Origin of the sequence: Peribacillus acanthi (assembly GCF_003073175.1) — a bacterium.
Lineage (GTDB): Bacteria > Bacillota > Bacilli > Bacillales > DSM-1321 > Bacillus_BN > Bacillus_BN acanthi.
Map to the genome: position 1 here is coordinate 432 of NZ_QBBX01000018.1, position 57671 is coordinate 58102.

Annotated in this window: 52 protein-coding genes, 1 pseudogene and 1 riboswitch (1 of these 54 only partly in view); of the genes and pseudogenes, 18 read left to right on the top strand and 35 right to left on the bottom strand. The window is 36.3% G+C overall.

Annotation, left to right across the window (positions count from 1 at the left end; all coding sequences use genetic code 11):
- The 3 genes from DBX25_RS16150 to DBX25_RS20865 form a co-directional block, all read right to left on the bottom strand.
- Positions 1-746 (bottom strand): recombinase family protein (locus DBX25_RS16150; protein ID WP_240620366.1); only part of this gene is annotated, 746 nt, incomplete at its 3' end.
- Entirely contained in the window at positions 736-2187 is a 1452-nt protein-coding gene (locus tag DBX25_RS16155; RefSeq protein ID WP_108671829.1) for a recombinase family protein, read from the bottom strand. The genes DBX25_RS16150 and DBX25_RS16155, both read right to left, overlap by 11 nt.
- Positions 2188-2237: 50 nt before the next feature.
- Positions 2238-2375, bottom strand: a complete 138-nt coding sequence (locus tag DBX25_RS20865) for a hypothetical protein (protein ID WP_170110138.1) — start codon at positions 2373-2375, stop codon at positions 2238-2240.
- A gap of 31 nt (positions 2376-2406) precedes the next feature.
- On the opposite strand from DBX25_RS20865, the gene DBX25_RS16160 reads away from it, so the two are divergent.
- On the top strand, positions 2407-2778 hold the full coding sequence (locus DBX25_RS16160; protein WP_108671830.1) for a helix-turn-helix domain-containing protein: 372 nt from the start codon (positions 2407-2409) through the stop codon (positions 2776-2778).
- 68 nt (positions 2779-2846) lie between these two features.
- On the opposite strand, the gene DBX25_RS16165 is transcribed toward DBX25_RS16160, so the two are convergent.
- On the bottom strand, positions 2847-3092 hold the full coding sequence (locus DBX25_RS16165) for a hypothetical protein (protein WP_108671831.1): 246 nt from the start codon (positions 3090-3092) through the stop codon (positions 2847-2849).
- Positions 3093-3214: 122 nt separating this feature from the next.
- On the opposite strand from DBX25_RS16165, the gene DBX25_RS16170 reads away from it, so the two are divergent.
- Entirely contained in the window at positions 3215-4678 is a 1464-nt protein-coding gene (locus tag DBX25_RS16170) for a recombinase family protein (protein WP_108671832.1), read from the top strand.
- A gap of 57 nt (positions 4679-4735) precedes the next feature.
- On the opposite strand, the gene DBX25_RS16175 is transcribed toward DBX25_RS16170, so the two are convergent.
- Positions 4736-5461, bottom strand: a complete 726-nt coding sequence (locus tag DBX25_RS16175; RefSeq protein ID WP_108671833.1) for a hypothetical protein — start codon at positions 5459-5461, stop codon at positions 4736-4738.
- Positions 5454-6782, bottom strand: a complete 1329-nt coding sequence (locus DBX25_RS16180; RefSeq protein ID WP_108671834.1) for an AAA family ATPase — start codon at positions 6780-6782, stop codon at positions 5454-5456. The genes DBX25_RS16175 and DBX25_RS16180 overlap by 8 nt, the downstream gene beginning before the upstream one ends.
- Before the next feature lie 608 nt (positions 6783-7390).
- On the opposite strand from DBX25_RS16180, the gene DBX25_RS16185 reads away from it, so the two are divergent.
- Positions 7391-8386: a toll/interleukin-1 receptor domain-containing protein gene (locus tag DBX25_RS16185; protein WP_157950997.1), complete on the top strand. Its 996-nt coding sequence runs from the start codon at positions 7391-7393 to the stop codon at positions 8384-8386.
- Positions 8387-8911: 525 nt separating this feature from the next.
- On the opposite strand, the pseudogene DBX25_RS16190 reads toward DBX25_RS16185, so the two are convergent.
- Positions 8912-9703 (bottom strand): annotated as a pseudogene (locus tag DBX25_RS16190) (SpoVR family protein); the annotation flags it as partial.
- Positions 9704-9910: 207 nt separating this feature from the next.
- Here DBX25_RS16190 and DBX25_RS16195 point away from each other — a divergent pair.
- Complete coding sequence (locus DBX25_RS16195) at positions 9911-10999, top strand: nitric oxide synthase oxygenase (RefSeq protein WP_108671836.1); 1089 nt, start codon at positions 9911-9913, stop codon at positions 10997-10999.
- A gap of 81 nt (positions 11000-11080) precedes the next feature.
- Here DBX25_RS16195 and DBX25_RS16200 read toward each other — a convergent pair whose 3' ends face one another.
- Positions 11081-12061 (bottom strand): TIGR03943 family putative permease subunit, encoded by a 981-nt coding sequence (locus DBX25_RS16200; protein ID WP_108671837.1) that lies wholly within the window; start codon positions 12059-12061, stop codon positions 11081-11083.
- Between the two features lie 16 nt (positions 12062-12077).
- Complete coding sequence (locus DBX25_RS16205) at positions 12078-13082, bottom strand: permease (protein ID WP_108671838.1); 1005 nt, start codon at positions 13080-13082, stop codon at positions 12078-12080.
- Between the two features lie 191 nt (positions 13083-13273).
- On the opposite strand from DBX25_RS16205, the gene DBX25_RS16210 reads away from it, so the two are divergent.
- Positions 13274-14560 (top strand): glycoside hydrolase family 18 protein, encoded by a 1287-nt coding sequence (locus DBX25_RS16210; protein WP_108671839.1) that lies wholly within the window; start codon positions 13274-13276, stop codon positions 14558-14560.
- Between the two features lie 250 nt (positions 14561-14810).
- The gene (gene helD / locus DBX25_RS16215) at positions 14811-17129 is read left to right on the top strand and encodes an RNA polymerase recycling motor HelD (RefSeq protein WP_108671840.1); all 2319 of its coding nucleotides are present in this window, start codon (positions 14811-14813) and stop codon (positions 17127-17129) included.
- Positions 17130-17178: 49 nt separating this feature from the next.
- Here the strand turns inward: helD and DBX25_RS16220 are convergent, their stop codons facing one another.
- Positions 17179-18171, bottom strand: a complete 993-nt coding sequence (locus DBX25_RS16220) for a M14 family zinc carboxypeptidase (protein ID WP_108671841.1) — start codon at positions 18169-18171, stop codon at positions 17179-17181.
- 132 nt (positions 18172-18303) lie between these two features.
- Between DBX25_RS16220 and DBX25_RS16225 the strand changes: the two genes are divergently transcribed.
- Positions 18304-18543, top strand: coding sequence for a YhdB family protein (locus DBX25_RS16225; RefSeq protein WP_108671842.1), 240 nt, complete (start codon positions 18304-18306; stop codon positions 18541-18543).
- Positions 18544-18760: 217 nt separating this feature from the next.
- On the opposite strand, the gene DBX25_RS16230 is transcribed toward DBX25_RS16225, so the two are convergent.
- The 3 genes from DBX25_RS16230 to DBX25_RS16240 form a co-directional block, all read right to left on the bottom strand.
- Positions 18761-20491: a phospho-sugar mutase gene (locus DBX25_RS16230; protein ID WP_108671843.1), complete on the bottom strand. Its 1731-nt coding sequence runs from the start codon at positions 20489-20491 to the stop codon at positions 18761-18763.
- Positions 20492-20626: 135 nt separating this feature from the next.
- Positions 20627-22138 (bottom strand): bifunctional GNAT family N-acetyltransferase/carbon-nitrogen hydrolase family protein, encoded by a 1512-nt coding sequence (locus tag DBX25_RS16235; RefSeq protein ID WP_108671892.1) that lies wholly within the window; start codon positions 22136-22138, stop codon positions 20627-20629.
- 374 nt (positions 22139-22512) lie between these two features.
- Entirely contained in the window at positions 22513-24198 is a 1686-nt protein-coding gene (locus DBX25_RS16240) for a glycoside hydrolase family 13 protein (RefSeq protein WP_108671844.1), read from the bottom strand.
- Positions 24199-24296: 98 nt separating this feature from the next.
- On the opposite strand from DBX25_RS16240, the gene DBX25_RS16245 reads away from it, so the two are divergent.
- Both DBX25_RS16245 and DBX25_RS16250 read left to right on the top strand, forming a co-directional pair.
- Positions 24297-24734, top strand: coding sequence for a disulfide oxidoreductase (locus tag DBX25_RS16245; RefSeq protein WP_108671845.1), 438 nt, complete (start codon positions 24297-24299; stop codon positions 24732-24734).
- Positions 24731-25198: a thioredoxin family protein gene (locus DBX25_RS16250; protein ID WP_108671846.1), complete on the top strand. Its 468-nt coding sequence runs from the start codon at positions 24731-24733 to the stop codon at positions 25196-25198. The genes DBX25_RS16245 and DBX25_RS16250 overlap by 4 nt, the downstream gene beginning before the upstream one ends.
- Positions 25199-25314: 116 nt before the next feature.
- On the opposite strand, the gene DBX25_RS16255 is transcribed toward DBX25_RS16250, so the two are convergent.
- Positions 25315-25737 carry a DUF5365 family protein gene (locus DBX25_RS16255; protein ID WP_108671847.1) on the bottom strand — a complete coding sequence of 141 codons (423 nt, stop codon included), beginning with the start codon at positions 25735-25737 and terminating at the stop codon, positions 25315-25317.
- A gap of 390 nt (positions 25738-26127) precedes the next feature.
- Here DBX25_RS16255 and DBX25_RS16260 point away from each other — a divergent pair, with 390 nt between their 5' ends.
- Positions 26128-27036, top strand: a complete 909-nt coding sequence (locus DBX25_RS16260) for an RluA family pseudouridine synthase (protein ID WP_338066688.1) — start codon at positions 26128-26130, stop codon at positions 27034-27036.
- A gap of 52 nt (positions 27037-27088) precedes the next feature.
- On the opposite strand, the gene DBX25_RS16265 is transcribed toward DBX25_RS16260, so the two are convergent.
- The 4 genes from DBX25_RS16265 to DBX25_RS16280 all read right to left on the bottom strand — a co-directional run bounded on the left by DBX25_RS16265 (position 27089) and on the right by DBX25_RS16280 (position 30326).
- Positions 27089-27349: a GlsB/YeaQ/YmgE family stress response membrane protein gene (locus DBX25_RS16265; RefSeq protein WP_108671848.1), complete on the bottom strand. Its 261-nt coding sequence runs from the start codon at positions 27347-27349 to the stop codon at positions 27089-27091.
- Between the two features lie 342 nt (positions 27350-27691).
- Positions 27692-28303, bottom strand: coding sequence for an NAD(P)H:quinone oxidoreductase (gene wrbA / locus DBX25_RS16270; RefSeq protein WP_108671849.1), 612 nt, complete (start codon positions 28301-28303; stop codon positions 27692-27694).
- A 117-nt stretch (positions 28304-28420) separates the two neighbouring features.
- On the bottom strand, positions 28421-29251 hold the full coding sequence (locus tag DBX25_RS16275) for an aldo/keto reductase (RefSeq protein ID WP_108671850.1): 831 nt from the start codon (positions 29249-29251) through the stop codon (positions 28421-28423).
- Between the two features lie 175 nt (positions 29252-29426).
- Positions 29427-30326, bottom strand: a complete 900-nt coding sequence (locus DBX25_RS16280; protein ID WP_108671851.1) for a manganese catalase family protein — start codon at positions 30324-30326, stop codon at positions 29427-29429.
- 469 nt (positions 30327-30795) lie between these two features.
- Between DBX25_RS16280 and DBX25_RS16285 the strand changes: the two genes are divergently transcribed.
- The 4 genes from DBX25_RS16285 (at position 30796) to ald (ending at position 35098) form a co-directional block, all read left to right on the top strand.
- A complete protein-coding gene (locus tag DBX25_RS16285) occupies positions 30796-31413 on the top strand; it encodes a DUF47 domain-containing protein (protein WP_108671852.1) in 618 nt (205 codons plus the stop codon).
- 14 nt (positions 31414-31427) lie between these two features.
- On the top strand, positions 31428-32426 hold the full coding sequence (locus DBX25_RS16290; RefSeq protein ID WP_108671853.1) for an inorganic phosphate transporter: 999 nt from the start codon (positions 31428-31430) through the stop codon (positions 32424-32426).
- A 135-nt stretch (positions 32427-32561) separates the two neighbouring features.
- A complete protein-coding gene (locus DBX25_RS16295) occupies positions 32562-33815 on the top strand; it encodes a helix-turn-helix domain-containing protein (RefSeq protein WP_240620367.1) in 1254 nt (417 codons plus the stop codon).
- A 149-nt stretch (positions 33816-33964) separates the two neighbouring features.
- Complete coding sequence (ald, locus tag DBX25_RS16300) at positions 33965-35098, top strand: alanine dehydrogenase (protein WP_108671854.1); 1134 nt, start codon at positions 33965-33967, stop codon at positions 35096-35098.
- 52 nt (positions 35099-35150) lie between these two features.
- On the opposite strand, the gene DBX25_RS16305 is transcribed toward ald, so the two are convergent.
- Entirely contained in the window at positions 35151-36539 is a 1389-nt protein-coding gene (locus DBX25_RS16305) for an L-cystine transporter (RefSeq protein ID WP_108671855.1), read from the bottom strand.
- 255 nt (positions 36540-36794) lie between these two features.
- Positions 36795-37613: a pyrroline-5-carboxylate reductase gene (gene proC, locus DBX25_RS16310; protein WP_108671856.1), complete on the bottom strand. Its 819-nt coding sequence runs from the start codon at positions 37611-37613 to the stop codon at positions 36795-36797.
- Positions 37614-37802: 189 nt separating this feature from the next.
- On the opposite strand from proC, the gene DBX25_RS16315 reads away from it, so the two are divergent.
- Positions 37803-38411 carry a DNA-3-methyladenine glycosylase gene (locus DBX25_RS16315; RefSeq protein ID WP_108671857.1) on the top strand — a complete coding sequence of 203 codons (609 nt, stop codon included), beginning with the start codon at positions 37803-37805 and terminating at the stop codon, positions 38409-38411.
- Between the two features lie 369 nt (positions 38412-38780).
- Here DBX25_RS16315 and DBX25_RS16325 read toward each other — a convergent pair whose 3' ends face one another.
- Positions 38781-41897, bottom strand: coding sequence for an efflux RND transporter permease subunit (locus DBX25_RS16325; RefSeq protein ID WP_108671859.1), 3117 nt, complete (start codon positions 41895-41897; stop codon positions 38781-38783).
- Positions 41898-42150: 253 nt separating this feature from the next.
- On the opposite strand from DBX25_RS16325, the gene DBX25_RS16330 reads away from it, so the two are divergent.
- Positions 42151-42324: an asparagine synthase gene (locus tag DBX25_RS16330; protein WP_108671860.1), complete on the top strand. Its 174-nt coding sequence runs from the start codon at positions 42151-42153 to the stop codon at positions 42322-42324.
- Positions 42325-42344: 20 nt separating this feature from the next.
- On the opposite strand, the gene DBX25_RS16335 is transcribed toward DBX25_RS16330, so the two are convergent.
- The 4 genes from DBX25_RS16335 to DBX25_RS16350 form a co-directional block, all read right to left on the bottom strand.
- Entirely contained in the window at positions 42345-43103 is a 759-nt protein-coding gene (locus DBX25_RS16335; RefSeq protein ID WP_108671861.1) for a hypothetical protein, read from the bottom strand.
- A 149-nt stretch (positions 43104-43252) separates the two neighbouring features.
- Entirely contained in the window at positions 43253-44041 is a 789-nt protein-coding gene (locus tag DBX25_RS16340) for a tyrosine-protein phosphatase (protein WP_108671862.1), read from the bottom strand.
- A 248-nt stretch (positions 44042-44289) separates the two neighbouring features.
- Complete coding sequence (gene lepB, locus DBX25_RS16345; protein WP_108671863.1) at positions 44290-44820, bottom strand: signal peptidase I; 531 nt, start codon at positions 44818-44820, stop codon at positions 44290-44292.
- A 97-nt stretch (positions 44821-44917) separates the two neighbouring features.
- Positions 44918-45244, bottom strand: a complete 327-nt coding sequence (locus DBX25_RS16350) for a hypothetical protein (protein ID WP_108671864.1) — start codon at positions 45242-45244, stop codon at positions 44918-44920.
- A 136-nt stretch (positions 45245-45380) separates the two neighbouring features.
- Between DBX25_RS16350 and DBX25_RS16355 the strand changes: the two genes are divergently transcribed.
- Positions 45381-45908, top strand: coding sequence for an AAA family ATPase (locus DBX25_RS16355; protein WP_108671865.1), 528 nt, complete (start codon positions 45381-45383; stop codon positions 45906-45908).
- Between the two features lie 367 nt (positions 45909-46275).
- Here the strand turns inward: DBX25_RS16355 and DBX25_RS16360 are convergent, their stop codons facing one another.
- The 5 genes from DBX25_RS16360 to DBX25_RS16380 form a co-directional block, all read right to left on the bottom strand.
- Positions 46276-47313: a ribonucleotide-diphosphate reductase subunit beta gene (locus tag DBX25_RS16360; RefSeq protein WP_108671866.1), complete on the bottom strand. Its 1038-nt coding sequence runs from the start codon at positions 47311-47313 to the stop codon at positions 46276-46278.
- Between the two features lie 18 nt (positions 47314-47331).
- Positions 47332-49578 (bottom strand): ribonucleoside-diphosphate reductase subunit alpha, encoded by a 2247-nt coding sequence (locus DBX25_RS16365; RefSeq protein ID WP_108671867.1) that lies wholly within the window; start codon positions 49576-49578, stop codon positions 47332-47334.
- Between the two features lie 30 nt (positions 49579-49608).
- Positions 49609-50076, bottom strand: coding sequence for an acyl-CoA thioesterase (locus DBX25_RS16370; RefSeq protein ID WP_108671868.1), 468 nt, complete (start codon positions 50074-50076; stop codon positions 49609-49611).
- 161 nt (positions 50077-50237) lie between these two features.
- Positions 50238-50414: riboswitch (cobalamin riboswitch) on the bottom strand.
- Positions 50415-50720: 306 nt separating this feature from the next.
- Positions 50721-51701: a zinc-binding dehydrogenase gene (locus tag DBX25_RS16375; RefSeq protein ID WP_108671869.1), complete on the bottom strand. Its 981-nt coding sequence runs from the start codon at positions 51699-51701 to the stop codon at positions 50721-50723.
- Between the two features lie 217 nt (positions 51702-51918).
- Positions 51919-52770, bottom strand: coding sequence for an arginase family protein (locus DBX25_RS16380; RefSeq protein WP_108671870.1), 852 nt, complete (start codon positions 52768-52770; stop codon positions 51919-51921).
- A 108-nt stretch (positions 52771-52878) separates the two neighbouring features.
- On the opposite strand from DBX25_RS16380, the gene DBX25_RS16385 reads away from it, so the two are divergent.
- Positions 52879-53634: a (S)-benzoin forming benzil reductase gene (locus tag DBX25_RS16385; RefSeq protein ID WP_108671871.1), complete on the top strand. Its 756-nt coding sequence runs from the start codon at positions 52879-52881 to the stop codon at positions 53632-53634.
- 171 nt (positions 53635-53805) lie between these two features.
- On the opposite strand, the gene DBX25_RS20950 is transcribed toward DBX25_RS16385, so the two are convergent.
- The 5 genes from DBX25_RS20950 to DBX25_RS16410 all read right to left on the bottom strand — a co-directional run.
- A complete protein-coding gene (locus tag DBX25_RS20950; protein WP_205685257.1) occupies positions 53806-54183 on the bottom strand; it encodes a VOC family protein in 378 nt (125 codons plus the stop codon).
- 861 nt (positions 54184-55044) lie between these two features.
- The gene (locus DBX25_RS16395; protein ID WP_108671873.1) at positions 55045-56157 is read right to left on the bottom strand and encodes a GerAB/ArcD/ProY family transporter; all 1113 of its coding nucleotides are present in this window, start codon (positions 56155-56157) and stop codon (positions 55045-55047) included.
- Positions 56158-56170: 13 nt separating this feature from the next.
- Positions 56171-57280, bottom strand: a complete 1110-nt coding sequence (locus tag DBX25_RS16400) for a GerAB/ArcD/ProY family transporter (RefSeq protein ID WP_108671874.1) — start codon at positions 57278-57280, stop codon at positions 56171-56173.
- 85 nt (positions 57281-57365) lie between these two features.
- Entirely contained in the window at positions 57366-57599 is a 234-nt protein-coding gene (locus DBX25_RS16405) for a hypothetical protein (RefSeq protein WP_108671875.1), read from the bottom strand.
- Positions 57600-57603: 4 nt separating this feature from the next.
- Positions 57604-57671 carry the 3' end of a Ger(x)C family spore germination protein gene (locus DBX25_RS16410; protein ID WP_157950998.1) on the bottom strand. 1138 nt of this gene lie beyond the right edge of the window, so only the last 68 of its 1206 coding nucleotides appear in the window; its start codon lies off the right edge, out of view; its stop codon occupies positions 57604-57606.

A 57671-nucleotide genomic window follows, 5' to 3' on the forward strand; every position in this document is an offset into this window, starting at 1 on the left:
TCAGTTAAAGACCCTTTTGCACCATACTGATATTTCCCCCAAGCAAGAAAACCGGCATAAAAAGGATTGGTTACAATTCTTTTTACCTTTTCTTTAGTCCATGAGTTACCTTTATTTACATTAGAAGGGAGCGTTGAGGCAATTGAATCAAAACCTTCACCTTTTTTATATAACTCAAAAATTGTCTTAACAAGTTCTAATTCTTCAGGATAGGTCGAGAAAGTTTGTGCGTCTTTATTATATCTATATCCAAATGGAGCTTGTCCGCCTGTCCATTGCCCTTTCTTTGCTCTAGTTATATGGCTGTCGCGTGTGCGTTGTCTAATATTATCGGCTTCAAATTTCGTTAAACCGTCTTGAAGGAGCTGGACGATGATATTATCCGTTTCTGTATAAAGAGATTCTGTAGCACTTTCAACAACAGGAACACCATATATGTTCATGGTTGTTCTAATGAATTGGTGTTCCATAGGATTTCTTGCAATTCGGTCATTTTTGTACACAATGACAAAATCAAAAATTTGAGTTTCTAAATCAGAAAGTAGTTCTTGTAGTTTTTTTCGACTTGCTAATGGTGTTTTTGTTGCTGAAACAGCAGGATCTAAATATTCTTTGATAATCTTGCATTGATATTTATCCACAAGATTATCCACAGAGTTTTGTTGTAACAACATTTCTTGCTTGTCTGTGGAGTACCTACCGTAAAAAGCACCTTTCATTCCTGGCTTAAGTACATTAGCTAACACGAGTTTGTAACACCTCCTTCATTGTAAGGAATGGATGTTTAAACACAATATGAATGGTATTTTGTTCGACTTCAACCTTTGAAACGAGATCTTCAAATAGAACACATGGGTAGATATCTTTAAAATTATAAGTATCAGGAATTGAAATTTCGTCTTCCACTGATTCTTGCATTTCAAGGATTGCATCTTCTACTGATTGGATATGTTTCTTTTGTTTATCAATTTGCTCATACAAATTTAATAAATTTGCTTCGAGTACCTCTTTCTCATATTGACGCTTTTCATTCAGCCATTTTTCGGTTGTACGTTCTAAGCGTTGGTTAAGTTTATGAAGGTTTTGTTTAATTTCATCCTTTGTTTTCTGTAACACCCTTGTCATTTCATTGTTATGTCTCTTATGAAATGCTGGTAAGTGTGTTTTTAATAATTCTTTAAAAAATTGTTTACAGGAATCCAGTACTTTTTGTTCAAGTTCTTCAATCTCCACATTAATTTTGTGACTTTTACAACTGTAATAGTAAATCTTTTTCTTGTCTTTTATACCTTTTTTAGATTGTAACGGCGTTTTGCATTCTTTACAGTATGCTAGGTTTATCAATTGAAAATGTACTTTATCTTTTTCAGCTTTCTTTCTCGTCATTGTTAGCGTTTCAAGAACTTCTTGGGCAACTAGCCATTCTTTTTCAGCAACAATGGCAAGGTTGTCATATCTACTTTTTAACGTTTCACCAGAAAGATTTAACAACCTAAGCCCCATGTAAGTTGGATTTGAAACCACACTTCTTATCATTTGAGAAGTCCAATTTTTATCATCACGTCTTATTTTTTTCTCTTTCAAATAGTCTGTGAGCTGTCTCATTGTTGTAAATTCTTTTGAGTTAATTGCTTCAAAAAGTAATTTTACAATTCGTAATCTGTCTTCATCTCTAACAACAGTTTTTGATTGTTTTTCATATTCATAACCAAAAGGAAGATTTCCAGGGGTCTTTCCTCTTTGAAAGTTAGCTTTGATAGTTTCTGATATACGTTCAACAATTTGTTCACCTTCACGTTGAATAATTCCTGCCATTAATAGTTCAATGAGTTCTCCTGCCGGGGAGAATTGAATTGGAATTTCATTTTCAGCTGTGAAGTATACATTAATCTGTTTGTCTTTAAGTAGTTGAAAGATATGCAAATAATCAAGTGCGTTTCTAGCCAAGCGATCCCGTTTATATACAAATACATTCGTTACTTCTCCGGTTTCAATCTTAGTAAGTAATGAACAAAGTCCTTCACGCTCTTGAATAGATTTTGTTCTTCCTGATACAGCATCGTCTATAAACTCTTCATCAATAATTAATGCCTTTTGATAAGAAAGATTCCGAGCCAATTGACGTTGCATTTCAATGGAGTTCTCTTGAATTTTTGTAGATCGACGATAATAGGCAACTGTTTTCATTTTCTACCTCCTTATCTTTTTTATTTATAGATATGAATGGTTAGAAGGTGCTAGTCCACTGACTTGAATCTTTCCTGAATCAATTTCTCTGTAACTAGATTTACATAAAGTTCAAACCACTTTTTTGCTGCTTCTGGATCATGGACATAACTTATCGACTTTATTGTAAGTGTCTTCTTCTCTTTCATATAAATCATCCTTTCACTGGAGGTTATTACAATGTTCAATAATTTCGGAAAAATACTTCGTTCTATACGTGAACAAAAAGGATATGGTCTAAATCAATTTGCCAATAAAATTGGTGTATCACCGGCTTATTTAAGTAATTTAGAGACAGGAAAATCCGATACTATAAAGCTGCAAGTGTTAAATCAATTAGCGGAAGAATTTCAGTTACTATCTGTGTATTCATCTGAAGAAAAATTAGATGAATTTAGTTTTCGTGTTTCAAGAGCAACCTCCCAGCTAGCCCATATTCATAAATCCAACCCCAAACTTGCTGAGTTCCTATTAGAGACTATAGAAAAAGGAACAGAATTGACTGCTTCATATAATGCAACAGATGATTTTGATAATTATCATGTGCAGTAAGTGAAATCCTATTCATAAAAATAAATAGTTGTTTATCATAGTGAATAAAAATACAAAAAGAAGAGAGCCTACTCCATAACAGTGGGCTCTCTTCTTTTTTCTACTGAGGTATAGTTTATTTCTATTTCTTTCATTCTTTCTTCTCCAATTTCTTTTTGGAGCAAGTGGCTTACAGCTGCGAGTTTTAGTTTCTGTTCCAATTTTAATAACTTTTCTTGAAGCTGTAGGTAATGAGTCTGTTCTAATTCTTTAATGTTTGAAAAAGAGATGGTACCCGATTCAGTGTTGAAAGAAAAAGTCGTTTTCACTGCCAACCTAATCCCCCCTTAATCCAAGCTATGAGGGAAATGTTGTTTTCAAAACTAAATCTTCAAATTCATGATTTAATCTTTGAATACATATATATCAGACAAGCACAAGACAAGGAGCAATGCGTATGTATCAGCCAGTTGGAAAAACCTATAAAACAATAGCCATATATTGTCGTGTTTCTACTGATGAACAGGCAAGGGAAGGTGTTTCCCTTGCTGAACAGAAAGAACGCCTGTCTGCCTATTGTCGTGCAATGGGATGGAATATCGATACAACCCTTTATGTTGATGACGGCTATTCTGCTAAGAACATGGAGAGACCACAATTAACAAAACTTATTAATGCTGTTAAAAACGGTATCATCTCCAAAGTCATGGTTACAAAACTTGACCGAATGAGCCGTAAGCTTTTAGATCTCCTTCAATTAATTGATTTATTTCAAGAAAATGAAGTCTCCTTTATTTCAATCAGTGAATCCTTTGATACCAATACCCCTTCGGGTCGCCTTACCCTACAAGTATTAGGAGCCGTTGCAGAATTTGAACGGGAACGTATACGGGAACGTGTTCTAGATAACATGTTTCATGCTGCGAATAGCGGAAAGTGGCTTACTCAAAGTCCTTATGGTTATGATTTAGTAGAAAAAGAACTCTCCATAAACGAAAAAGAATCTCTTATTGTAAAGAAGGTATATGACCTCTACCTTAATAAGGGCTTGGGGTACTATACTATTGCCAAGAAATTGAATGAAGAGGGTATTCCGTCTAAGTACAATAAAGAATGGTCTTTAAGATCCATTAAGTTGATACTTACAAATCCAGCTTACAAGGGCACGCTTGTCTGGAATCGTACAGACTCAAGTAAAAAAAAACGTAAAGAGAAGGAAGAAGAAGAATGGGTAACAGTTGAGGATTGTTTACCTGTCATTATTGAAAAGGAAACGTGGGATGCAGTACAAGAGAGGATTAATAAGAAACCAATGGCATCTCGTGCTCAATCAAGTCCACATTTGCTTGGTGGTCTATTAAAGTGTGGAAAGTGCGGTGGTGGTATGAGTATTTCTTGGTCAGGATCTAAAAATAAAAGATTTCGGGTTTACCGTTGTTCTAATAATAAAAATAAAGGTACCTGTACAAGTAAGCAATATCGAGCTAACGAAGTCGAGGAGTGGTTTAAACAAGGACTACTTGGATTAGCTAGTTCATTAAATCACCAAACAATTATTGAATTTTCAGAAAAAGAATCCATTAGTTTTGATACTAATAAAGAGCAAAAAGTACGAACAGCTCAAACACGGTATAAAAGGAAAGTAGAGGCTTATACTGTTGGGTTGATTGGATTAAAGGAATTGAAGGAAGAGAAAGACAGAATGGAACAGGTTATTGAGGCACTGAGTAATGGGAAGAATACTAATAAGAATATTGACTTAAAGAGTTTACAAAAGAAGATCGAGGAGAAGATGAGATCTATTATTGATGCTATGGGTATTTTGCCTGTTGAGGATACAAAGGCTTTGATTTCAACTCTTGTTTGTAGAGTGATAGTAAAGGGGGATAAGGAATTGGAAATACTCTTGTCTACTCCTTAGCCCCTATTTTATTGATATAACATTTTTAATTTTCACTTTAATTAAATAACTATGAATCTATTTATTTAACTCTATATACTGAAATAACAAAGGGACAGAAGTAAATCTTTTTAGAGATTCACTTCCAGTTGAAATACTGTTCCAGCTTTCTATGTACTGTTCTTCGTAGCTTTCTGAAGAAAGTCTAGGCATATATTGGGCTAAAAATTCCTCAATTGGCTGTTCCAACTCTTCTATAAACGATTCAATTTTATCTAGTTTTTCATTTTGAGATGGATTTGGATCATCAAAGATTACATGTTCTAAATTCCTTGAAAAAAAATAAAGTTGATAATTATACTTTTTTGAGACAATTTTATTAATAGAATTCATTGTACGAATATTTCTACTTCGATCATTATTTCTTAATATAATATTATTTTTTTGTGCATCAGTAGGTACACTTATACAAGTATCTTTATATAAAGTAAGTGGTAATTGGGATTGGTCTACAATAACACTGTCTTCAGGTATAAAACATCCATCTGTATCAAGTATATGAAGGACCGCAAGGATATCTTGTTGTTTAAACTTTCTTTTTATTAGGATTTCTCTTACTTTATCACCTATAATATCCCTTATAGGCTTTCCATGTTGACTTGAATTATAAAAAATATCTCCTCGTTGTGGTTCGAATCTAATATCGTGTTGAACAAATTTCTCCCTAAGTCGTTCTATTAATAGGGTCTCATCACATTCACCTTCAACAATTATAAGGACTACTTTCTTCTTTTGTTTAGCCATTCAACTTACCTGCTTGTCTAAATGATTTTTTAATATCGTACAAATCAGTTTCGCCATATATTGATTCAGCTTGACCACCAAGTTGTACTGCACGTAAGTAAATATCTCTAGCATTACTTAATTTCTTAACACCTTTCAACTGAAGATAACGATCATTTTCATTAAGAGTAGTAAACCAAAGATTTCTTATAGGTAATACTTCTAATATACGAAGATTATGTGAGGTAAATAAAAGCTGTCCTTGCCCATTTTCACTAATTACTTCTAATAATTCACCAAGAAGATATTCAAATATACCGGCATCTAATTCATCTATTACTACACAGGCATTTGGATTATTATAAACTGCGATCAATGTACTCAGTATAGAAATTATTTTTAATACGCCAGATGATTCGCTTCTTAGTGGTAACTCAATATTTTCTTTAGTAGATAAGAACTCAAATCTAATTCCATCTTTTCCATTATCCAATTTTTCCTGATGAATTTTTCTTATTTTTATTTGTAGTCCTGGAATAATAGTCTTAAGTACCACGTTAATTTGTTCTATTACTTTTTCTATTGTTTCAAATAGTTCGGGTGGTAGAACTGTTGTATCTCTTAATTCATATGGGATGTGACCACGAATATTCTCTACATGGATACTGAAAGGCATAATAATATTTGAGATAAGAAGTCCATACTGAACTGTGTCAATTACATGAAAATCTCTATTGAAATCACGAGTAAGATTTAACATAATTTCATTCTCAATTTCATTTAAAAATACATCATAGATTTCTTCTAGCTCATCTCTAAATATAAAAGAAGTTGCATTGTCATTAGCCATCCTATTTGCAACTAAAACAGCCACCCTAATGTCTTCATTCATTGAATTTATTTTTTTATTTCTAATTGAAATTTCATGATTATCTTTATTAAAAATGTCCTTTAACTTTTTTCTGTTCTCATTTTCACGATAAGATATTTTTTCTTTAATAACACTTAACTTTTCTTTTCCAGCAGTAATTGTTGTCTCATATTTGACAAAGAATTCTCCAAATCTATTTTTAACAATGAAATTGAAAATTAAATCAATTGAATTTTCGTTATAATACAACAAATGATTTGACACATCCGGCAATTTACGAGTATCCAATAAAAACTTAAGTAAATTAAACGCTTCAACTACAGCAGTTTTCCCAGAACCATTTTGTCCATAGAACCCTATAACGTCAGCCAATTCTAATGATTCAAAAGTTGAGTTCGTATTAAAAATTCCCTTTTTTACATTTTTCAAATTTTTAATCTCAACATTTTGTACTCTAATAATATTTGACATAATAATCCCCCTGAGGATTTTTATTATTTTGTTATTAATATATCACAATGAGCTTTTACCATAAGTATTATAGAAAATATTTTAACAATTTTTTAGTTATATATGTATTTTTTTAAATAATTAATATATAAATTAGTCAATTTTTCACCTTTTTATTCACTTAGATAATAAAAAAACTAAGTGTTGCTATATACTATGTCATATTTAAATTAAAATTGACAGTATTATCTGAAAATTAATCGTAATAATTTTTCAAAAAACCTAATGAGCTGCACTCGAAATCTTTGGTATACAAGGGGGATGTTTTAGTAGAATCCAACTAGAGAGATTATGATAAAGGTCACCATTGATTTCATCTTGTAGGCGAGCTTGATAGGCTTTCGTTTCTTTACGTACCATCTTCTTTTCAAAGTTACCCAAAAATCATTTGATTGACCAACAGGATGTTTACTTACCTTGTGTTACAATAATAATGTCCACTAAATCAAATATTAAAGAGTTGATTCAACCAGCAATAGATGTTTTGTGGAACGCGAGGGGTTGCAAAACCTCTACCTCAACATTCTTTTTACTAAAAGTCATTTATGATAAAGGGGATTGTGTTTCAGGTGCAAAGAAAACGCGTTTTTATCAGTTATAGTTGGGATTCCGAAGCACATCAAGAGTGGATTCTCTATTTAGCAAATCGTTTAAGAGATAAAGGATTAATTGCTGAAGCAGATGTTTTTGAAACTCAGCAAAAATCAGTCCATCTCAATAGAATGATGGTTGAAAAAGTAAAAGATAGCGATTATATCATAATTGTGTTGACAGAAAACTATGCAAGAAAAGCAGATAACTTTGAAGGTGGTGTTGGATTTGAGTCTCAATTAACCCTCCCATTATTGATGGAAAATCCGAATAAATTAGTTCCCATAATGCGACATCAGGGAGACTTCAATAAGGTATTTCCTTTCCACTTCAAGGGTCATTATGCAGTTGATTTTAGCAAAGATGAGACATTTGAAGCTAAATTTGAAGAATTAATCTATCGGCTTTATGAAAAGCCACGCTTCTTCGTACAGCCTGTAGGTGAAGTTCCAACGCTTGAACCTAAAATACCTTCAAGATTAACTACAGAACAACCCAAAAGTATTCCTGAAACTGCGGAATTTGATTTTTCCGATTTAGATATACAGAGTCACAAGCGTATTACAGATCGGGAAATTGAGAAATTTATGAAAGATAGCTTCAAGCAAATGGTTCGTATATTCAAAGCACTTTTCACACAATTAGAATCTACAAATCCCAATTTTGAATTTGACCAGGATGATGTAGATAGCCGTAAAACCATTTTCAATTTGTATAATGATGGACGAAATGCAACAACCATTAAGATTTGGTATGGGGGTTCATTCGGGCGAAATTCCATTAATCTATCCTATGGAAGACATATCACTATGTCGGACAATTCTACCAACGAAATGATTTATTACGAGACTGATGATAAGAATCAGTTAAAGTTAAAAATGACGATGAACTTTTTGGGAAACAAAATTGCATCTACCCCAGATGAAATTGTGAAGGAAGTTTGGCGTTCTCATATTTCCCATCACTTAAAATAGGACAAACACAAAATTCCGACAATAAAAAAAATCACGTCAATTGTCAAAGAAAATTCTAAAGGCTTTGAGTTCGGCTATGTTCGAGAAAAAAAGAATAGGAAAAACAACTTGTCGATCCTATTTCATTAAGATAATTAAAAGTAAATCGATTAACAAAAGCATCGATGTTATCATCGATGCTTTTCATTTTTTTATTAAGGATTACTTTTTTCTACTCTTTCATAAGAAACATCTATGACCAGGTATTTTATTCATTGATAAAGTTACCACTATTTATCTTAATCTTATTAAAATTTTATTTAATGGTTTAATCGCTAGTTATTCCTCAATAATCTGGCCAGTTTGTTGTAATACATTTGTATTAACCAAAAAATTTTTCTTCTTATTGTATTAAAGATAATGAACCACTTAGTAGAATAATGAAACTAAAATCCGATGTGTATTGAAGTAGAAAATTGCACTTTATGTGCTGACTAAACTTTTCCAAATATAGTATAATTAATCTAAAAACTAAGCGCCTTTGAGATACGAAGCCCAGCCTTCGTTCATGATTTTAGTTTCCAGCTGGGGCCAAAAATACAGCATTTCATCACGCATCATCGTAAGGATGTCCCGCTGCCAATCTGTCATATCTCTGCTGTATTGTTCAATAAATAACATAATATCCTTTTCTGGCTGAGGCGGGAATTTCTTCTTTTTCTTTTCAGGCTTCTTCTCTTCCTTCTTCTCCAGATTCCAAAGATCATCATATGGAGTGGAAGATTGTTTGACATCTGCTTCTTCTAAATCATCTACACTCCAAGAAAGCTTTGGTCGAACCAAAGAAGGATCAATATGTTCTTCTATTGCTAAGACAGCATCGAGGAATGATTCAACCTCTTGCTTCCCGTAGAGAATTTCATATTGGCGAATACGATCAGCCGTTGCAGCCATACTCTCTACCATATCCCGTTTTGTATTGCTGAATCTCACATTATTTTTAAAGAAGTCACAGTGCGCCAAAACATGGGCAACAATTAATTTGTTTTGAATCAATGAGTTGGAATCCAATAGGAAGGCATAGCAAGGATCTGAGTTGATAACCAGTTCGTAAATCTTACTTAATCCAAGGTCATAATGAAGCTTCATCTTATGAAATTGCTTACCAAAACTCCAGTGGGAAAAGCGTGTCGGCATCCCGTATGCCCCAAACGTGTAAATAATTTCACTTGGACAAATCTCATAGCGCATCGGATAAAAATCAAGCCCAAATCCCTTTGCAATCTCCGTAATTTCTGCAATTGCATATTCTAAGGCCTTTTGTTCAGAAGCTCTCATGTCCCTCTCCCCCTTCTACCTCTTATCCTCAATGTATGAAAAAAACAGGCGAAAATGACGTATAGAGGCAAAATTGCTGATGTCAGTACTGTCAAAAAATCGTCACATACTACATAGAAATTACTCCCATTCGTCGATTCGTATTATTCAACGGCTTCATAATTCGATAGAATAAGTAGGACTCAGACAATATTAGGAGCGATTCCTTTGAACAGACATATTACTTTATTAGAAGAGGCAGGAAGGTTTATTAATACCTGCTATACAGAACTAAACAAATCAGACGATGAAAAAAAACAGCGTTATCATGAAATATATGAAGAAATCATGAAGACAGACTCTTACACACATACCTTAGAGGAATTAATGCACGGAGCAAAAATGGCGTGGAGAAACAGCAACCGTTGTATAGGCCGTTTATTCTGGTCATCCCTTCATGTAATTGACCGTAGAGATGTGAAAAATGATCTCGAGGTTCGTGATGCTCTTTTCCATCATATCGATTATGCGACTAATAATGGAAAGCTCATCCCCACCATCACTATTTTCCCTGCTGAAAAAAACGGAGAACAAACCGTAAAGATTTGGAATCACCAATTACTGCGTTATGCAGGATATGAAACTCACGAAGGCATTATAGGGGATACAGCTTCATTGGCTTTTACTAAGGTATGTCAGGATTTAGGTTGGATGGGGAACGGAACCGATTTTGACGTTTTGCCATTAGTATTTCAAACGAATGGACATGCTCCCAAATTTTACGAAATCCCTTCGAGGATCATAAAAGAAGTCCCTCTTACTCATCCCGAACTAGAAACCTTTTCAGAATTAGGGTTAAAATGGTACGCTGTGCCTATCATATCAGACATGAAGTTGGAAATAGGGGGCATTACCTATAATGCTGCTCCATTCAATGGCTGGTATATGGGAACAGAGATTGGAGCGAGGAACTTGGCAGATGTGTACCGTTACAATATGTTACCTCGGGTAGCAGATATTTTCGGTATGGATACAAGCCTTAATTCAACGTTGTGGAAAGATAAAGCATTAATTGAATTGAATATTGCTGTCCTACATTCCTTTAAAAGTGCAGGTGTAAGCATTGTGGATCATCATACTGCCGCCCAACAGTTTAAACTTTTTGAAGAAAAAGAAGCTGAACAGGAGAGGAAAGTAACAGGTGATTGGACATGGCTGATTCCTCCCTTGTCCCCTGCTGCAACTCATATATTTCATAAGCCATATAAAAATGAAAAAGTCACCCCTAATTACTTTTATCAAAAAAAGCCATATTGATAGAAATCTTGGCTATCTTTACGTTTTTCAAGTATAAGAAAAGGGATGCCTAATGATTCAGGCATCCCTTTTCTTGTTCTACTATATTAATTTTACAACAATCGGATAAACATAAGGCTGTTTAGGTTCTTTAGTTGTCTTCCATTTTTCCACCTGGATAATGGGAAGGTCCATTTCACCATACCGCCCCAATTTAATAACCCCTTCTGCTTCTACCCATGTATCGGGCTTCAAACCATCCGCTTCATCAAATTCCGTCAAAAACCCTATTACACTGGCATCCGCAACACAATGGGTGACGAGGAATCGTGAAAGTACTAATTGATTGGAACTAAATCCTTCTTCTTTATAGACGAAACCTTTGAGCTTTATCCTCTTTCCTTCAAATGGTTTTAAGTCTTGAGAAATCAACTCATAATACGTGGAAAACAGGTCATCTTTCATATCAATAAAAGACTGTTTCTGTAGCTCCGCTTGCAACTTTTCAAATTTCTCCTCAGACATTTCCTCTTCATTAAAGGAAAGGTCTGGGCCGTGTTCTCCTGGTAGAGATTGTTCATCCAAGTCTGCTGCTATATCTTCTTCTATATCTTCTTCTTTTCCTTCAGTATTTTCCTCTTCCGATAAATCTCCTTCAGGAGAAGTTTTTTCTGTCTCAGCAGGCTTTTGGGACTCCCTTGCCAATAGAGCCCCTCCCTTACTTTGCGCCATAGACGCATCTAACGTTTTTGCAGGAAGTAAGAAACCTGTAATTAATGGAAGTAAGATGATTGCATATGATACTAGTTTTTTATAAGTAAACGGCGTGTGTCCATGATCATGATGACATGCATCACCATGGTCACAGGTTTGTACGTGGTGTTCTTGTATTTTCCCTTCCCATACCCTTGTCAGTTGGACAATAAAAAGGAGGAAGAAAATCAATGCAGCAATTTTACTTAACCCTTCATACTTTGGATTGATGTATTTATCAATTTCACCCTGCCAGTGTAAGGACATTATGAATCCTGAAAAAGCTAGGATAATAAACGCTCGAAACGCTTGTTGAAATGAAAATTTCATCTAGTTTCCCTCCCCTCTATAATCCAAGGATAACCTTGCTGACTAACATACCGATAAAGACCGTCATGGTGATGACCATTAATAACACTATTACAAATTTTGTCCTAAATACACTAAGCATCATAATAGTATTCTTCAAATCAAGCATAGGACCGTAAATAAGAAATCCTAGTATAGCAGTGGTTGGGAATACACTTTTAAATAAAGCTCCAATAAAAGCATCCGCTTCGGAGCATAAAGATAAAAAGTACGCTAATCCCATCATAACAAGAAGGCTAGAGACCGTTCCATCCCCAGCTTCTAACAATGCTTTTGTCGATCCATACGTTTGAAGTAGAGCTGCAAGAAAAGCCCCAAAAATCAAATATCTTCCCATATCAAAGAACTCATCAATCGAATGCTTAAGCATGTCCCAAAATTTATTTAAAAATGTTTGATGATCATGAGCATGTTCATGATTAGTTATGGAGTTTTCATTCTTTAATTGATTGCCTTTAATGAACCAAGCAATGACCAAAGCAATGATTATGCTGAATAAAAACCCTAACCCCATACGTAATATAGCCATTTTAAGGTCGTTACCAAATGCCATATATGTGGAATAGATTACGATAGGATTAATAAGAGGTCCCGTTAATAAAAATCCAATTCCTGCGTATAGCGGGACACCTTTTTTAATCAGTCTACGGACAATGGGGACTATGCCACATTCACATGCTGGAAATAATGCACCAATAACGCAGCTCATGATTACAGCAAGGTATTTGTTTTTAGGAATCCACTTTTGGATATGTTCTTCTCTCACAAAAATCTGAATGAAGCCAGCTATAAGGACTCCAATAAGCACGAAAGGCAATGCCTCAATTAAAATACTAATGAAAACGGTATTCATTTGAAGAATCTTAGGTGATGCATTTACTGAATCACCTAAGACATTTCCAAAAGAAAATAAATAGATCGCTAAACAAATCAAAAAAATACCTGTTATATCCACAATATGAGATCGAATAATACGAAACACGACAGCCTCCTCAATTGATACATAAAATAATTTTTAAATTGAACTATCTAGAAGTGTTTTACCAAAAATATTATCGTAACCATTACGATTTGTAAATTATATTCTTTTTTTACCAATTGATTCATCGTGCTTATCATGTAATAGAAAAAATCCTCATACAATGATTATAACGTAATTTAAGGAGGGAAAACATGCAAATACACGTGGTACAGCCTGGTCAATCTTTGTATAGTATTGCACAAGGTTATGGGGTGACTGCTGAGCAAATTATTCGCTCAAATGAACTCCAGACTCCTAACGAATTAGTCGTTGGGCAAACGATTGTCATTCCGATTACAGGAAGTTATTATTGGGTCCAGCCAGGAGATAGCCTCTGGTCCATTGCCCGAAAGTTTGGAATATCTGCACAAACTCTTGCCAGTGTGAATCGTCTTTCACCCTCTACGCCCTTACAAGTAGGTTTTCGAATGTACATCCCTCCGACAAGAAGAGTACAGGGCGAGTTTAATGGATATATTGAACCGAGAGGCAATACCGTTTCAAAAGAATTAGAGGAAAGTGCAAGAGAAAACGCACATTATCTAACCTATTTGGCCCCTTTTAGTTTCCAAGCATTAAGGGATGGCTCACTAAAAGAACCACTTTTAAACAATTTTCCTGAAATCGCTAGACAAAACCAAGTAGTTTTGATGATGGTCATCACCAATCAGGAAAACGATCAATTTAGTGATGAATTAGGTCGTATTTTATTAAATGATATGAACATCCAAAACAAATTTTTAGATAATATAGAAGCTACTGCTCAAAAGTATGGCTTCAAAGATATTCATTTAGACTTTGAATATCTGCGCCCTGCCGATCGAGAGGCATATAATGCGTTTTTAAGAAAAGCGAAAAGTAGGTTTTCACAGCAAGGCTGGCTATTATCCACAGCATTGGCTCCAAAAACAAGTTCCGATCAAAAAGGAAAATGGTACGAAGGGCATGATTACAAGGCACATGGAGAAATCGTGGATTTCGTGGTCATCATGACCTATGAATGGGGCTATAGTGGTGGACCAGCCATGGCAGTTTCTCCAATCGGACCAGTCCGAGATGTTTTAACCTATGCAGTCAGCGAGATGCCAGCTTCAAAAATTATGATGGGTCAAAACCTTTATGGGTACGACTGGACACTTCCATTTAAACCTGGTACGGTTGCAAAAGCTGTAAGTCCACAGCAGGCGATACAGATTGCTAGAGAAAATAATGTAGCCATTTCATACGATTACAAGGCTCAAGCTCCGTTTTTTAAATATACAGCTAAGGATGGGAAACAGCATGAAGTATGGTTCGAAGACGCAAGATCCATCCAGGCCAAATTCAATTTAATAAAAGAGTTAGGGTTACGGGGGATGAGTTATTGGAAGCTTGGTCTATCCTTCCCTCAAAACTGGGCGTTGCTCGAGTACAATTTTAATGTGGTAAAAAGAGCGTAATAGGCTAAAAATAATAAACTTCCATCAACTAAGGGACAATTAAATCCTAAATTGATGGAAGTTTCACTTTTATTGAAAATGGCTTTATTTTATCTTTATAAACAAAAATAGCCCTTGAACTTTCACCTGTTAAATGGTAAAGTTAGAGGGTTACTGCATCTGTGTGAATAAACAGATTTATATATTTCCTACTTTATCATACAACACGAAATACCTTGTTGTCAAATTTTTTTTCAGGAGTGATGCCTTAATGGAAAAAAAGCAAGATTGGATTGAAGAAACCAAACGGTTGCAACAAGTTTTAAATGCCATTGATCAACAAGTTTATCACCTATCTGGAAATCTAGGTGAAATCAAAGAAGATATTATTGATATGCGGAAAACTTTCTGGGATGATGTGACGGTCAATGTTGATAATTTTAACGAAATTATTGAAACTTATCATAGCATTAAACAAAGGGCTGAACTATTAGCAGAACGAGAACGCAGCCATAAACATCATCAACTTAACCAAAAGCGATTAGAACATATTAAGTCCTCTCCTTATTTCGGAAGAATCGACTTTCAAGAAGATGGAGATTCCACTATAGAGGATATATACATTGGAATAGCTGCTCTCATGGATGAAAAGGGAGAGAATTTTTTAATCCATGATTGGCGAGCGCCGATTTCTAGTATGTTCTATGATTATCCACTTGGAAAAGCCAAATTTGAAGCACCTGGCGGGACCATTACAGGTAATCTCCTTTTAAAAAGGCAATACTTATTTAAAAACGGTAGCTTAAGAAGCATGTTTGATAGCAGTATCAGCATCGGGGATGAGCTCCTTAAAGAGGTCTTAGGGGATTCATCAAGTACAGCCATGAAAAATATCGTTGCCACCATTCAGAGGGAACAAAACGCGGTTATTCGTAATACAACTAGTAAGATGTTGGTTGTTCAAGGTGTAGCTGGTAGCGGCAAAACATCCGCTGCTCTTCAGAGGGTTGCATACCTCCTATATAGATATCGAAGTAAGTTGGATGCTGATCAAATCCTGTTGTTTTCTCCTAACTTGCTTTTCTCGAGCTATGTTTCAACTGTCCTGCCTGAGCTAGGAGAAGAAAATATGCAACAGCTGACGTACCAAGAATATGTAAACAACCGACTTGGCAGCAGTTTTGAAATCGAAGGTCCTTTTTCTCAATTGGAAGAAATTCTAACTTCCCCAGCCAAAGCGGATGAACGTCTTACTTCTATACGTATTAAAGCAAGTATGGATTTCCAAAAGCAATTGGATGAATTTATTCTCACTCTAAATAGTTCAGGCATACATTTCAAATCAATCTTATTTAGAGGTCAAACATTAATATCATCTATTGAAATCCTTAATTATTTTTATCAATCAAAGACTTCACTGCCGATTTCAGATCGATTACGAAATACAGCAAAATGGTTGTTGCGTAATTTAAAAAGACTAGAAGAACAAGCATTAAATGAAAATTGGGTACAGGAAGAAGTTGAATTACTCCAATCAGAAGATTACTTGGAAGCCTATAAACATGTACAAAAACATCAACAAAATGATGATGACTTTGCTAATTATGACAATGAACAAATGTACTTGCACAAGATGGTTACAGAACGTGCCTTTAAACCACTTTACTCTGCTGTAAAAAGCTTAAAATTTTTAAAGACAACCGAAATTTATTTTGATTTCTTGCGCTGGACATTTAACCTGCCCCCTCATCCTGAAAAATGGAAAAAAGCTTGCTTAGTTAGCATTGAGAAAATGAAAAATAGAATACTTCCATTTGAAGATACTGCCCCATATTTATACTTAATTGACCGATTAATCGGAAAAGTTTACCCGACACCAATCCGGCATTTGTTCATAGACGAAGCACAAGATTATTCTCCATTTCAATTTGCTTATTTTAGACAACTCTTCCCTGTTGCGCGAATGACAATTTTAGGGGACCGTAACCAAGCGATCTACGCACATAGTTTAAATAATGACTCCATTTTAAATGGTGACTTTTTTTCTTCAATAGAACATGACGCAATAAACTTTTCTCGGACATATCGATCTACAAAACAAATTGTTAATGTAACAAAATGGATTATTGATGATGGAGAAAATATTGAACCTTTTAACCGAAATGGATTAATGCCTACATTAACTATCACAAATATAAATGATGAACATTCTAACGAAATCATTTCTTGTGTAGAAGAAATCAGAACTCACGGTCATGCCACGATTGCTATCATCTGTAAGACCGTGCAAGAATGTAGAGAAGCCTATGGAGCATTAAAGGATAAACTGGATCTAATCTTAGTGGATCAAGAAGCACGTTCCTTTGATAAAGGAGTTATACTTTTACCTTCTTATATGGCTAAAGGAATAGAATTCGATGCAGTAATCATTTATGACGCATCTGAAGCAGTCTATGGAAAGGAATTTGAACGAAAATTGTTTTATACAGCTTGTACCCGTGCTATGCATGAATTACACGTGTTTAGCAGAAGTGCAATAACTCCTTTCTGGTCTAAAGTACCTCAAGATAATTATATTTTGAAAAAATGATAATTATAAAATGCCGGGATTTTCACCAAATTCCGGCATTTTTTCTGATTTATTTCCCGTCTTTATTAGCAGTACGACCTATTTCCTCTAATAGCATAAATGGAATCAATTTGTTTCTCTCCCATTCCTCTTCAAATTCTGATAAAGGAGGATGTCGATTTTCTATCAATTTACACAATTCCAGCGTTAAAGCTGGTCTTTGGAAAGTAGTTATAAACCAATCCGTGTAGCCTCCTCCCACCGCTCCTTCATCAGGCAGGTCTAGTTTGTAGCCAGTCATTGTAGCTGTTTTCTTAGCTATCGAGAAATCCCTTTCAATATTTTCCACCTTATTGTGGTAATACCAATATATTTCTTGCCCGGTAGTATGATAAGCAACAGCCATTAATGGACTAAGCTTATAAGTGATGTTTACCATCGCAATGGTTTCTTTTGTGGCAACCGGCTTCTTCCCTCGATAAAACTGGTAATATGGACGTGTCACATCTTGATCTAAACCTTCCCATCCCGCAGGATATTGCCTGTTTAAATCAATGCCAATTCCATTTGCTTTCCATCTAGTGAAATTAGGTGAAAAACCATTCATTTTTAATATTTCCCATTTACTCTTCCAATTTAAATTGGATAAGTTTCCTTGCTGTATTGTGACCCCATCTGGATTTAGCATTGGCACAATATATAGAGATATCTCATCGAGTTTACCGCTATCGTAGCCTTCAAAACTATTCCTGTATTGATAAGATTTCGCATACTCTTCTAAAATTCTCATTAGCATTAAAGTAGTAAACCATTCACGACCATGGTGTGCACCTATCAAAAGTATCGTGTTTTTCCCTTTTCCAAGCCTTACTCCCCATAGTTGCTTTCCAAAATGACTTTTACCAATTGACTCTATTTGTAATGCTTCCGGATATTTTTTAACTAATTCGTTAAGGTCTTTTGTCATATCACTATAGCTATATGTATTAGATGTATTAATTACTTGAGCATGAACAATAAAGGGCTGCAGTAGTAGTAAAATGAATATGATGAATTTCTTCAATCTCTTCCCCCCTACATTTTATGCTGGTAATAATCCACATCCTCGATACATCAATATGACCAACTTTTACAATGAAATCTTTCCTCCTTCCTAACTCACACTATTAACAACTCCTAGTAAGGAGGAGACAACATGAATAACACCGATTACGATAGAGCGTTGTATTATACCCATCGATCTGAATGGGACAATTTATTGATCCTAATGGTTCGTACAAAGGATCAGTTTTTATCGAAAAAAATTGAGCTTTTCCTTCACGCCTACCGTTTTGAAAAGGACTATGAGCTAATTCAAAACAGGCTATATGATTTACTTCGTTACCTTGACCATGCTGCAGAATCCACTTTTCCAGGAGTCGCATTGCACGGTTAATTATAGAGTCTGTACTCGCTCCAAAAAATATTCTTAACCATTCGTTGCGGGACTATGGAAAACGCGTAAGCACCTTGCAAGGAAGAAACGTCAGCACATTTCCGTCACACCCTGTGGCGAACACTGACGCCATCACACCCTGTATGTCTGTACTAGACGTTGAAGCTAAATTACACGATAAAAAGAGGGTCCCGTCAATTGGACCCTCTTAAATCATTTATATCAACTCTTGAATCAATCTCATGAATTCCTCTGTAGAGGTAGCTAGTTTTTGCTCTGCCTCTTCCATTGTTTTACCTCGAACACCAAAATAGAATTTAATTTTAGGCTCAGTACCAGAAGGACGAAGGCAAATCCATGTTCCATCCTCAAGAGTATATTTTAAAACATTTGATTTCGGAAGATGGATGGCTTGGTCTGTTGAATTGACTAAGTCGTATTGTGTACTTGTTAAATAATCCTCAATCTTAACAACTTTTTGTCCAGCCAATTGTAACGGTCGCTTGCTGCGGAAATCGGAAAGAATAGATTGTATTTGCTCTGCACCTTCCTTTCCTTTTAACGTTAGCGAGCGTAAGCCTTCAAGGAAGAAACCGTATTTTTCGAAAACTTCTAGTAATCCTTCGTACATCGTCATGCCTTTTTCTTTATAATAAGCACACACTTCCACTGCAAGAATCGCTGCTTGGACCGCATCTTTATCTCGAGCAAAGTTTCCAATTAGATATCCATAACTTTCTTCATACCCAAATAAGAAGGTATGCTCCCCTGTTTGTTCATACTCTTTCATTTTTTCAGCGATAAATTTAAAACCAGTTAATACATCAACCGTTGTAAGATTATGATGATCTGCTATCACTCGACCAAGCTCAGAGGTTACTATCGTTTTTAAAACCACTCCATTAGCAGGAAGCATTCCTTTTTCACTTTTGGATGAAATTATATAATCCAATAATAACGCACCTGTCTGGTTCCCTGTCATCACCACATATTCTCCATCAAGATTTTTGACAGAAACACCTAAGCGATCAGCATCAGGATCTGTGGCAATCAAAATATCTGCCCCTATTTCCTCACCCTTTTTAATAGCTAACTCAAAGGCTTCATGCTCCTCAGGATTAGGTGAAGTCACTGTTGAAAAATTCGGGTCTGGTAACTCCTGTTCTTCCACTACTGTCACATGTTGATACCCCATACTCTTAAGAGCATTTCTTACTGATTTATTCGCAGTACCGTGTAATGGCGAAAATACAATTTTTATATCTGAAGAATTGGCGAGCTGTGGATTCTCCAAAATTGTTAATAATTTTTGATTATATGCTTGGTCGATTTGCTCCCCAATTTCAATAATTAATCCCTTTTCTCTTAATACTGCTTCTTCTTCAACCTCTAGAGCCAACTCGTCTTCAATCGCATTTACATATTTGATGACTTCATCAGCTGGTCCTGGTGGTAACTGCGCTCCGTCAGGTCCATAAACTTTATAACCATTATATTCTGGAGGATTGTGACTAGCCGTAATCACGATTCCTGCATACGCATTTAAGTACCTAACAGCAAAAGATAGCTCCGGCGTAGGTCGAAGTTCATTAAAGAGATACACTTTAATACCCTCACTAGCTAGAGTTTTAGCTGCTTCTAAAGCAAATTCAGGTGATTTGTGGCGTGAATCATAAGCAATAACTACTCCTCTATGTACCGCTTCTTCTCCATGGGATAAGATATAGTGAGCAAGACCAACAGACGCTTTACGGATGGTGTAGACATTCATACGGTTTGTACCGACACCTATCTCGCCCCGCATACCACCTGTACCAAATTCAAGATTTTTATAAAAGGCATCTTCTAAACCTTTTTCATCATTTTTCAATTTAGAATACAGTTCGCTCAATTCTTTATCTAGACCTTCATTGTTTCCCCATCTCTCAGCAGTTTGCTTCCAACTCATTTCTCTTCACTCCTATTCATAACTTCCATTTTCTAAAATAATTCGATACGTGACCTGGATATCCCTTTGAATATTATGTATAAATCAAACAGAAGAATGACAGGCCGCATGTACAATAAGCAGCCTGTCATTTCTTTATTTTTTACCTTGTCGATATTGAATTTTGTAAATATCGTGTCTTCGGTCCTTCAATTGTTTCACTGTACCAGATTGTCGTTGACGTCGCAATATTTCTAAATCCACGTCCCCAATCAAGACCATCTCAATATTTGGATTTGTTTCTCCTACAATTCCATCACGGGCAAATTCAAAGTCCGATGGTGCAAAAATTCCTGACTGGGCATATTGGATATCCATGTTTTCTGTTTGCGGAAGATTCCCTACAGTCCCTGAAATGACTGTATATATTTGATTTTCTACAGCACGCGCCTGAGCACAATATCTTACGCGAAGATATCCTTGACGATCTTCCGTACAGAAGGGAGTAAATATTATTTTAGCTCCTCGATCTGTCGCAATACGGGCCATTTCAGGAAACTCAATGTCATAGCAAATCTGAATGGCAATTTTCCCACAGTCCGTATCAAATACCTTTACAGTGTCTCCTGGACTGATCCCCCACCATCTTTGTTCATTAGGTGTAATATGGATTTTATATTGCTTTTCAATGGTACCATCTCGTCGGAATAAATACGCGATATTATAAATATTATCGTCATCTTCTTTAACAAAATGAGATCCACCTATTATGTTTACATTATATCGATCAGCTAGTGTTGTGAATAATTCAATATACTGCTCAGTGAATTCAGCCAGCTTTCGTACTGCCATACTTGGGGATCGTTCATTTAAAAATGACATGAGCTGAGTGGTGAATAGCTCTGGAAACACCGCAAAGTCAGCATTTGCATCAGATGCGACGTCAGTAAAGTACTCCACTTGATTCGCAAAATCCTCAAACGATGTAATTTGACGCATCATATACTGGACCACACAAATTCTAACTGGCTGAGAAGTCCGGTAGTGCCTGTTTGTCTTTGGATGATAATCGAAGTTATTCCATTCCATAAGGGTGGCATATTTATTGGATTGTTTATCATCAGGCAAATAATTTGGATTAATCCTCATTAGTGTAAAACCATTCAACAATTGGAAGCTAAGTACAGGATCATAAATTTTATGTAAGGACACTTCCTTTACATACTCCCTAGGTGACAATTCGTCAGCATGTTTATGGTAATTCGGAATACGTCCACCTATGATGATACTTTTCAAGTTCAATTGCCTGGCGAGCTCTTTACGCGCCTCATAAAGTCGATGACCTATTTTCATTCTTCGATACCCTGGATGGACCATGACCTCAATTCCATAAAGGTTATAGCCATCAGGATCATGGTTCGTGATGTACCCACCATCTGTTACATCATCCCAAGTATGGCGATCATCGTATTCGTCAAAGTTGATAATTAAACTAGAACATGATCCAATGATTTCCCCGTCATATTCCGCACAAAACTGACCTTCAGGGAAAATTTCTAAATGACTTTCCAATTGAGTTCTCTTCCATGGTTCCATCCCCGGGAAGCAGATTGCCTGTAAAGCGATAATGTCATCAATATCCTCATGTTTTATATTTCGAATCATCATCTTTTTTTCAAATTTATGTAAATCCAGGTTTGACACAAGCTTTCACTCCTTTTCATTAGGTATTTAACCTGAAGAAAACTTTTAAAACCTATCTCAGTATTCATAATATGTAGTATTTACAATTCTTATATTTTGTTTCAAATCAAAATAAATTGCTCTTTTCGGATAAATCTGTCTGAAGAATATAAAGTTTATCCGTTGATTCCCGCTCCTGGCACTACCTTTGGAGCTACAATCAACTCAGATAGTTAAAGAAATATCTCACTTAACTACAAACTTTAAGATAATAGCAAAAAAAAAAGACTGTCCCTTGAAATGCTACATTTACTCATTGGTAAAGGTAACTCCAACAAAACAGCCTTTAAGATTTGATTTTATTTTAATTTATAAACTCGAGCTTCCCATGGTCGTAAGGTAAACGATACTGGATTCTCTTTCTCATCAATTGAATCATAATTAGAAATGATAAGAGTGTAATCATCCCATGTTTCATCCAACTCAACTTCAAATTCTTGTTCTGAACTGGAGAAGTTTGTCGCCACGAGCCATAACTCATCTTGATAACGACGAAGATATGCATATATGTGTGGATGGTCCTCTAATAAAATTTCATATTTTCCATAGACCATGATTTGATTTTCTTTTCTTAATTGAATTAAACGTTTGTAATAATGAAAAACAGATTTTTTATCACCTATCGCGCTGTCGGCATTGATTTCTGTAAAGTTAGGGTTCACTGTCAGCCAAGGTGTACCCGTCGTAAATCCTCCATGTTCAGACGAATTCCATTGCATTGGGGTACGAGCATTGTCTCTTCCTTTTGCATAGATAGACGCCATCAATTTTTCAGGATTTTCCCCGAGTTGTTCCGTTTTTTCTTTGTACATATTTAAAGTTTCAATGTCTTTATAGTCTTCAATGGATGGGAACTTCACATTCGTCATTCCTAATTCTTCACCTTGATAAATATAAGGAGTACCCTCCATCATATGCAGGCAAGTTGCTAACATCTTCGCTGAAAGCTCACGATATTCTTCGTCGTTCCCAAAACGCGAAACCACTCTTGGTTGGTCATGATTATTCCAATACAAGCTATTCCAGCCTTTACCGTGCAAATTCACCTGCCACTTAGTTAGGATATTCTTCAGTTTCACTAGATTGAAGGGGATTAAATCCCACTTTCCACCTGGTCCACCGTCAATGTCCATATGTTCGAATTGGAAAACCATATTCAGTTCTTGTCGATCATCCCCTGTGTATAGGATACCTTCTTGAGGAGTGACCCCAGGCATTTCCCCTACTGTCATGATGTCATATTTCGAAAGAACTTCACGGTTCATTTCTTGAAGATAATCATGTATCTTAGGGCCGTTCATGAAGTACTCGTGTCCAGAGGCATATTTTTTCCCAGTTTGTGCGGGTGCGGATGGTAGTCCTTCCACTTTTGAAATGAAATTGATGACGTCCATTCGGAATCCATCTATACCTTTATCAAGCCAAAATTTCATCATCTCATATATTTCTTTCCTTAAGACTGGGCTTTCCCAATTCAGGTCTGGTTGTTTTTTTGAAAAGAGGTGTAAGAAGTATTCATTCGTTGCTTCATCATATTTCCAAGCCGAACCACTGAATACGGATTCCCAGTTATTCGGTTCTTCTCCCTCATGACCTGGTCTCCAAATATAGTAATCTCGGTAAGGATTGTCCTTAGATTTTCTTGACTCAATAAACCAAGCATGTTCATCAGACGTATGGTTCACGACCAAATCCATCATTAATTTGATGCCTCTCTCATGCATGCCAGCGAGCATTTCTTCCCAATCTTCCATCGTACCGAATTCATCCATGATGTTTCGGTAATCACTAATATCATACCCATTATCATCATTGGGAGATTGATAAACAGGTGAAAGCCAAACAACATCAATACCTAATTCTTTTAAATAATCTAGCTTTGATGTAATCCCTTTGATATCTCCAATTCCATCTCCATTGGAATCCATAAAGCTACGAGGATATATTTGATAAACGACGGCTTCCTTCCACCATTGTGTTCGCAATTTAGACACATCCTTATGTATTTTTCAGTTGCTTTGATTTTACTTCACTTTGTTAAAATACTATAATTTCAAAGTAATAACAATTAGGTGGGATTAATTTGAGCAATCGACAAAAACGAGATGAAAACCTTTTATTCATCGCATGGGGAGCATCGATTGTGGCCTTGTTCGGAAGTCTGTATTTTTCAGAAATCCGTCAGTACGAGCCTTGTGTCCTATGCTGGTATCAACGTATTCTTATGTATCCTTTTGCCGTAATTTTGGGCATTGCAACTGTGAAAAAGGATTTTGCAATCTCCTTTTACACGATGGTGCTTTCAGCAATTGGAATTATGATTTCTTTGTACCATTATTCTTTGCAGAAAATATCTTTCATTGCAGAGGCAGCACCAGCATGTGGTAGAGTCCCTTGTACAGGACAATACATAAACTGGCTAGGATTCATCACCATTCCGTTCCTTGCTTTTACTGCCTTCATCATCATTTTTACTTGTAGCTTACTTGTATGGAAAAGCCGAAAGGAGCAAAACAAATGAAAAAAGTATTAATATTTTTGGCAATCATCATTGTGTTGTTCGCAGGTATTGCGTATGTTACTAAGATGCAGAATTCAGTTAAATCTAAAGATAACCCATATGGCAAGGACACCTTGCACCCTGCGACAGCGGACCTCTTAGAGGATCCTAATTATCAAAATTTGATTTTACCTGACCAATTGGAAGAAAAACTGAACAGTAAAGAAGATTTGACAGTCTATTTCTTCAGTTCAACCTGTCCTCACTGTAAAGCAGCAACTCCAGTCTTAATGCCATTAGCCGATGACCTTGGTGTGGATGTAGTTCAATATAATCTTCTTGAATTTGAGCAGGGCTGGGATGACTTCGGCATTGAGTCTACTCCAACACTTGTACAGTTCAAAGATGGAAAAGAAGTTGCTCGAATTGTAGGAAATCAACCTAAAGAAGAGTTCCAGAGCTTCTTAGAAAAGAATACGAAATAATTAATGAGGGTAACTCGGTTTGGAGTTACCCTCATTTTTCATGCTCTTATTTCCACGCTAATCTTAATCTCAAAAAAAAGACAAACATTACACCACTAAAGGTGCATGTTTGCCTCTTAGATCAACATGGAATTAGCTGGTTCAGTGAATAGAAAGAAAGCCTCTTCCTTTCCCTTATCAGTAGTATGTAAAGAAGAATATTGGGAATATACTAACGGAATGTATACTCCAAAACTCTCCAATTGTTTCGTATTTCTTACATACAACTCTTCTAATGATTCATCATCTATGTTTGTTCCTACTTCTTTTCTCTCGATGATAGAGATGATGGTTTGCAAGCACGTCATGATTTGATAAGCTTCTTTTAATGTGCCATAGTAATAAGGACTTTTACTTGGATGCTGAAGGACGCCCATTTTTTCATAACATTGAATTTCCTTATCACTTAAATATCTTGGAAGAATGTTGGAATAAACATAGGATAAAAGAGTTGAAATCTCTTCTTCCTGCTCGTGAGTAGAAGAATATACAATCTTCACAAATACCCCACCTTTTAATTGGACCAATAGCCATTTTTGTTATATAACCTATCGACTTGCATGCGCTTGCAAAAAGAAACTGCCCCTTTTATACCGTTTGTCTTATTTGCTTTTTTTGCTGCATATTCCGATGAGTTTTAAATACTCTGTTTACCTTTTTTAGAATAACATAAATACTATAAAAGTAGGGTGGTAATTATACCCACCAACCACGTTTTATATAACTTTAGTCCCTTCAATTGTATATTTGTTTACAATAACTAGATACATTAGTAATCCACTAAAGGAAAATGACTGTAAAATTCATAGAAAATAGCTTAATTTCCTTATATTGGATATCTACTTTTTTAATGAAAGAAATAAATTTTTTATTTGAAGGAAGTGTATGCGTTGATTTCTTATAAAATAAGAGGCGATTACGCCGAGTTAACAGTTCCCAAAAAATGGGATAAATATAATTTGGAGAGCCTACTGAAAGACTACTGGAAAGCACCTAAGAAATTAGTACACGACTGGAGAATGAGCAAATCAATTTTAGTGAACGGTAATGTACCTAATTGGTTGGCTACCCTAAACGAAGGAGATCGAATTCTCTTTCCTTTCTTTACAGAAGAAAAACCTGAAGTAGAACCGACTTTTCATGAACTAGAAGTTCTTTACGAAGATGACCACGTTATTGTTATAAATAAACCAGCTGGCACAGATACACATCCTTCATCTCCTGAACAAAACCATTCATTATTAAATTATGTAGCATTTTATTGCCTATCTAACGGCGAGGTAAGGAAAGTTCGTCATATCCATCGATTAGATAAAGATACAACAGGTGCAATTTTATTTGCAAAACACGCTTTTGTTGGAAGTTTGCTCGATAAGATGTTAGAAGAAAGAAAAGTGAAAAGAACCTATTTAGCTTTAGTGCATGGCCATTTAAAACAAAAAAAAGGGACCATAAATCAACCGATAGGAAGAGATCGACATCACCCTTCCAGACGCCGTGTCTCGCCATCTGGACAAGCAGCTGTGACTCATTTCGAGAAGATTAAATACATGCCAACAGAAAACATGACACTCATTTCATGCCAACTTGATACAGGACGAACACACCAGATTCGAGTTCATTTAAGTTCCATTGGTCATCCTCTGGCAGGTGATACACTTTATGGTGGAATGCCGATATTTGAACGCCAAGCTCTACATGCTTTGACCTTAGAATTTATTCACCCTATTACAGAAGAGCCCATTAAAGTATATGCACCTTTCCTTGATCAACCTCCAATTTTCCCTAAAATGGGTTAAAATGAGGAACAAAAAAAACGATCCGTTACAATAGGATCGTTTTTTCCATTTATTAATGTGTCGTTTTTCTCATGCCTCTGAAAATCATGCTTAGTAAGAAAACGAAGATAATGGCACCGATTAATGCAGGGATTATTGCAAATCCTCCTACATCAGGACCCCAAGTTCCAAATAATAATGAACCTAACCATGCACCGATAAAACCTGCAATGATATTACCGATAATCCCGAATGGAACATCTCTTCCGATGATCATCCCGGCTAACCAACCGATGATTCCTCCCACAATTAATGCCCATAAAAATCCTAACATATTGAATTCCTCCTTTTTGATTGATGCTTAAAGCATTGTTATTATTGCTTGTGTTCTTAGTGTTATACTTTCCCGCAATATTAATTCTCGAAACCTAAAATATGTAGAAATAAATTTCATTGCAAGATGAATAAAGGTTATGTAGATTGGGTAAAGTAACAAGTTGTCCATGGAAATTATCTTAATAAAACGTGTTTCACCTTTTTATTTGATCAAAGCGTTTATCAATATATGATTTCCGGATTTTCATTAAATCTCTAATCTATTCTCCTATAATGTGGTTCTATATCATTTCTTAATAAACTAAAGAGGGAGCGACTTCGGCTCCCTCTCCCTTAAGATTTATTGAGTTAACCCTTTTTTGACCCATTCTGCTACTGTAATAGTGCGTTTCGCCTGATGTTTCACTGCTGCTTCTACATTTTCAACCATGTTTCCTTGTTGATCGACGGTCACGCTTGTTCCATAAGGATTCCCCCCTGCAGCAAAAGTAACTTGGTCTGTGTATCCAGGTGCAGCAATAATAGCTCCCCAGTGCATCATTGTCGTATATAAATGCGTAATGGTTTGCTCTTGACCTCCATGTGCATTGCTTGCAGAGCTCATGGCGCTTACGACCTTATTTGCTAATTTCCCTTTAAACCATAGGCCACCCGTGGTATCTAAAAATTGTTTCATTTGTGCAGGGACGTTACCAAACCTTGTAGGTATGCTAAAGATATAAGCATCTGCCCATTCTAAGTCATCTAACGTTGCAGTGGGAACATCTTTCGTTTCTTCCATATGTTTTTTCCAAGCCTCATTAGCATCGATAGCTGATTGAGGGGCTAATTCTGCTACCTTTAATACCTTTACATCAGCACCAGCTTCTTTCGCAGCCTCTTCTGCCCATTTTGATAATTGGTAGTTAGTACCTGTAGAGCTATAATAAATAATGGCTAATTTTACTGTCATGTTGTCTCTCCTTCATATTTTATTTACTATGGGTATATTCCCCAAAATAAATAAAAAAACACGACTAAACACAAAAACCACAGCCTTTCTGACTGTGGTTTTTACTATTAACTAGTATTAGAAATTAAAATTATCTGGGTCTGGACCGAATCGTGCATCCATATTTAGTGCATCAATTTGTGTCATTTCTTCTAAGCTTAATTCGAAATCAAAAATTTGCGTATTTTCTTCAATGCGGGAAGGCGTAATAGATTTCGGAATAATTACAGTTCCATGCTGAAGATGCCATCTTAAAATAACTTGAGCTGGAGATTTTGAATGCTTAGTTGCAACGTGATTAATCGTAGGCTCATCCAGTAATTTTCCTTGTCCGATTGGAGACCACGCTTCTACTGCGATTTCATGCTTACTGCAGAATTCACGAATTTCTACTTGTGATAATCTTGGATGTAACTCAATTTGGTTAATTACTGGCTTATGCTTTCCATGCTCGAGAATATCCTCTAGATGATGAACATTGAAGTTACTCACACCAATTGCACGAACCTTTCCATCTTCGTATAACTTCTCCATGGCTTTCCATGTTTCTATATATTTACCTTTTACTGGCCAGTGAATCAAATATAAATCAAGATAATCAAGACCTAAACGCTCTAAACTGTCTTCGAAAGCCTGAAGTGTTGTTTCATATCCTTGGTCACTATTCCAAACCTTTGTTGTGATGAACAATTCTTCCCTCGGAATCCCTGATTCCCGGATAGCTTGTCCTACACCTTTTTCATTCTTATAAATAGCCGCTGTGTCGATTGAGCGATAACCAACTTCTATTGCTTTTTTTACAGAATCAACCGTGGTTGCGCCTTCCTCTACTAAGTATACTCCAAAACCAAGCTTCGGCATTTTCACACCATTATGTAACGTTATTGTTTCAGTACTAACATGATTCATTTAACTTACCTCCTTATTTCTTCTATATTTTAGCATTTGGTAGCAATGTATCCTATAAATTTGCTTAACGCAAAAATGGGGCAGACTTACTACCGTCACACCCCTGTTTAACCATCCATTCATTGGAATCATTTACACATCAATTATGTGTCTTTTTCTAAGTACCTTATATTTGTTAAGGTGTTATATTCCCTGATTGATGTAGCCTTTTTAAGATCTGTTTAAAATCTTCTTCTGATATTCCTGGGGCAAATTCTTCTGGAAGGTCCGGCAAGTCAATGATTGGAGCACCTTTTGGGGTGCCTTCAAAGACTTGTAATGGCATTCCATCTTCAGGATGAGTTCCTTTCCAGATTTTCGTTACTTCTCGATAGTCTGTGTCACTAAATGTATATAGTCGTGTGTGTACACCCTGTTCCTCATATTTACGCGCATGCTCAAATTGTTTATTACTTAAATTTGGAACTGGTAACATTTTCTTCACATCAACACCTGTTGCAATTTCTAATGCCTTTGCATATGCAAGTACGTGCACACCACCTCGTACGAGAAGATAACCAATCATCTCCCGGGCAACCGGGTTATCCGTCATCTCATAAACCCTCATTTTATGGGTCCTTGCTCCACATTCTAAAAAGAAATTATGGAGTAAGTCTAATACCAAATTCCCGCTGTTAAAAACGTTATTCCCGGTCCACGGGTTGCCGGTCGAATCTCCTGGCAAACCTGTCTGAGCAGTCGCTATGAAATGATACGGATTCCCTTTTAACCCTTCACGTAAAGGCGTACTATCGGGATCGCCAGGATTGGTCGTTCCCTCTAGGCATAAATTTATAGTGTTGGTCACGAGCTCTACATGCCCGAACTCTTCAGCAGTGATGCTAGCCACTAAATCATAAAACGGCCGTAACTTATGTTTGTTTCGGAAATTAAAGGACTGAAACATATAGTTATTTAATGTGGACATTTCACCGAATTTACCGCCCAATAATTCTTGAACTACCTTTGCCGCTTTTGGATCCGCACTTTTGGGTCGTGGAAGGTCTATCAGTAATTTATCTATCCGTTTAAACAAAGCTGTCCCCCCCATACAGTGATAATATTACAATCTAATGTATGAGGGACGTTTTGCAAATATGAGTTTTAATATAGTTGTACAAGGGAATAACCCTTTAAAAGACGTATTTCCTTAGAATATTAAGGAATAATATAACTGCAATGACTGCCATAGTAATAATGAGATATTTCTCTTCTTTTTTCCCAAACATGAACTCACCTTCTTTACCTTTTTAAATGATATTCCCCGTTCTACTATGTGATAAGCTCAAGATTATTTTATATAAGGATTCACATAAAATTCGACGAAATGTTACAACAGTGTAAATTTTCAAGGATGCAACGCATGGTATGTTAATTTTATGTAAATTTTAATAGAAGTACCTTTCTTAATTTTAGATTTATGAGTACAATAATTCACGTTCATTCTTAATGGACAGGGGTCTTATTACAAAAATACATTTCTTGGATTGTGAGGGTTTTCTACAATGGTTTTCAAAAAAAAGGATAAGTTCGGTACCCTTCTTATTAGCATTTCAGAAAATTTGAAAGAAGCTGCTGATTATTTTGCAGATTATAAGCTAAACAATGTTAGCGACTTAAAAGTGTTCTCTGAAAAAATGAAGGATTATGAGCATAAAGCTGATTCTTACGTGCATGAAGTTATTTTAGAACTTAATAAAGCTTTCATTACTCCTATCGAGCGTGAAGATATTCTCCATCTAGCTATGAGCATGGATGATGTATTAGACGGACTAGAGCATTGCGCAGCATTATTTGAAATGTACTCTATTGTAAACGCGGACGAGTATATGTTAAAGTTTGTCGATGCAATCAGAAAAAGCACATATGAAATTGAAAAAGCAGTTGATTTACTATCTACAAAGAAACTTTTAGATATCCGTAACCATTCTATTCAAATCAAGGATTACGAATCAACTTGCGATGGAATTTTACGTCAGTCCATTAAAAATCTCTTCGCAGTAGAAAAAGATCCTATTCGAATCATTCAATTTAAAGAAATTTATGAAAACCTAGAAGAAATAGCTGATAGCTGCCAAACTGTAGCTAACACACTTGAAACTATCATAATGAAAAATGCATAAGGAGTCCTAATTACATGGAAACAGTATTAGTTTTAACCATACTAATAGTAATTGGCGCCCTTGCATTTGATTTTATCAATGGATTTCATGATACAGCTAATGCCATTGCAACTTCAGTTTCAACCAAGGCGTTAACGCCAAGACGTGCTATTATCCTTGCTGCAGTCATGAACTTTGTTGGTGCGATGACATTTACAGGTGTTGCCAAAACGATTTCAAAAGATATTGTCGATCCATTTACATTACAGAACGGATCACTTGTTATACTTTCAGCTCTAATCGCTGGTATCGCATGGAACTTAATTACTTGGTATTATGGGATTCCTAGTTCTTCCTCCCATGCAATCATTGGTTCTATCGCAGGTGCTGCCATTGCTTCTGCTGGATTTGGTGCGATTCATGCTTCAGGTTTCTTAAAAATCCTTCAAGCGTTATTAATTTCACCAATCTTGGCATTTGTAGTAGGTTTTATTGTTTATAGCATTTTTAAAATTGTGTTTAAAAATAATAATTTACCAAAAACAAATAAGCGTTTCCGTTATATCCAAGTAGCTACAGCAGCACTTCAATCCTATACACATGGTACGAATGATGCCCAAAAAGCGATGGGAATCATCACTATGGCATTGATTGCTAATGGCTATGCTGATACAACTGACATTCCTTTCTGGGTTCAATTCTCCTGTGCGCTAGCAATGGGTCTTGGAACTTCAGTCGGTGGTTGGAAAATCATCAAAACAGTTGGTGGTAAGATCATGAAAATCCGTCCTGTTAACGGTGTTGCAGCCGATTTAACTGGGGCAAGTGTAATTTTCGGTGCTTCTGCCCTTGGTGTTCCTGTCAGTACAACACACGTTATTTCCTCATCTATCCTTGGAGTAGGATCTGCTCATCGTGTGAAGGGTGTTAAATGGGGAACTGCTCAAACTATGTTGATTACATGGGTAATTACATTACCTATTTCTGCAACATTAGCTGGTTTAACTTACTTTATTTTAAATATCTTCTTCTAATAAAGAGCTCTTTTGGACATAAAGTTCAAAGGAGCTTTTTTTGTTCAATAAAAATCTGTTTCCTCTACATGAATTTGATAACAAATATATAGTAAAATGAAGTAAGTGAATGATTTTTTAAAGGAGCCATATATTGTGGATGAAAAGCAAAACAGTACGATATTTAAGGGGTTAAATGGTGACTTAGTTGAATTTGCTGATCGCGTCAGCGCAGTTCTAGGATGTCCCATTACCATAGAAGATGCTAATCACCGTTTACTTGCTTACAGTATGCATGATGACAGCACGGACCAAGCTCGCATCGCGACGATTATTGGGAGAAGAGTTCCTGAAAAAGTAATCAATAGCCTTTGGAGAGAGGGAATCATCCCTACATTGCTCAAACATCCTTCGCCTGTATTGATACCATCTATCTCTGAAGTCGGTCTTGGGAAGAGAGCCGCTATTTCCATACGTAAAAATAATGAAGTACTTGGCTTCATTTGGGCTTTAGAAACAACCAAACCTTTTACTGAACATGACTTACACTTCTTGGAGTTAGCTGCTAAAGAAGCAAAAAATCAACTCTTACAATTGCAAATGAGAAAAAAAAGAAAAGACGAGAGCTACCAAGAGTTTTTATGGAAGCTTTTAACTGGCCATTATGATGATGAAGCGGATATATATGAAAAACTTAATGATTATGGAATTGCTGTACCTGAAATATTTACGACGATTGTTTTTACCTTCCCAGAAGAAATCACTACAGAAACAGAACGAAATATTTCATATATGTTAACTACTACCCAAAAGGTAAAACCCTTGTTTTTCACCATCAATATCAATCACCTAATTGTGTTGGCTAGCCCTGTAAACTCTAGCCCCTTTCCCACCTCCATAAGTGATTTTATTAATGCGTTCATTTCACAAATGGAGACCCGTTTTAGTGTACGTGGCATCCAAGGGTCTGCAGGACAATCCTATACTAGTCTTTCTAAGGCGCAAGATACTTATCAAGAAGCTTTATACACGTTAAAAATCAAACGGATTTTCCCTGAAATAACAAGTGCGTTACACCTATATAGTGAGTTAGGCATCTATCAATACCTTGAATCCTTGTCCACAAACCATAGGCATGGAGCTGAACATAAAGGCTTAAAGAACCTAAAAGAATATGATACAAAGAATCAAACGGATTTAGTACGTACCTTGCACATGTATCTACAACATGATGGCAACCCTTATGATACAGCGAACAGTCTTCATCTTCATGTTAATACCATCCATTATAGATTAAAAAGAATTTCTGAAATCGGGAAAATTGAGTTAAAGAATCCTTTAGTTAAAATGGCACTTTTACTTGAATTATTGTTAGAGAAATTTATAGAAGCAAATTCAAAAAGAATGTAATCAGAATAGTGACTTCTAGAAGCATTTGTAGATTTCTACAAATGCTTCTTTTTTTATTTTTTCTTTTACACAAACAAAAAATGATGTCTCTTGCTTATACTTTTTGTACAAACTAAATATTATTCGCTTAATTGGAGGTAGTATTAAACATGCGTATTGGTGTTCCTAAAGAAATTAAAAATAATGAAAATCGTGTAGCTTTGACTCCTGCTGGTGTCGTTGCTTTTAAAAATGCTGGGCACGAAGTATATATCGAAACAAATGCTGGAATCGGTTCTGGTTTCACAAACGAAGCCTATATGGCTGCTGGAGCTGTAATCGTTGAAGAAGCTTCTTCTGTATGGGAAACAGCTGAAATGATTATGAAGGTTAAAGAACCTCTAGAAAGTGAATACAAATACTTCCGTAAAGACCTAGTATTATTCACTTATCTTCACCTTGCTGCTGAGCCTAAATTGGCTGAAGCTTTAAAAGAAAGTGGAGTATTTGCAATTGCGTACGAAACGGTAACAGTTAATAATACACTGCCATTACTTACACCTATGAGTGAAGTAGCTGGACGTATGTCAGCACAAATCGGCGCTCAATTCCTTGAAAAACCAAAAGGTGGAAAAGGAATCCTTCTTGGTGGAGTACCAGGTGTAAAACGTGGAAAAGTTACCATCATCGGTGGTGGGGTTGTAGGTACTAACGCTGCAAAGATCGCGATCGGTCTTGGTGCGGACGTAACAATCATTGACTTAAGTCCAGATCGTCTACGTCAATTAGATGATATCTTTGGTAATGAAATTACGACTTTAATGTCAAATCCATTCAACTTGGCACAAGCAGTTTCTGAATCTGATTTAGTAATCGGTGCTGTATTGATCCCAGGTGCAAAAGCTCCTAAGCTTGTTACAGAAGAAATGGTTAAATCTATGTCTCCTGGTTCTGTAATCGTTGACGTTGCAATCGATCAAGGTGGTATTTTCGAAACAGTTGACCATATTACAACTCACGATAATCCAACATACGAAAAGCATGGGGTTGTCCACTATGCAGTAGCGAACATGCCTGGTGCAGTTCCACAAACATCTACAATCGCATTAACGAATGTAACGGTTCCATTCGCTCTTCAAATTGCGAATAAAGGTGCAATGCAAGCGGTAAAAGATAACGCTGCACTAGCTAAAGGTGTAAACGTTGCTAACGGTTATGTAACCTATGAGGCAGTTGCTCGTGATCTTGGATATGACTATATCTCTGTAGAGCAAGCAATCCAAAACGCTAATGTAAATGCTTAATATAATAAATAATAAAGACTCAGTCCCTCTAAAAAGGGACTGAGTCTTTTTTTTACACTTCCGCTTCTAAACTATTACCTACACTATTATATTCTTCTTTATCAAGCTCATTGGTTACCTTACTTGTTATTATACCAGACGTCATGGCTCCGCTCACATTGACTGCTGTACGTCCCATATCAATTAATGGTTCAACAGAAATCAAGAGACCTGCTAATCCTACCGGTAGGTTCATAGCAGACAGCACCAATAAAGCAGCAAATGTTGCTCCTCCCCCTACTCCAGCTACCCCAAATGAACTAATAGCCACAACAAGTACCAATGTTACTAGGAATGAAGGCGATAATGGATCAATTCCTACAGTTGGTGCAATCATGACTGCAAGCATAGCTGGGTATACTCCTGCACAACCATTTTGGCCAATGGATAAACCGAATGAACCTGCAAAGTTAGCTATTCCATCCGGTACACCGAGTTGTTTTTGTGTTTTAATTGTTATAGGAAGGGCTCCTGCACTTGTTCGGGAGGTAAATGCGAAAGCCAAGACGGGAAATGCTTTCTGAATATAGCGTATCGGACTTAATCCAGAGAACGTCAGCAATAATAAGTGAATACCAAACATAACCGCAAGGGCAACGTATGAGGCACCTACAAATTTTCCTAATTTTGCAATCGCGTCTAGATCACTTAAAGCGACAGTCTTTGTCATTATTGCCAATACTCCATACGGTGTCAAACGAAGAATTAACGTTACTACACGCATGATGATGGTGTAAATGGAATCTACAATGCTGGCAAATTGGTCAGCCTGTTCAGGATTTTTTCGCTTAACACCTAAATACGCAAGCCCAAGGAATGCCGCAAAAATAACGATGGAAATCGTTGATGTTGGTCGGGCACCTGTGAAATCAAGGAAAGGATTATTAGGCAATAAGTCGAGTATTTGACTTGGAAGCGTTTTTCCTTCAATCGTTCCGTATCTTTCCTCCAATTGTGCTGCACGTGCTGTTTCTGCGTCTCCTTGGTCAATTTGGACAGCCTCAAGATCAAATACTAAAGTTGTTGCAATCCCTACGATTGCCGCAACAGCTGTAGTCCCTACTAAAATCCCTATGATAAGTACACTGATCTTTCCGATGTTCTTAGTTAATTTTAGTTTTGTAAAAGCGGATAAAATGGATATAAAGACAAGTGGCATTACAATCATTTGTAAAAACTTCACATATCCACTGCCAACAATATTGAACCAATCAATTGAAGTGGAAAGTGCAACTGAATCTGGCTCATAAGCATATTGAAGTACAAAGCCAAAAATAATCCCTAGCGCTAAAGAAGTGAATACACGCTTAGAAAACGATATATTCTTACGCTTCATATAAAACAGGACTGACATTAGCACCAGCAAAATTGTGATATTTAATAAAATTAATCCTGTTTCCATATCCCTTCCTCCTATGCTTATAAAAATATAATCCTTTACACCTATAAGTTAAGTCGGATTTGTACCAATCTTCCTCCTTCCCTATTTGTTATTGAAACTATATGATGGACATTAAATTTTATACCTATAGGTTTTGATATTGATTATTTACAGATCTTTACTTAGAAATATTCACTATTAATTCTTTCATTTTAGGTAAAGCAAAAAAAAAAGAGATGATCCACATTCCAAAATGGAAGTGGAAACATCCCTTTCTTATGATTTCATCGTTTCTCCTAAAAATTTAATTTTATTTGTACACTCATCCATAGCCGTTAAAATAGAGGAACGAAATCCTGTTTTTTCAAGAGATGATACTGCCTCGATGGTGGCTCCTCCAGGAGTGCATACATCATCCTTTAGTGCACCAGGGTGACGTCCTGTTGCCATCACCATTTTTGCCGCACCTAATACCGCCTGGGCAGCAAGTTTATAAGCTTGTTCTCTTGGTATCCCTTGTTTGACTCCACCATCAGCCATTGCTTCAATCATCATGTACACATAAGCTGGTGAAGATCCTGAAATTGCAGGGATTGCATCCATTAGATTTTCCGAAATCCGTTCGCATTTTCCGATTGATTGCAAAAGGGTTTCTACAATCGATAGATCATCTTCTGTAACAAATTCATTTATACAATAGGGGGTCATCCCTTCGCCTACCATGGATGGTGTGTTAGGCATAGTCCGAACTACCTTTACATCTTTACCAAATGCCTTCCTTACATACTCAGTATCAATGCCTGCGGCTACTGTGACAACGATTACCTTTTCTCTAACAGCATTTTTTATGCTTTCGATGATTTCTCCATAAAGATTTGGTTTTACAGCCAGAAATAAAATATCAGATTTCTTAGCTACTAATAGATTATCAATAGTACCTTGAATTTTAAATTTATTAGTTAGTTCCTGAAGGGTCCTTTCTGTTCGGGTGCTCACATAAATATTAGAGGATTCAATCCCTTTTCTTTCGATTATTCCAGATAAAATAGCCTGTCCCATTTTTCCGCATCCAATAAATCCAATGGTCTGATTCATATGTTGTTCTCCTAATTCAATTGATTCAATTATTATAATACATGTAATAGATTTATTACTAACTGAACGAGTATTAAAAAATCAATGATTCGGATTTAGAATTCATACATGCACTCTACCTTATGAAAGATTAACTTCGTGTCACTAGGGTAAAATGTGAGAAGTAAATCAAACGGGAGGAACATGGTCATGAAAGATGAAATTCGTTATCTTCCACTTTGTCCAGTTAAACAACGTTTCTTTTTACAACCCACTTTAGAATTAGCTCAATCACTGTTGGGCTGTTTATTGATTAAGGAAACAGAGAATGGTATAGCCGGAGGATTCATAGTGGAAACAGAAGCTTACATGGGGCCAGAAGATCAAGCGGCACATAGCCATAATAATAGAAGAACAAAACGGACTGAAGTGATGTTCGGTGAAGCAGGATATGTATACACTTACGTCATGCATACACATTGCTTAGTTAATGTTGTCAGTGGACCACTTGAAAAACCTGAAGCTATCCTTATACGGGGAGTGGAACCTTTTATAGGAAAGGATTTAATTAAGGTTCGTAGAGGTATGGATAATTTGGTACAAGCTTGTAACGGTCCAGGGAAGCTTACAAAGGCACTAGGAATTACTATGGATGATTATGGGAAATCATTTAGAGATTCCTCAATTTTCATAGTGGAAGGGTACACTCCAATCCACATTTCTTCAGGACCGAGAGTTGGCATTCCGAATTCAGGCAATGCAAAGGATTTTCCTTGGAGGTTTTGGATTACAGGGAATCCTTTCGTTTCGAGACCTTAAGAGTTTTGAATTCATTTATAAATGATTGAGGGCACTCCCTAACTTGAAAAGGGAATACCCCTTGACTAGTGTGTAAATATAATATTCCTTCTCTACTAGAAAACCCTTTGTAGGAAACGTCATGAACATCATTTAACAAAAATTCCTGAAATGAGGTCTTTACATATATGGTGGAAAGTCTTATTGTATGTGCCTCTTCCCAAACTTTTTGTTCACCATTGATTATTTTCCGATGTACCGTTATATAAGTAATAGAATCCATTGTCTTCCCCCTCCCTTGAAACATCAATCAATATTATTATACGCTAAATAGAAAACTGGACCATCTTAAAACTCTAGATGGTCCAGTTTTGTCTGCAAAATACTCGCTTATTTAGATTTCTTTTTGTTAACCTTATTTTTGATTTTCATCAAGCTCTCATAAACCATCGGTACAACCAGTAGCGTTAAAAGAGTAGAACTCGTCAAGCCACCAATAACCGTGACACCTAATCCTTTAGAAATTAGACCGCTGCCTTCTAAACCTACTGCCAATGGAGCTAGTGCCCCAATGGTAGCTATAGCCGTCATCAAAATTGGGCGAAGACGCGTACCGGCAGCTTCGAGTAATGCTTCACGAGTTGATAGTCCTTCGTTTTCCATATGGATCACACGATCAATCAACACGATTGCATTGGTTACTACGATACCAATCAACATCAGTGCGCCAATCATGGCTGAAACGGAGATAGTTTCACCTGACACCAGTAGGCCAAGCAAGGCACCAATAACGGTAAATGGTAGTGAGAACAATATAGCGAATGGAGCCAAGCCGCCTCCGAATGTTACTACGAGCACAAGATATACGATTGCAATGGCCGCAAGCATAGCCAATCCTAGCTGTGTAAAGGATTCAGCAATATCTTCTGTAACCCCGCCCATAGAAATCTCAACATTTGGTGGAACATCTATTTTATCGACTTTTTCTTTCACTGCAGTAGATACTTTCGCAACATCCTTTGTCGTGATTTCACCTGAAACGTCTGCATAAATTTTGCCATCTCTTCTTGTAATGGTATCCGAAGTTTTACCTTCCTTGATTGTAATCAATTCTTTAATAGGAACTGTCATACCTAGAGGAGATTGTATTGTTTTATTCGTCAAGTCTTCAATATCCTCATAAGTCTCTTTTTCCATTTGGAGATATACGTTTACGTCTTTACCTTCGTGCTGGATTGTTGTAATGATTGGACGTTGTCCAGCCTGTGTGAATTCCATTCCTAGTTGGGCAGCTGATAAGCCCAGTTTACTTAATTTTTCTTGGTTAGCGACTAATGTGTATTCTTCGTATGTGTCTGAAATACTCGACTTTACATTCTTTAATGAATCCACGTCTTTCATGACTTTCTCTACTTCTTTTACAAGTGGCTCAATGTCTTTCATGCTATCCCCATATACTTGGATGGTTAGAGCTCCGCTTGAGCCCATTCCTGAAAAATCTACAGTAGCCCATTCACCTTTATTTGTATCTTTTTGAAGGAGGTCAATCACCTTTTCTCCTTCTTCAGTGAAGTTCGGAGTATCAGTTTCGTAACCAACAAAGAAAAGGGCAGAGTTATTCTCTCCAGGATTCATTGGGTTTTCTCCACCAACAGAGAACTGGACTGTTTTCACGTTCTTACGATTCATGAAGAATACTTCCGCTTCTTCGGCCATTTCGACTACATCATCAATTGTTTGACCTGGTTCTGGCTTAAAAGTCACAGCAAGCATTTTTTCTTCGTCTGAAGGTAAGAAACTTACACCTATGATTGGAACTAAGAATAAGCTTCCAACTAGCATGGCAATAGCAATTATCCATGTGATGAATTTATGGTTTAATGACCATTTCAGAACTTTCTTATAGAACACCCCTAGTCTTGTAGGTGATTCTTCATGATGCTGCTTTCCTTTAACACCATTCTTGAATAAGGAGTGTGCCATCATAGGAACAATTGTAATCGCTACTAATAATGAAGCTAGAAGTGAAAATACTATCGTTAATGCAAATGGAAGGAACATCTCACCAATTGTACCCTTCACCAATCCAAGAGGTAAGAAAACCGCAATTGTTACAATGGTCGAAGACATAATTGGCATGAACATTTCTCGCGTTGCATCCACAATTAATTCCCTTCCACGTAATTCCTCATTGTTCAACGACATACGTCTAAAGATATTTTCAATAACGACAATGGAATCATCGATGACACGCCCAATGGCAACCGTCATGGCACCTAAAGTCATCATGTTCAATGTAATGTCCATTTGTTTTAACAGCAATATCGCGATCAAAAGGGATAAAGGAATCGAAACGACAGAAATAATCGTCGTACGGATATTACGTAAAAACAGGAGAATGATAACCATGGCAAAAATAGCCCCAAAAACCGCTTTGCTTAACATCGTTTCAACCGACTTTTCAATCGGTGCACCTTGGTCATAGATTGAGACGATATTCAAACCATCGTATTTTTTTTCTAATGTTTTGATTTCTTTTTTTACTTCATTTACTACATCAACTGTATTGGCATCAGAAGCTTTAACCACTTGAATACCAATCGAAGTTTCTCCATTGGTACGTGAAATGGATTCAGCTTTCCCATTAATTTTCACATCTGCAATTTCCCCTAATGTCACAGTAGGAATTTCTACTTTTGAGGGTATTGCTACTGAAGTTTGACCAGGTCCTACACCTGGTTGCTGAGTCATTCCAGATTGTGAAGGAATAACGGGAATTTTTACATTCTTAAGGTCTTCTATCGTTGCAATATTCCCATCAATTACTACCGACTTCTGGGTATCGTTGAGTGTGAATAATCCTAAAGGGAATTGTACATTAGCTCCTTTTATCATGTTTTGTACCGTTTCTTCAGACAAACCAAGCTCTTTTAATTTTTCATCTTTAAAGGTTAGAGAAGCTTCTTCTATTTGCTGACCTGATACTTGAATAGAAGCTACACCGTTTAATCCTTCCAAGGAAGGTACAATATTTTCTTCAACGTCTTTCGTTAAATCAGCAAGAGCTTGACTCTCATCAGAAATACTTATGGACATGACAGGAAATGCATCGAAGCTTAACCGAGAAACTTGGGATTCTTGTACACCCTCAGGGAAGGTCATACTGTCTACGGCTTCTTTGACCTCTGCTTGCGCTTTTTCCATATCTTTTTCAAATTCATATTGAATCTGTATAGATGAAGCATTTTGGAAGGAAGAAGAGCTAACTATAGAAACCCCTTCATGATTTTGTATTTTTTTCTCAATAGGTTCTGTTACTTTGTCTGCTACTTCTTCAGGTGTAGCTCCTGGATAGATGGTTAATACTGAAACAACTGGCATTGTAATATTTGGAATGGTTTCAAGCTTCATATTTAATCCCGAATATAAACCAGCAACGGTTATGATGATGGTTAGAAGCCATACCGCAAACTTATTCTTTAGTGAAAACTGTATCACTTTTTTCATGAATTTCTCCTTTTTAAATGAATACTTTTTGACTACTTTCTGACTTCACGGTCAACCCTTTTTAGTTTAACTGACCACCTAGTCAATAGTCAATTATTATTATCATTTGTCTAGAAATACCATATAAAGGACAATGAATGACCAATCAGTCAGGTCGTAATTTGTATAAAATACCTTTCATATAATATAGATCTTTGAAAATAATAATAGAGGAGCAATATCCTCCGATTATAGTGAAATGAGGGGAAGATCCATGAATATCCGTGAAGGACTAATTCCAACAGTGCTAGGTTCAGCGGTCACAGCTGCTGGCTATGCTATGAAACAAACCCGTGGGACCAATAAGATGGTTGCTAATACAATATTTGGATTTGGATTGGCTCATGTTGTATTAGGAGTTATTGATTTAGTTGAGCATAGAGGATAAATAATGGAGAGCAAAAGTGATTATCCACTGTTGCTCTCCTTTCCATTTTCATTCATGCTTTCCTTAATCTTTTTAGAGAACGTTTGTGGATCATCAACTGAAATATAAACTTTGGTAATTGCTCTTTTTCTTCCGAATGGTTCAATAACCGTGACAGGATTTTTCAATTCGATACAAAATTGTGGAGTTTCCATTTCCATCAAGGTGGCCATATGGACATCTTTTTTCTTCTTTTCTTCTTCATAATCTTTCCCATCACGAAGAATTTGAATCTCTGATAAAGGGATGACCATTTTGGATCGCCAACCTAATTGAACTAGTAGGGAGTCTTTTCCTAAGATAAATGGATTCCTTAAGTACCCTTTGTAATCACTTATGAAGAATACAAATAGATAAATATTCAAGAAGAGATGAATCCACGCTAAAACAGGTTTCCAATTATGTAGTAAATAGGAAACTCCAACTGTCTCCAATAATGTAATGGCTAATATAGCAATTACAAATGTCTTATAGCCGGACTCTTTGTGATAGGTAAACGGTGTTTCATCCGGCCTTAGTTTTAAGGTACCGGCCTTAGAAAACAAGTAATAATACATCACTAGTTCATGCCGGAGAACCGCTACCCCAATCTTAATTTTAATACTGGATGTTAGTGCTTCTGATATTTTATCTGGAAAACTTCCCTCTTTAATTTTCCGATAAGAAAAAATAATTTTACCGATTCGATACATCAGTAAGATAATTAGCAAACACTCAACGGCTATTAATACATTCTTCATAGTCATTCTCTTTTCTATACGAATTATGTTCAAAATTCCTATAACAAAATCTTACAATGAATTATTTTAACTAAAAATAGATACTCCTTACATGAATCTTACATTTCTGTAAGGCAGCACTAAAAAACTGTCGGAATAAGTTCGACAGCTTAAAATAGTTGGTCCAAGATATTACGTTTCAAAGTATCAATAGTCTCGCGATCTATATTACAGCCTCTTATTAGATACTCCTCAATTGAACCATATTTTTCTATTATACTTTCAATTGTCTCAAGCAAGTATTCTTCCCTAACTTCAAATATAGGCTTCAATCTCTCAGTTGGAACTCTAAACAAAGTCCCCCATCTAATTACTCTTTCAAGCTTCTTCATTCTTTTTTTGTTTAACTCATTGGATAAAAGATAATCCTGTTTGACGATTTCAATAGGCACCCCTGCCAATAATTGAACTAAAGCCGAGATAAAACCTGTTCTGTCTTTTCCTCCTGTACAATGTAGTAGTAGAGGATAGTTAGTACCGTCCGCAAGGATTGATATGATTTCGCGAATTTGTTCAGTCCGTTCAAAAGATATAGTACGATAAAAACCCTTCATCATTTCTCCAAAATCTAAGGTCGTTTCTCCCTTTAAATATCTAAAGAATTCCTTCTTGTTATTAAACTCTTGACTATCATGCTGTAAGGGAACTGTGACTGTTTGTAAAGCAGTGTTCTTTACAAGTTTATTTGGATATGTTTTGCGTTCATTTTCCCCCCTAACGTCTACTATCAAATTAAAACCGAACGATTCCATCCTATGCATATCTTTTTTATTCAATTTTGAAAGATCTCCAGAACGATACAAGATTCCTTCTTTTAATTTCTTACCATCACTTGTCCACTTACCACCTATATCACGAAAATTATATAATCGTTTAAACGGACTTTCATACGTTTCCATGTTTGGCCCACCTTTTATGGATAAATTAACCAATACTTTTTTAGTATAAATACTATTCGGAACAGTTTCAAAAACTTTACGCTTGAATTTCACTATTATTCTCTAAATATTAGAAAACCAGACCGTCGCCAAAAGCCTAGTGGCGTTTTTCTTTCCTGCTGCCAATTTAGATTTTTTTTAGAGAATAAAAAAAAATGAAGCCCGGTTAATCTCTAAAGGACTTCATTTTTATGAATGCTCATCTTTTATCATTTCGGTATACCAATTCCTTCTACAGGATAGTATCGGAATTTGACTTCCCCAATGACTGAATCCTTATGTATGAAACCATATATTCTACTATCTCCGCTTTTTCTGCGATTATCACCCATGACAAACAATGAATCTTTTGGAACTTCTACTTTAAAATCTTCTGTTAATTTTTCTTCAATGGCGAGTTTCTCTTTATTTGTGTTCAAATAGGGTTCCTTGAATTCTTCCCCATTGATATAAAGAGTGTCATCCTTCACTTCTACAGTATCTCCAGGAAGACCAATCAATCTCTTGATATGATTTTCCTCCGAAACTGGAGAATGAAAAACAATCATATCAAAATGCTCTAGCTTACTAACTTTTGTAATCACCACTTTATTATTATCTTCAAAAGTTGGTATCATGGATTCACCATGAACTGTGACTGGAGTAAATAAAAAATGACGGCAAATAAGGGCTATGACTATAGCAAAAAACAGTGACTTGACCCAAGAAAATATTTCTTCTTTAGTAGTACGATCTTGCATTGGACTCCTCCTCAAGATTACTAAACCATCCATCTCTTTGATTAGACGTAAATTATTTTCATAGGTTTCAAAGAATTTACAAAAAATTTTAAAATTTTTATTTATCTAAATGTCTTTCATACACTATGTAGGAATAGAGTCGATAAATAATTGGAATGATTGCTAAAAATGACATCCATTTCAATGATTCTTCTGCAAATACTAACATTCCTAGCATAAATAATAATGCTACTATCGCAGTAAAATTGCCAGAAAATCCGTTCAGTGGTTGGTTGCTTACAAGAAACGTTTTAACTCCTTTTAAATCCTTGGCATAACATTCTTCATGATATGGAACTACCTCCAAAAACATAGTGGTGGTCACTAAATCTCCTCTCACCTCCACTTCTCTGTAGCACTTATCACAATAAACAGCTTTCGCCATAATAACCCTCCTCTGTGAATCTTTTGGCTATTTAAACTTATTACGTTTAAATCGTAAAATAGTTTCAAATTTCAGAAATTTATTGCGATAATAAAGTAGTAGCATTTAAACAAATGTAAGATAAAGGAGTATCACTATGATTATTATGATAAACGGCGCATTCGGCGTTGGTAAAACTTCAGTAACTGAACGTTTAGTCGAGTTAATTCCAAATTCATTGCTGTATGATCCTGAGTTAGTTGGATATATGATTAGAGAAGTGATACCTGAGAGAATAAAACCCGAACATGAAAGAACTGGGGATTTTCAAGATTTGGATATATGGAAAGAACTAGTGGTAACTGTTGCTAAGTCCATAAAATCATCATACAACCAACATCTAATTGTTCCTATGACACTTTATAAAAAGGAAAACTTCCAATATATTTCTAAAGGATTAAAATCACTAGATGAAGCTACCCACCATTTTTGTTTAATGGCAGATCAAGAAACGATTCATCGGAGACTTCTTGAAAGAGGTGAAACCCCGGGAGCTTGGTGTTTCCAACAGACAAGTAAGTGCCTTGAAGCTTTTAAAGCTGGGGGATTCAATGAGTATGTTGAGACTGTAGGTATAAATGCAGACGAAATAGCAAAGCAAATAGTAGAAAGACTCAAACGCTAGGTTTAGCGGCCTATGTTCTGGACAACCACAAAATTAAACAAAGGAAATATGAATTCTCTATATCCATTTGTTAGTTTCCATGTGGTTTTGTGAAAGGTAGTGGCAAGGTAGTGGCATAATCAGGCAACCTCACCCTAAAATGATGGATTTTCATCAAAATAGAAAGCGTCAGACCTCACATTAATCAAATAATAAGGACTAAATAGATTGCTATAAACGCGAAAGGAGGCTCCCGCCCTCTCCGCGGAAAGCAAGTGCCTAGAGCGGAAATTAACGGGCATGCTATAGAGTCAGAAACAACATTCTATGCGAAAAGAGCTAAAAAAAGACTCGAAGGGATTCGTATCCCAATGAGTCTTTCAATCTTTTATAAATCATCAAAACCATTCGCATCAGATGTTTTCGTATATTGTCTTGATCTCTGCTCAAAAAAGTCCGTTTTCCCTAGGTCCACTTCTTGATACGCGATGATCCAACGTAAAGGGTTGTTTCTATAGCCTTCAAATGGAGCCTCGAAACCAAGCTGTTTGGCTCTCATATTAGCCATGAACTTGATATAATCCTCTAACTCATCCAAGAGAATGCCTTCCATCTCATTACCAATAATATATCGACCCCATTCGATTTCCAGCTCTGCAGCTTCTCGGAATGTTTTCATACCATATGCTCTTAGCTCTTCAGTATCATAGGTAGGATTCTCTTTAAGCACTTCTTTATAGATCTTTTCAAACAGACCAACATGCAAATGTTCATCACGATTGATGTAATTAATCATCGTGCTGCTTGCAACCATCTTTTGATTTCTAGCCAAATTATAGAAGAATGCAAATCCTGAATAAAAGAACAATCCCTCTAGTATCACATCAAAAATAATAGCCTTCAAGAAATTGTCAATTGTTGGCTCGTCTACAAAGTCTTTGTAGCCCTCTGTGACAAATGCATTCCGTTTTTGTAAGATCGGTTCATTTCTCCAATACTCGAAAACCTCATCCTGTTGCTGTTTAGACACTAGACTTGAAAGTACATAACTATATGAATGGTTATGAATGACTTCTTGCTGTGCTAGAATGATCATCATCGCATTAACACTTGAATCCGTTACATAATCGGCGACCTTACCAGCGAAGTCCGTTTGGATACTATCCAATAATGCTAGTAAACCTATAATCTTCAAGAATGCATCCTGCTCTTTTTTGGATAGCATAGGAAATTGTTTAATATCACCCGACATATTGATTTCAAACGGTGTCCAGAAATTCGCTAGCATTTTTTTATATTTAGGATACGCCCATGAGAAACGAACATCATCCCAATTCAATACATTTGAGCTCCTGCCATTGATAATCGCCGTTGAGCAGTTAGGTGCGCCTTCATCAACCAGAACTCTCCTCTGTAATTTAGTCATAAATTACTCCCCCTCCACTTAACTATGGCAACTCTCACAATCTTCTATTTCTGCACCAGAAGTTGACCTAACATAATATGTTGTTTTCATTCCTGAACCCCATGCGTCCAAATGTAAATCCAATAACGATTTCGCCTTAATATCATTCGATACATAAAAATTAAATGAAATGGACTGGTCTATATGTCGTTGTCTTCTAGCGTTTTGCTTGATACTCCAGTGCTGATCAATAGTGTAGGCACTTTTATAAAACCAGTTTGTGATTTCAGATAAATCTGGTGCAGTAACAGGAATCTTATAATCTTTTTTTTCTTCAGAATAGGATTTACGGAATATAGGATCGATACTAGCTGTTGATCCAGCAATGATGGAGGTAGAAGAGTTAGGTGCCACCGCCATTAAATACCCATTACGAATTCCATGTACCATGATGGCCTGCTTTAGCTCATTCCATCTTTCTGACTGATAGCCCTTGTAGGAAAAATAATCACCTGTTTGCCAATCCGATCCTTCAAAATATGGGTAAGTACCTTTTTCTTTTGCAAGCTCCATACTTGCTTTAATAGTCAAATAGGCAATTTCCTCATATAAGGAATCACAAAAGTCTACTGCTTCATTACTTTCCCAGCGTATTCCTTTTTGAGCAAGCAAATGATGCCAGCCAAAAGTACCTAAGCCTATCCCTCTGTATCGCTCATTCGTTATTTGTGCCTGTAATACCGGAATCCCATTTAAATCAATAACATTATCTAGCATACGAACCTGAATGGAGATTAAACGTTTCAACACATCGTCCCCAACACTTTTAGCTAGTGAAATTGAAGAGAGATTGCATACCACATAATCGCCTGGTTTCTTATGTATAATAATCTTGCCGTCATGAACAATTTCTTCTTCCACTAAAGTAGGACTCATATTTTGAGTGATTTCAGTGCAAAGATTGCTACAATAGATCATTCCTCTATGCTTGTTGGCATTTTGGCGATTCACTTCATCTCGATAGAACATATATGGCGTGCCCGTTTCAAGCTGGGATTTCAAAATCGCTTTCATAATTTCAATCGCAGGTACAGTCACTTTCGATAAGTCAGGATGGTTTACGCATTCCCAATACTTTTCACGGAACATGCCATTGCCACGATTTTCATCAAAGTGATCCTCCAGGGAGTATCCAAGAATTCTTCGGACTTCGTGTGGATCAAATAAGTGCCATTCTCCTCTAGCATCTACTTGCTCCATAAATAAATCCGGAATGCAGATACCCGTAAACAAATCATGAGTACGCTGTCGTTCATCTCCGTTATTTAAGCGGACATCCAGAAATGAGAAAATGTCCTTGTGCCAAACATCTAGATAGACTGCAATTGCTCCTTGTCTTTGGCCGAGCTGATCCACAGATACCGCTGTGTTGTTCAGTTGCTTCATCCATGGAATGACTCCTGAACTGATCCCTTTGAAACCCTTTATGTCGCTTCCCCTACTACGAATTTTCCCTAGGTATACACCGATTCCGCCACCATTTTTGCTAAGCGTTGAAATGTCTGTGTTGGAATCATAAATGCCTCTTAAGCTATCATCCACAGTATCTATGAAACAACTTGATAGCTGACCATAACTCTTCCCAGCATTCGCTAATGTTGGAGTAGCAACAGTCATATAAAGATTGGATAGTGCCCAGTACGCTTCCTTAACCAAACTCAATCTATTATTTTCTGGCTCTTTCATCATTAATGTCATAGCAATAATCATAAAGCGTTCCTGGGGTAGTTCGTAAGCTTGTCCATCATGTGACTTAGTCAAATACCGTTCAGCTAACGTTACGATTCCTATATAAGTAAACAATTGGTCTTTTAGTGGATCAATCACCGATCCTAACGTATCGATTTCTTCTTTCGAATAGAAGTCTAACAGAATACCATCAAATATTTCCATTTCACACAAGGTTACTATTAAATCGTAAAAAGAACCATAATGTTCCTCTCCTTGTAATCTACGAACCTTGCCACATTGTTCATAAAGTCTAGAAGCATAGAGACTTGCGGCTACATATGTCCAATCTGGTTCTTCCATGCTTATTCTCTCTACAGCAGCTAAAATACATAAATGGAAAAGTTGATCCTTCCCCATGTTTTCTTTTGCCTTAAAGGAATGCTTCACTTTATATAAGAACGATTCAAAATCCAAATGAGGGAATTTAGATTTCATTCCCTCAATTAAATTCAATATCTCCTGTACACCTGTTTGATCATTAATTAACGCTCCCATTGAAAATCCCCTCCTATTTAGTTCCAATACTTATCTCTTTTTTGAAAGTCTTCTTGTGCGTCTTTCATTCGCTGTAGTAAAAAGCTCTTTCTCTTCCTCTGTTTCAGGAATAACACCTGGGACAGGGGTAGGCTTACCTTCACTATCCTTCGCAACCATAGTAAGCAGTGAAGTCGTAGTAATCTTTTTAATATCCGAATGCAAATCCTCTGATTGAACTTTAACGAATACCTCCATGGACGTTCTCCCTGTAGATACCACAGAAGCCTCTAATGTCATGATGTCCCCCACTTTTGCAGAGGATAAAAAATCGACATCGTCAATTGAAGCTGTGACCACGACTGTTCGACTATGCTTCATTGCACAAATTGCGGCAATCTCGTCAATATATGCTAGTACCGTTCCTCCAAAGATAGTGCCCATATGGTTTGTATCAGGAGGTAAAACCAATCTCGTTTGAATTGTTCTAGAGACATTTGAAGATAATTCTTTTTGCATAAGATTCCTCTTTTCCTATTTGATCGAGGTCCAGAAAGAAACATAAAAACCCATCACTCAATTCGAGTGATGGGTTTAGAACGTTGATGTACCAATAGACAAATTATACGTAAATGCCTATTAATATACCCTCGCTCTATCTCCCCAACTCCCGAAGAAGATAAGACGCTATAAATATGACAGGTCTCCTGACTTGTGCGTCATCCTATTCTAAGTCCTTCCCATCTTTTCGACAGTGGATACCTTAGTTCGTCTGCACTTACAGTTGCGGGAACAGTGCTGGAATTTCACCAGCTTCCCTATTAAGCCTTAATGGCATCATATTCATTGGTTTATCAATATATAGTATCGTTTTAGTTTATCAAACACAAGATATTGTATTATTCTCTATATTTGATGATACTGGATAATCTTTCATTTAGCAATTAATTTTTTTATAAAAAGAATTACAAAAATTTATTAGATAGTAAAAAGAATTACAAAAATTTATTAGATAGTAAAATGAAAGAAAATAATGAGAGGATTTCATTTTAATGTCACATAACTGGAAGGAAATTAAACACCGAATTTTACAACTTATTTAACACCTCCAATACCTAGGTAAATAAAAAAACCTCAAGGAATTTTCTTGAGGTTTTTTTAGGTTATCTTACCTTTGCTACAATTTTACCTTTAACATGACGATCTGCGATTCTATCTAGACCCATTGGGACTTCTTCTAATGAAATAATTTCCTCGAGCATCGGAGAAAGCTTATTCTGTTCAATAAGTGCAAGCATTTCATCTCCAATTCTTGCTAATTCACTTATCGCTACATGATCATTGGATGCATGTGCTGCTCCTAATGCCACCTCGTGGTAGGATGGCGAAACAGTAAAAGGCTTGATTTTTGTGAAATCTGGCGGACCAGCAATAAATGCTATATGCCCTCCAAAGGCAAGTAAATCTAGAGAATCCGTTGCGTTTTGTCTATTGACCGTATCAAGGACTGCATCTACTCCTCTTCCATTGGTCAATTCCATTACCTTTGCCTTTACATCTTCCTTATTGTAATCAATAACATAATCAGCACCTAAGGATTTTACATAATCGTGATTATGAGAGGATGCTGTAGAGAATACCGTCAATCCATTTTGCTTAGCTAACTGAACTGCGTATCCTCCTACCCCACCTGCACCACCATGAATTAAGATAGTTTTTAAATGTCGGATGGGAAGCTTCCGATTAATTACTTGGTAAGCAGTATATCCTGCAGTAGGAATTGCAGCCGCTTCCTCGAAGCTGACCCCAGCCGGAATGTGTGATGCACACCTTGCATCAACGACAGTATATTCCGCATATCCACCTTTTTTGGCAAGATCGCCGTGGTACACTATTCTGTCACCGGACTTAAAGCCGTTTACTCCTTCTCCAATTTCAGCTACAACTCCTGCCACATCCAAACCTAAAATATGTGGATACGACCAAGCAGGAACCCCACCTGTAGCCGTTTTATAATCTACAGGATTTAAACCAACTGCATGGACCTCTACAAGAATTTCACCAGCCTTAGGGAATGGTTGTTCCACTTCCTCTACTTTCATTTCCTTCCATAAACCTTTGTCTTTCAATAATAATGCTTTCAAAGGGATGAACCTCCTATATATACGTTACACTTATTTTTTAGGTACAATGGCAAATAATATACAATTCATCCTAGTAAATCAAATAAAATGCTTTCTTCAAGGAGTACTACTACTTATCTCATAAGGGATGTTAATAGCTCTTGAAAAACATAGATTGACAGCAATATTGACATAGAAAAAGACCTCCATTACGGAAGTCTTTAATCCTTCGTATAATTTAAAAGATAGTCCTCTGTGTTAATAGTTCCACAATGACTTCAGCAGCCTTTCCGTCTTCATCCTTAGTTCCTGAGAATTCAGTAATTTCAATTCCCTTGACCCTTTTATCATTTAAGATGATTTCAAATAATTTCTTTGCCATTTCAAGACTTAACCCCTTTTCACTAGGAGAATAGGCAGCTGGCATAATAGTGTCTATCAGAACATCCACATCAAAGTGGACAAGGATTGAGAAATTCTCAGGCAATGAGGATAAATGGGCTCGTACAACTTCCAGTCCTTCGTTCTGCTCCAGCTCTGATAATGAAACAATGGTCATGCCTAATTCATCCTCAGGAGAAGAATGAGGTCCAATGACACTAATGGAACTAGGTTGATTAAGCCACTTACTTTTCCAAAAAGGTTGCTCCTGCAATAAAAACCATAAGCCCGAAGCTGCAGCGCCTATACAACTGTTTGCTCTAGGTTCAACAGAATCAACATGTCCATCAATCACAAGCAAATGGGTGTCACTCCCATACACCTCCTGGAAAGCCGTATAGCTTCCTACCACGATGCTGCAATCCCCGCCTAGTAAAACAGTAAAAGCATCCTCACAGAAAAGATCCCTGGCACTATTCACGATTTGTTCCCAAACAATTTTTGGTGTTGGCCAATTTCTAACTGGCCCGATATTATGTCTTATTAGCTCTTCTCCATCCAACAAATCCCCTCTATCTTCAACATGGACCCCTAAAGCTCCTAGCCTCTGCGTTATTCCTGCTTTTCTAAATGTCTCCGGGGCAGTTTCAGTTCCCGCATACAGTGCGCCAGCATAACTTGGTACCCCAAAAATATGTATTTTTTTCATTTTGCTACCTCCTTCCTTCAACCTTTACTATTTCTCCCAATTAATCGCATTCCCTTCCTTACACATGATAGAATTTATTTCAAGAGCAGAAAAGGAGAGGATATTAAAATGAAAGTCGCCATTATTTCGGGTGCATCTAAAGGTCTAGGTGCTGCTATTGCCAAAAGAATGCTTACAGAAGGAATTGGAGTAATTGCCACATCCCGATCAACGAATGCCGATCTTGAAAATCTTGCAAAACAAAAAGGATTATTATACCGACACTATCCTTGTGATTTGTCACAACAAGAAGCTTTACTGTCTACATATAAAGAAATGATTGATCTTGTTTTAGAACAAAAACCAGAAACTATTTATCTAATAAATAACGCTGGTGTTATTGAACCAATCGAGACAGTTGGAAAATTAAATGAAGAATTAGTGACTAAGAGTATAGAAGTTAATTTACTTGCTCCTATGCTTATCACTAATTTTGTATTAAGTAAGCTTCAATCTAGTTCTTCTAAATTGATGGTGGTAAATGTATCATCTGGGGCAGCTGAAAGACCAATACATGGCTGGAGCGCTTATTGTTCAGCTAAAGCAGGTTTAAATCTGTTCACTAAAAATGTTGCATTAGAACAGGAAACAGCCGGAACACCTCATAAACTAATCGCTTTTAGCCCAGGAATTATGGATACAGACATGCAGGGGACTATCCGCTCTTCTTCAAAGGAATCCTTCTATGAACTAGAGAGATTTCAACAATTAAAAAAAGAGGGGGCGTTAAGAAATCCAGAGATTGTTGGGAATAGCTTGATTGATTTGCTACTTCAACAGGATATTGAAAATGGGAAAGTCTATAATGTGAATGAACTGCTGTAACATTTGAAAGGTTGCACCAAGAAAATGGGCTTTCTATCGCCTAGTACTGTGTTTTCGACAAGTTGGGCGTTAAACCCTAGAGTGGGCTGTATTACATCCTTTCTAAACGTTTTTATTGTACACCTGAGCCTACAAATAAAGGGGTGACTCCCTTTGAGTCACCCCTACAATCTAAAGACTATTAATCCCTGCAGTATTCATCAAAACAACTCTCCAACCATCTGGATCTTCTATTGTAACTCCACCTCTATCCCAATATGGATTCTCTGACTCTACTCTATGATAGCCCATACCTTCTAATCTATTAACAATGGTATCCCTTTCAAATCTATTGCCTATGTATAAAATTAATAAATGCTCTTTCGTTGGAGTTGGCAAGGGTACTTCGTCCTTAAACTGAGTAAACTCAAGATGGTACTGATGATTGGGCATACCAAACATCAACCCATCATATCCTTCATGATTACGAAACTCGCCTATTTTACTTAATCCGATTCCCTTTTCATAAAATTCAGCGAGCTTATCAAGTTGGTTAGTAGGACGGGCCATCCTAAATTGAACAGCCGGTAATGCTTGATTCCATTCTTTACGGATTATCACTTCATAGGGATAATCCGGATGGACAAACGTTCCATCACAATCTCCAGAAATGGTAATTTTTATTGGATGGATTTCTGCTCCCCTTTCAGTTGGATACCAATGGCGCCCTTCTTTCACTAATACGAAATGCCCCATAGTATCTCCATAGAAGGAAAAAGTATCATTTTGTCCGTTCACTTCATCCTTTACAAATTGAGAAAGAGTCTTCTGCATAGATTTTACATCATCAGAAGGAATCCCAATTTCACATACATCAAACCATCCTTCTGGTTCTTGGTCGCCATAATAAAAAGGACGTTCCAAAAGCTCCAAGATATTCCCATCAGGATCAGTAAAATAAGCTTGCTTGCCTTTCCAGTGGAGCTTTGTTTCACCATTTTCATCTTTTTGCAGAATACCCTCACCTGCTAACTTTTCATAAATTTTCTCAAAATATGCACTTCCCAACCGAAAAGCTAGGTGATAATAAGACATTGATTCCGACCTTTCAAAGACTAGCTTTGTGGTCCCTGCCATTACAGAAAATAAATTTTCCGATTCAACCATCACATCCATTTCTAACGTTTCCTTATAAAATGTCTTCATTTTATCCAAATGAAAACATTTTACATTCAATTGATAAATTTTCATTCGCCCAACCCCTAATCTGCACTATCCTTTATAAAACAATTTTAACTTATTTTTACAAAAATATATAATATTGGGCACGATTTGTGTTCGGGAAAAAAATTAACCCATTCAGTTAAAAATGATGTGCATTCGGTAAAATATGTCCACCCTGGTCGGTAAATAATCGGGTATATCTTCGGTTTAATATCCTTTAGTAGTCTTTTGACTTGTTTGTCTCATCCAGCTCACTAACAATAAAAGAACTGGCATCAGAAATCCCGTTTGTAAAGAAATAATTGTCCAAATCGTACTGCTAAAAGTATTCAATATCACAATATCTTCGCCAATAATAATCGAAAAATTTACAAGAAAGAAACCCACTGGGAAGGTAAGCATTTTATATGAAGACAATTTGCAAATGGTTTGTATACCCTTTAATAAACTATAAAAACAAATAATCAGTTTAAAGAAAATTGATATGATCCAAATAAATGCCACGATTACTTCCATACGCTCTAACACAACTGGTATTCTTAGAAGTTTAGCCAACACATATGTTGAGTACATCTGATTCTGTGTTTCAAGCGGACCTAAAACCATGGTTGAAACAATAACCGGAATAAATAAAAAAAAGGCACCAATACAAATTCCCCATATCCAAGCTTTTTTAGTTTTTGTCCTATTCTGTAGATGAGGAACAAGCATTAATAAGAGAACACATTCAAAGTAGGGAAAACCTAAATATGAAAGAGTCCCTTTAATAATTGGTATTAATCCATCTTCCAAAAAAGGCTTGATCCAGTCAAAGTGAATATATGGCACAATCAAAAAGCTACAAAGAATAAACAATCCTATTACCCATGGAAAAAAAACTTCACTGGACCGTGCAATTGTTTCTATTCCTAACCTGGATCCTAAGATAATTATTAGCATAAATGCAGCTATAATGATCGATAATGGAGATTTAGGCAAAATCTGAGTAACCACGAAATCGCCAATTCCTCTTAAGATTAACGAACAAAGAATAAGTGCATAAAGACATAAAATAATCGAGAAAAAGCCTCCTAAGTATTTCCCAAATGTTAATGTATACATTTGAATAATATTCTTTTCTGGGTAAAGTCCGATTAATGTTAAATAGACGAGAAGATTGATAGCAACCCCTATTGCTCCTCCAAGTAAGGCGACGATCCATGCATCCTCTTTAGCATGAAAAGCTAAAGTAGAAGGGAGGAATAAAATAGCACTTCCAACAACAAATAAAATATTTATTATTAAAAGCTGTAATGATGAAATTTTTTCTTCCACCTTCATACTTTCACCTTCTTTACATTAACTCGGTTCGTTTTGTTTCTTTCTTTCTACCTTTTATCCATCCTATTAATATAAATATTAATGGGAAAAGAAAACCATAGGTTGCATCAAAAAATGGCCAATATTTCTCAATGATGTATTGATAGTGAGTAACATTAGGCGTTACAAATAATGAAAGAGCTAGAACTAACATACCTACAGGATATGTAGTGATTTTTGGGGAAGAAAGTTTAAAAAGCTGAGCCAATCCGAGAGAAGTGGCATAGAAATAAAGCGTAACCTTGATAAAGTTAGTAGAAATCCAAATAAATCCAATTAGTACTTCGATTCTTTCTAAAAAATTACCAATATGTACTTTTTTAGAAAGAGTATAAGCCGGATATACCTGCCTTGATGTCACTTCTGGACCAAGGACTGTAATACAGAAAAACATCATAAAAAATAAAGCTAGTCCTCCAACGAGCGTTCCAATCACCATCCATTTCTTTATGGATTTGCCAGTTACGGATGGCAATAGCATAAATAAGAAGGCTAACTCTAAAAAAGGAAATGCAATAAATGTTAATGAGCCCCTAAGAACGGGCTTCCAACCATATTCAAACATTGGTAACAAATTATCCCCATTACTTGCTGGAATAAGCATGAAGAAGAGTAACAATGTCATCAACATAATCCAAGGAAAGATGATTTCACCAGTACGAGCAATCGTTTCTAACCCCATTCTTACTCCCATAATCACAATTGCTATAAAAATCGTATGCAGCGGTAATAAAGGCGTATCTGTTAGTATATCAGTACGAATGATAATTCCTAACTCTCGAACATGGGCACCCATTGAAATAATTAAATAAAATAGAAATGAAGCACTAACAGCTCCCCCTATCCATTTTCCAAATAGCTTTGAGCTCGTTTCTATATAAGTTTCATTTGGAAAGCGTTTGTGAAAGCTATGAAAAAAAAAGGTGAGTATGATACCAGTAAAAAGACTAATTAATCCAGAAATCCATGCATCCTGCATTGCTTCCTTTGCCGGAATGTAAAGCAATACGATCGTTGAATCTCCCATCACCCCCAGAGCTATGATGACCATTAACTGTAAGGGAGAAATTTTTGTATTTGGCATAAAACGAAATCACAACCTTTTTCATTGAAAAAGGGTCGTAATAAATTTATTGAAGCATCTACGACCCTCATTAAAAAAATTTCATCTATGAAAGAAATGTAAATACAGCATCACTTATGGGTTTGTACACTTTTTCTAAAATTTCTAACGGAGAGGCAATATTTACTTCTAATGCAATAAGAATGGCTAAAGTTGTAGCCAAAACTTGCAGACTATAAAACACGATGAGGTCCTTTACCTTTTTTTGTTTCAAAAGAGGTAGAGCCTCAAGATACACGAACAGCAAAGTGATGGCTATTATCCCAATTACTTTCCACATTGATTTACTCCATTTTCATTTCTTTTTCATAAGAATTAGATATCGTTCCCAATCTCTTTATTTCAACTTGAA

Excerpts from the sequence above, each read along its gene's own strand:
- DBX25_RS16155 (WP_108671829.1), bottom strand. The coding sequence starts at position 2,187 with ATGAAAACAGTTGCCTATTATCGTCGATCTACAAAAATTCAAGAGAAC.
- DBX25_RS20865 (WP_170110138.1), bottom strand. The coding sequence starts at position 2,375 with ATGAAAGAGAAGAAGACACTTACAATAAAGTCGATAAGTTATGTCCAT.
- DBX25_RS16160 (WP_108671830.1), top strand. The coding sequence starts at position 2,407 with ATGTTCAATAATTTCGGAAAAATACTTCGTTCTATACGTGAACAAAAA.
- DBX25_RS16170 (WP_108671832.1), top strand. The coding sequence starts at position 3,215 with ATGTATCAGCCAGTTGGAAAAACCTATAAAACAATAGCCATATATTGT.
- DBX25_RS16175 (WP_108671833.1), bottom strand. The coding sequence starts at position 5,461 with ATGGCTAAACAAAAGAAGAAAGTAGTCCTTATAATTGTTGAAGGTGAA.
- DBX25_RS16180 (WP_108671834.1), bottom strand. The coding sequence starts at position 6,782 with ATGTCAAATATTATTAGAGTACAAAATGTTGAGATTAAAAATTTGAAA.
- DBX25_RS16200 (WP_108671837.1), bottom strand. The coding sequence starts at position 12,061 with ATGAAATTTTCATTTCAACAAGCGTTTCGAGCGTTTATTATCCTAGCT.
- DBX25_RS16210 (WP_108671839.1), top strand. The coding sequence starts at position 13,274 with ATGCAAATACACGTGGTACAGCCTGGTCAATCTTTGTATAGTATTGCA.
- helD (WP_108671840.1), top strand. The coding sequence starts at position 14,811 with ATGGAAAAAAAGCAAGATTGGATTGAAGAAACCAAACGGTTGCAACAA.
- DBX25_RS16225 (WP_108671842.1), top strand. The coding sequence starts at position 18,304 with ATGAATAACACCGATTACGATAGAGCGTTGTATTATACCCATCGATCT.
- DBX25_RS16230 (WP_108671843.1), bottom strand. The coding sequence starts at position 20,491 with ATGAGTTGGAAGCAAACTGCTGAGAGATGGGGAAACAATGAAGGTCTA.
- DBX25_RS16235 (WP_108671892.1), bottom strand. The coding sequence starts at position 22,138 with ATGATGATTCGAAATATAAAACATGAGGATATTGATGACATTATCGCT.
- DBX25_RS16250 (WP_108671846.1), top strand. The coding sequence starts at position 24,731 with ATGAAAAAAGTATTAATATTTTTGGCAATCATCATTGTGTTGTTCGCA.
- DBX25_RS16265 (WP_108671848.1), bottom strand. The coding sequence starts at position 27,349 with ATGTTAGGATTTTTATGGGCATTAATTGTGGGAGGAATCATCGGTTGG.
- wrbA (WP_108671849.1), bottom strand. The coding sequence starts at position 28,303 with ATGACAGTAAAATTAGCCATTATTTATTATAGCTCTACAGGTACTAAC.
- DBX25_RS16275 (WP_108671850.1), bottom strand. The coding sequence starts at position 29,251 with ATGAATCATGTTAGTACTGAAACAATAACGTTACATAATGGTGTGAAA.
- DBX25_RS16285 (WP_108671852.1), top strand. The coding sequence starts at position 30,796 with ATGGTTTTCAAAAAAAAGGATAAGTTCGGTACCCTTCTTATTAGCATT.
- DBX25_RS16290 (WP_108671853.1), top strand. The coding sequence starts at position 31,428 with ATGGAAACAGTATTAGTTTTAACCATACTAATAGTAATTGGCGCCCTT.
- ald (WP_108671854.1), top strand. The coding sequence starts at position 33,965 with ATGCGTATTGGTGTTCCTAAAGAAATTAAAAATAATGAAAATCGTGTA.
- DBX25_RS16305 (WP_108671855.1), bottom strand. The coding sequence starts at position 36,539 with ATGGAAACAGGATTAATTTTATTAAATATCACAATTTTGCTGGTGCTA.
- proC (WP_108671856.1), bottom strand. The coding sequence starts at position 37,613 with ATGAATCAGACCATTGGATTTATTGGATGCGGAAAAATGGGACAGGCT.
- DBX25_RS16315 (WP_108671857.1), top strand. The coding sequence starts at position 37,803 with ATGAAAGATGAAATTCGTTATCTTCCACTTTGTCCAGTTAAACAACGT.
- DBX25_RS16325 (WP_108671859.1), bottom strand. The coding sequence starts at position 41,897 with ATGAAAAAAGTGATACAGTTTTCACTAAAGAATAAGTTTGCGGTATGG.
- DBX25_RS16330 (WP_108671860.1), top strand. The coding sequence starts at position 42,151 with ATGAATATCCGTGAAGGACTAATTCCAACAGTGCTAGGTTCAGCGGTC.
- DBX25_RS16335 (WP_108671861.1), bottom strand. The coding sequence starts at position 43,103 with ATGAAGAATGTATTAATAGCCGTTGAGTGTTTGCTAATTATCTTACTG.
- DBX25_RS16340 (WP_108671862.1), bottom strand. The coding sequence starts at position 44,041 with ATGGAAACGTATGAAAGTCCGTTTAAACGATTATATAATTTTCGTGAT.
- lepB (WP_108671863.1), bottom strand. The coding sequence starts at position 44,820 with ATGCAAGATCGTACTACTAAAGAAGAAATATTTTCTTGGGTCAAGTCA.
- DBX25_RS16350 (WP_108671864.1), bottom strand. The coding sequence starts at position 45,244 with ATGGCGAAAGCTGTTTATTGTGATAAGTGCTACAGAGAAGTGGAGGTG.
- DBX25_RS16355 (WP_108671865.1), top strand. The coding sequence starts at position 45,381 with ATGATTATTATGATAAACGGCGCATTCGGCGTTGGTAAAACTTCAGTA.
- DBX25_RS16360 (WP_108671866.1), bottom strand. The coding sequence starts at position 47,313 with ATGACTAAATTACAGAGGAGAGTTCTGGTTGATGAAGGCGCACCTAAC.
- DBX25_RS16365 (WP_108671867.1), bottom strand. The coding sequence starts at position 49,578 with ATGGGAGCGTTAATTAATGATCAAACAGGTGTACAGGAGATATTGAAT.
- DBX25_RS16370 (WP_108671868.1), bottom strand. The coding sequence starts at position 50,076 with ATGCAAAAAGAATTATCTTCAAATGTCTCTAGAACAATTCAAACGAGA.
- DBX25_RS16380 (WP_108671870.1), bottom strand. The coding sequence starts at position 52,770 with ATGAAAAAAATACATATTTTTGGGGTACCAAGTTATGCTGGCGCACTG.
- DBX25_RS16385 (WP_108671871.1), top strand. The coding sequence starts at position 52,879 with ATGAAAGTCGCCATTATTTCGGGTGCATCTAAAGGTCTAGGTGCTGCT.
- DBX25_RS20950 (WP_205685257.1), bottom strand. The coding sequence starts at position 54,183 with ATGGCCCGTCCTACTAACCAACTTGATAAGCTCGCTGAATTTTATGAA.
- DBX25_RS16395 (WP_108671873.1), bottom strand. The coding sequence starts at position 56,157 with ATGAAGGTGGAAGAAAAAATTTCATCATTACAGCTTTTAATAATAAAT.
- DBX25_RS16400 (WP_108671874.1), bottom strand. The coding sequence starts at position 57,280 with ATGCCAAATACAAAAATTTCTCCCTTACAGTTAATGGTCATCATAGCT.
- DBX25_RS16405 (WP_108671875.1), bottom strand. The coding sequence starts at position 57,599 with ATGTGGAAAGTAATTGGGATAATAGCCATCACTTTGCTGTTCGTGTAT.